The 57,671-nt window shown below is 30.4% G+C and carries 47 protein-coding genes; 25 read left to right on the top strand and 22 right to left on the bottom strand.

Annotation, left to right across the window (positions count from 1 at the left end; translation table 11 throughout):
* The first annotated feature begins 133 nt into the window (after positions 1 to 133).
* The gene (locus tag Q1A46_RS18985) at positions 134 to 781 is read left to right on the top strand and encodes an outer membrane beta-barrel protein (RefSeq protein ID WP_299682862.1); all 648 of its coding nucleotides are present in this window, start codon (positions 134 to 136) and stop codon (positions 779 to 781) included.
* A gap of 65 nt (positions 782 to 846) precedes the next feature.
* Here Q1A46_RS18985 and Q1A46_RS18980 read toward each other — a convergent pair whose 3' ends face one another.
* Complete coding sequence (locus Q1A46_RS18980; protein WP_299682860.1) at positions 847 to 1,134, bottom strand: hypothetical protein; 288 nt, start codon at positions 1,132 to 1,134, stop codon at positions 847 to 849.
* Positions 1,135 to 1,399: 265 nt separating this feature from the next.
* Here Q1A46_RS18980 and Q1A46_RS18975 point away from each other — a divergent pair, with 265 nt between their 5' ends.
* Positions 1,400 to 1,633 carry a hypothetical protein gene (locus tag Q1A46_RS18975; protein ID WP_299682859.1) on the top strand — a complete coding sequence of 78 codons (234 nt, stop codon included), beginning with the start codon at positions 1,400 to 1,402 and terminating at the stop codon, positions 1,631 to 1,633.
* 9 nt (positions 1,634 to 1,642) lie between these two features.
* Here the strand turns inward: Q1A46_RS18975 and Q1A46_RS18970 are convergent, their stop codons facing one another.
* The 3 genes from Q1A46_RS18970 to Q1A46_RS18960 all read right to left on the bottom strand — a co-directional run bounded on the left by Q1A46_RS18970 (position 1,643) and on the right by Q1A46_RS18960 (position 4,627).
* Positions 1,643 to 2,740, bottom strand: a complete 1,098-nt coding sequence (locus Q1A46_RS18970) for a methyltransferase (RefSeq protein ID WP_299682857.1) — start codon at positions 2,738 to 2,740, stop codon at positions 1,643 to 1,645.
* Positions 2,741 to 2,756: 16 nt separating this feature from the next.
* Complete coding sequence (locus tag Q1A46_RS18965) at positions 2,757 to 4,274, bottom strand: FMN-binding glutamate synthase family protein (protein ID WP_299682856.1); 1,518 nt, start codon at positions 4,272 to 4,274, stop codon at positions 2,757 to 2,759.
* A gap of 101 nt (positions 4,275 to 4,375) precedes the next feature.
* Positions 4,376 to 4,627, bottom strand: coding sequence for a type B 50S ribosomal protein L31 (locus Q1A46_RS18960; protein WP_100925256.1), 252 nt, complete (start codon positions 4,625 to 4,627; stop codon positions 4,376 to 4,378).
* A 188-nt stretch (positions 4,628 to 4,815) separates the two neighbouring features.
* On the opposite strand from Q1A46_RS18960, the gene Q1A46_RS18955 reads away from it, so the two are divergent.
* Together Q1A46_RS18955 and Q1A46_RS18950 are read left to right on the top strand one after the other, a co-directional pair.
* Positions 4,816 to 5,871, top strand: coding sequence for a glutaminyl-peptide cyclotransferase (locus Q1A46_RS18955; protein WP_299682855.1), 1,056 nt, complete (start codon positions 4,816 to 4,818; stop codon positions 5,869 to 5,871).
* 4 nt (positions 5,872 to 5,875) lie between these two features.
* Positions 5,876 to 7,390: a hypothetical protein gene (locus Q1A46_RS18950; protein ID WP_299682852.1), complete on the top strand. Its 1,515-nt coding sequence runs from the start codon at positions 5,876 to 5,878 to the stop codon at positions 7,388 to 7,390.
* A gap of 280 nt (positions 7,391 to 7,670) precedes the next feature.
* Here Q1A46_RS18950 and Q1A46_RS18945 read toward each other — a convergent pair whose 3' ends face one another.
* Positions 7,671 to 8,666, bottom strand: coding sequence for a hypothetical protein (locus Q1A46_RS18945; protein ID WP_299682803.1), 996 nt, complete (start codon positions 8,664 to 8,666; stop codon positions 7,671 to 7,673).
* Between the two features lie 136 nt (positions 8,667 to 8,802).
* Positions 8,803 to 10,083: an amidohydrolase family protein gene (locus Q1A46_RS18940; RefSeq protein ID WP_299682800.1), complete on the bottom strand. Its 1,281-nt coding sequence runs from the start codon at positions 10,081 to 10,083 to the stop codon at positions 8,803 to 8,805.
* Between the two features lie 106 nt (positions 10,084 to 10,189).
* Between Q1A46_RS18940 and Q1A46_RS18935 the strand changes: the two genes are divergently transcribed.
* The 7 genes from Q1A46_RS18935 (at position 10,190) to Q1A46_RS18905 (ending at position 15,925) form a co-directional block, all read left to right on the top strand.
* Positions 10,190 to 11,161 (top strand): YjgN family protein, encoded by a 972-nt coding sequence (locus tag Q1A46_RS18935; protein WP_299682797.1) that lies wholly within the window; start codon positions 10,190 to 10,192, stop codon positions 11,159 to 11,161.
* Between the two features lies 1 nt (position 11,162).
* Complete coding sequence (locus Q1A46_RS18930; RefSeq protein WP_299682795.1) at positions 11,163 to 12,248, top strand: M48 family metallopeptidase; 1,086 nt, start codon at positions 11,163 to 11,165, stop codon at positions 12,246 to 12,248.
* Positions 12,249 to 12,260: 12 nt separating this feature from the next.
* Complete coding sequence (locus Q1A46_RS18925; protein ID WP_299682792.1) at positions 12,261 to 12,944, top strand: SDR family oxidoreductase; 684 nt, start codon at positions 12,261 to 12,263, stop codon at positions 12,942 to 12,944.
* An 85-nt stretch (positions 12,945 to 13,029) separates the two neighbouring features.
* Positions 13,030 to 13,311, top strand: a complete 282-nt coding sequence (locus tag Q1A46_RS18920; RefSeq protein WP_299682789.1) for a hypothetical protein — start codon at positions 13,030 to 13,032, stop codon at positions 13,309 to 13,311.
* Positions 13,311 to 13,973, top strand: coding sequence for an ATP-binding cassette domain-containing protein (locus tag Q1A46_RS18915; protein WP_299682786.1), 663 nt, complete (start codon positions 13,311 to 13,313; stop codon positions 13,971 to 13,973). Before Q1A46_RS18920 ends, Q1A46_RS18915 begins: the two co-directional genes overlap by 1 nt.
* A 265-nt stretch (positions 13,974 to 14,238) precedes the next feature.
* Positions 14,239 to 14,835, top strand: coding sequence for a SprT-like domain-containing protein (locus Q1A46_RS18910; protein WP_299682783.1), 597 nt, complete (start codon positions 14,239 to 14,241; stop codon positions 14,833 to 14,835).
* Between the two features lie 13 nt (positions 14,836 to 14,848).
* Positions 14,849 to 15,925: a mannose-1-phosphate guanylyltransferase gene (locus Q1A46_RS18905; protein WP_299682780.1), complete on the top strand. Its 1,077-nt coding sequence runs from the start codon at positions 14,849 to 14,851 to the stop codon at positions 15,923 to 15,925.
* A gap of 60 nt (positions 15,926 to 15,985) precedes the next feature.
* Here Q1A46_RS18905 and Q1A46_RS18900 read toward each other — a convergent pair whose 3' ends face one another.
* The gene (locus tag Q1A46_RS18900) at positions 15,986 to 16,462 is read right to left on the bottom strand and encodes a thioredoxin fold domain-containing protein (RefSeq protein ID WP_299682777.1); all 477 of its coding nucleotides are present in this window, start codon (positions 16,460 to 16,462) and stop codon (positions 15,986 to 15,988) included.
* A gap of 51 nt (positions 16,463 to 16,513) precedes the next feature.
* On the bottom strand, positions 16,514 to 17,536 hold the full coding sequence (gene lpxK / locus Q1A46_RS18895; protein ID WP_299682774.1) for a tetraacyldisaccharide 4'-kinase: 1,023 nt from the start codon (positions 17,534 to 17,536) through the stop codon (positions 16,514 to 16,516).
* A 53-nt stretch (positions 17,537 to 17,589) separates the two neighbouring features.
* Between lpxK and Q1A46_RS18890 the strand changes: the two genes are divergently transcribed.
* From Q1A46_RS18890 to Q1A46_RS18880, 3 genes are all read left to right on the top strand, one after another.
* Positions 17,590 to 18,684 carry a Nif3-like dinuclear metal center hexameric protein gene (locus Q1A46_RS18890; RefSeq protein ID WP_299682771.1) on the top strand — a complete coding sequence of 365 codons (1,095 nt, stop codon included), beginning with the start codon at positions 17,590 to 17,592 and terminating at the stop codon, positions 18,682 to 18,684.
* A gap of 2 nt (positions 18,685 to 18,686) precedes the next feature.
* Entirely contained in the window at positions 18,687 to 19,457 is a 771-nt protein-coding gene (locus tag Q1A46_RS18885; protein ID WP_299682768.1) for a zinc ribbon domain-containing protein, read from the top strand.
* Positions 19,458 to 19,628: 171 nt separating this feature from the next.
* Entirely contained in the window at positions 19,629 to 19,871 is a 243-nt protein-coding gene (locus tag Q1A46_RS18880; protein WP_299682765.1) for a hypothetical protein, read from the top strand.
* A gap of 55 nt (positions 19,872 to 19,926) precedes the next feature.
* On the opposite strand, the gene Q1A46_RS18875 is transcribed toward Q1A46_RS18880, so the two are convergent.
* The 5 genes from Q1A46_RS18875 to Q1A46_RS18855 all read right to left on the bottom strand — a co-directional run bounded on the left by Q1A46_RS18875 (position 19,927) and on the right by Q1A46_RS18855 (position 28,943).
* On the bottom strand, positions 19,927 to 21,780 hold the full coding sequence (locus tag Q1A46_RS18875) for a DUF349 domain-containing protein (protein WP_299682762.1): 1,854 nt from the start codon (positions 21,778 to 21,780) through the stop codon (positions 19,927 to 19,929).
* A gap of 108 nt (positions 21,781 to 21,888) precedes the next feature.
* Positions 21,889 to 22,644 (bottom strand): shikimate dehydrogenase, encoded by a 756-nt coding sequence (locus tag Q1A46_RS18870; protein ID WP_299682759.1) that lies wholly within the window; start codon positions 22,642 to 22,644, stop codon positions 21,889 to 21,891.
* Complete coding sequence (locus Q1A46_RS18865; protein WP_299682756.1) at positions 22,625 to 23,632, bottom strand: DUF368 domain-containing protein; 1,008 nt, start codon at positions 23,630 to 23,632, stop codon at positions 22,625 to 22,627. The genes Q1A46_RS18870 and Q1A46_RS18865 overlap by 20 nt, the downstream gene beginning before the upstream one ends.
* Before the next feature lie 20 nt (positions 23,633 to 23,652).
* A complete protein-coding gene (locus Q1A46_RS18860) occupies positions 23,653 to 24,573 on the bottom strand; it encodes a DUF368 domain-containing protein (RefSeq protein WP_299682753.1) in 921 nt (306 codons plus the stop codon).
* A complete protein-coding gene (locus Q1A46_RS18855) occupies positions 24,570 to 28,943 on the bottom strand; it encodes a translocation/assembly module TamB domain-containing protein (protein WP_299682750.1) in 4,374 nt (1,457 codons plus the stop codon). The genes Q1A46_RS18860 and Q1A46_RS18855 overlap by 4 nt, the downstream gene beginning before the upstream one ends.
* 226 nt (positions 28,944 to 29,169) lie before the next feature.
* Between Q1A46_RS18855 and tsaD the strand changes: the two genes are divergently transcribed.
* The gene (tsaD, locus tag Q1A46_RS18850) at positions 29,170 to 30,198 is read left to right on the top strand and encodes a tRNA (adenosine(37)-N6)-threonylcarbamoyltransferase complex transferase subunit TsaD (protein WP_299682747.1); all 1,029 of its coding nucleotides are present in this window, start codon (positions 29,170 to 29,172) and stop codon (positions 30,196 to 30,198) included.
* A 55-nt stretch (positions 30,199 to 30,253) separates the two neighbouring features.
* Here tsaD and Q1A46_RS18845 read toward each other — a convergent pair whose 3' ends face one another.
* The 3 genes from Q1A46_RS18845 to Q1A46_RS18835 form a co-directional block, all read right to left on the bottom strand.
* The gene (locus Q1A46_RS18845; protein ID WP_299682744.1) at positions 30,254 to 31,393 is read right to left on the bottom strand and encodes a glycerophosphodiester phosphodiesterase; all 1,140 of its coding nucleotides are present in this window, start codon (positions 31,391 to 31,393) and stop codon (positions 30,254 to 30,256) included.
* A 205-nt stretch (positions 31,394 to 31,598) separates the two neighbouring features.
* The gene (locus Q1A46_RS18840; protein ID WP_299682741.1) at positions 31,599 to 32,213 is read right to left on the bottom strand and encodes a thioredoxin family protein; all 615 of its coding nucleotides are present in this window, start codon (positions 32,211 to 32,213) and stop codon (positions 31,599 to 31,601) included.
* Positions 32,214 to 32,218: 5 nt separating this feature from the next.
* Positions 32,219 to 32,740 (bottom strand): TlpA disulfide reductase family protein, encoded by a 522-nt coding sequence (locus Q1A46_RS18835; RefSeq protein WP_299682738.1) that lies wholly within the window; start codon positions 32,738 to 32,740, stop codon positions 32,219 to 32,221.
* Between the two features lie 219 nt (positions 32,741 to 32,959).
* Between Q1A46_RS18835 and Q1A46_RS18830 the strand changes: the two genes are divergently transcribed.
* The 4 genes from Q1A46_RS18830 (at position 32,960) to Q1A46_RS18815 (ending at position 34,753) form a co-directional block, all read left to right on the top strand.
* A complete protein-coding gene (locus Q1A46_RS18830; RefSeq protein ID WP_299682735.1) occupies positions 32,960 to 33,820 on the top strand; it encodes an SPFH domain-containing protein in 861 nt (286 codons plus the stop codon).
* A gap of 11 nt (positions 33,821 to 33,831) precedes the next feature.
* Positions 33,832 to 33,990: a DUF4177 domain-containing protein gene (locus Q1A46_RS18825; RefSeq protein WP_299625693.1), complete on the top strand. Its 159-nt coding sequence runs from the start codon at positions 33,832 to 33,834 to the stop codon at positions 33,988 to 33,990.
* A gap of 2 nt (positions 33,991 to 33,992) precedes the next feature.
* Positions 33,993 to 34,487, top strand: a complete 495-nt coding sequence (locus Q1A46_RS18820; RefSeq protein WP_299682733.1) for a hypothetical protein — start codon at positions 33,993 to 33,995, stop codon at positions 34,485 to 34,487.
* Between the two features lie 98 nt (positions 34,488 to 34,585).
* Positions 34,586 to 34,753, top strand: a complete 168-nt coding sequence (locus Q1A46_RS18815; protein WP_095070432.1) for an Arc family DNA binding domain-containing protein — start codon at positions 34,586 to 34,588, stop codon at positions 34,751 to 34,753.
* Positions 34,754 to 34,769: 16 nt separating this feature from the next.
* Here the strand turns inward: Q1A46_RS18815 and Q1A46_RS18810 are convergent, their stop codons facing one another.
* Positions 34,770 to 36,542, bottom strand: coding sequence for a CocE/NonD family hydrolase (locus tag Q1A46_RS18810; RefSeq protein ID WP_299682731.1), 1,773 nt, complete (start codon positions 36,540 to 36,542; stop codon positions 34,770 to 34,772).
* A gap of 137 nt (positions 36,543 to 36,679) precedes the next feature.
* Here Q1A46_RS18810 and Q1A46_RS18805 point away from each other — a divergent pair, with 137 nt between their 5' ends.
* The 6 genes from Q1A46_RS18805 to Q1A46_RS18780 all read left to right on the top strand — a co-directional run bounded on the left by Q1A46_RS18805 (position 36,680) and on the right by Q1A46_RS18780 (position 45,397).
* Positions 36,680 to 39,880 carry a hypothetical protein gene (locus Q1A46_RS18805; protein WP_299682729.1) on the top strand — a complete coding sequence of 1,067 codons (3,201 nt, stop codon included), beginning with the start codon at positions 36,680 to 36,682 and terminating at the stop codon, positions 39,878 to 39,880.
* Positions 39,881 to 40,019: 139 nt separating this feature from the next.
* Positions 40,020 to 40,694 carry a DUF2490 domain-containing protein gene (locus tag Q1A46_RS18800; RefSeq protein WP_299682727.1) on the top strand — a complete coding sequence of 225 codons (675 nt, stop codon included), beginning with the start codon at positions 40,020 to 40,022 and terminating at the stop codon, positions 40,692 to 40,694.
* A gap of 41 nt (positions 40,695 to 40,735) precedes the next feature.
* On the top strand, positions 40,736 to 42,004 hold the full coding sequence (locus Q1A46_RS18795) for a DUF819 domain-containing protein (RefSeq protein ID WP_299682725.1): 1,269 nt from the start codon (positions 40,736 to 40,738) through the stop codon (positions 42,002 to 42,004).
* A gap of 35 nt (positions 42,005 to 42,039) precedes the next feature.
* Positions 42,040 to 42,759, top strand: coding sequence for a DUF4369 domain-containing protein (locus Q1A46_RS18790; protein ID WP_299682722.1), 720 nt, complete (start codon positions 42,040 to 42,042; stop codon positions 42,757 to 42,759).
* Positions 42,760 to 42,861: 102 nt separating this feature from the next.
* Positions 42,862 to 44,007: a DinB family protein gene (locus tag Q1A46_RS18785; protein ID WP_299682719.1), complete on the top strand. Its 1,146-nt coding sequence runs from the start codon at positions 42,862 to 42,864 to the stop codon at positions 44,005 to 44,007.
* Between the two features lie 271 nt (positions 44,008 to 44,278).
* Positions 44,279 to 45,397 (top strand): hypothetical protein, encoded by a 1,119-nt coding sequence (locus tag Q1A46_RS18780; protein WP_299682717.1) that lies wholly within the window; start codon positions 44,279 to 44,281, stop codon positions 45,395 to 45,397.
* 50 nt (positions 45,398 to 45,447) lie between these two features.
* On the opposite strand, the gene Q1A46_RS18775 is transcribed toward Q1A46_RS18780, so the two are convergent.
* From Q1A46_RS18775 to Q1A46_RS18755, 5 genes are all read right to left on the bottom strand, one after another.
* Positions 45,448 to 46,095, bottom strand: coding sequence for a peroxiredoxin-like family protein (locus Q1A46_RS18775; RefSeq protein ID WP_299682710.1), 648 nt, complete (start codon positions 46,093 to 46,095; stop codon positions 45,448 to 45,450).
* Between the two features lie 107 nt (positions 46,096 to 46,202).
* On the bottom strand, positions 46,203 to 48,035 hold the full coding sequence (locus Q1A46_RS18770; RefSeq protein ID WP_299682708.1) for a DUF885 family protein: 1,833 nt from the start codon (positions 48,033 to 48,035) through the stop codon (positions 46,203 to 46,205).
* A gap of 102 nt (positions 48,036 to 48,137) precedes the next feature.
* Positions 48,138 to 50,105 carry an OmpA family protein gene (locus Q1A46_RS18765; RefSeq protein WP_299682706.1) on the bottom strand — a complete coding sequence of 656 codons (1,968 nt, stop codon included), beginning with the start codon at positions 50,103 to 50,105 and terminating at the stop codon, positions 48,138 to 48,140.
* 18 nt (positions 50,106 to 50,123) lie between these two features.
* Positions 50,124 to 51,041, bottom strand: coding sequence for a type IX secretion system membrane protein PorP/SprF (locus Q1A46_RS18760; RefSeq protein WP_299682705.1), 918 nt, complete (start codon positions 51,039 to 51,041; stop codon positions 50,124 to 50,126).
* 27 nt (positions 51,042 to 51,068) lie between these two features.
* A partial coding sequence (locus tag Q1A46_RS18755; protein WP_299682704.1) for a gliding motility-associated C-terminal domain-containing protein occupies positions 51,069 to 57,671 on the bottom strand: 6,603 nt, incomplete at its 5' end.

Here is a 57,671-nt window from a genome sequence, read left to right as displayed (position 1 = left end):
TAAATTAAGAAAATTAGATAAAAAGCTTTCTATTTTATAATCACACTAACTTTATATTAACACACCATTAGTATAAAAACACTTTCAGTGAGAATAGTTTTGACATCGTAAAAACCAATTAAATTTATTTATTATGAAAAAACTATTACTCTTTAAATTTCTCATTTGCATTTTTGCTATGAATGCACAAGACAATGAGGGGAAACTTGCTATTGAAAAAGGAACATGGAACGTTGGTGGACAAATATCTTTATACACCAACAATAACAAACAAGAATCATCTACTCCAACAGAAACTAATAGTTTTGGTTTTAATATGAATCCAAGTGTTTCTTATTTTTTAGATAAAAACCTCTCTGTTGGTTTAACTTTAGGGTATGGATATAATGAAAGTAAAAACATAAACGGTACTAATGAAAATTTAAATTTTAGAAATTCATTCTCTTTTATTCCTACGATAAAAAAGTTTTTTCCTTTAAGTAAGAGCTTAGCTTTATCTCTAAAAGGAGAAATAGGTTACACTTATGCTAAAAGCGACGCATCTAGCTCACCAATTGAATATATCCAAAACAATTATAGCGCATCTTTAAGACCAGGTATTGATTTTTTTATCACTAAAAAATTAGCACTACAAGCAAATCTTGGTGTTCTTCAATACTCTTACTCTAATAATAAAAGTAAAAATTTATCAGTTCCTGAAATTATAGAAAATAAAAACCATAATTTCAACTTTCTCTTGAACTCTTCAAATATTTCATTTGGATTATCATATTATATGTAATTAATTAAAAACCCCAATAAACCAAGTTTATTGGGGTCTTATTAATTCAAATAATTTTCTTCTTTTCAAGCTACACTAACAATCCTTTGTAATGGAATTAAAGTAGATTTTTTAAGAATTACTGCTTTATCTGTAATTCCCCACACTGTGGTTTCTACTCTTTTGTACCCATCTTGATCCACAAAAACAATTTTTACTTTTTGTCGTTCTAGATTTCCAAGTGATAACGCTCTATTCAACTCTAACTTTCTGTTAATTTGATCATTTCTCTGCGCTAAAACTTCTGTTTTTGGGAACTTAAAATACTTTATTTGTTCTTTTTCAACATTTTGTACACTATTACTTAATTTCATATGGGGTAGGGATTAAAATTAATTAAAGAATAAAGTGTTACATAACACGTTATTGCAATATAAGATTAATATTTTACATTTTTACAACACAATAGTCTATAAAAAAACATTAACCTAACAAAAAACACTAATCATTTAGATAACTTTAACAAAAACTATTTTTTATTAAGCTTTTCACAAAACACATTTAAAGCTCTTTCGCGAGAAATAGACTAAACCTTGAATTTCTTAAAAATCAAGGATTTTTAATTTAAATTATTTTATTATGAAAAAACAAATTTTAAATCTAGGTAAAGCTTTAAAAAAAGCTGAACAAAAAGAAGTTAATGGAGGAATGCTTAATCAGATTCAACAATTATGCTTCGGTACAGGAACTGGAGGAGCTAGCTCAGAAGGTTACTCATCTGCTTGTATAGGTAAACCAGTAGGAACTAAATGTACAATAAACGGATATTTAGCTGCTTGTTCTAATAAAAAAGGTGGTTTTTGGTACTACTAAGAACTAAATTTATTTAGAGCATGAGATAATTTCAAACTTTTTATTGGAGCTAACTACAGTTACTTCAGTAAAAAGTTTTTTTAAATGCACTTTATAATTCAAATGCTTGTTTGCTACTAAAACAAAACGACCTCGATCTTTTAAACAATCTTTAACTTGATAAAATAAATTTAGACTGATTTCTATATTATTTTCATATTCAAAATGAAAAGGAGGGTTACTCACCGCTAAATCAAAGTTATTTTTCTTTAATGTGAGTAAATTATTGTCACAAATAAATGTTGACTTTTCTTCTGGTAAATTAAATTTTGATGATGCTATGGCTAAATTAAAATCATCAACAAGTGTTAGCTCACAATTCTCATTTAACTTTAATAATTCACGAGCTATTATTCCATTACCAGAAGCTACATCTAAAACCTTAACTTCATCTTTTCTAACTTCTAAATTCTCCAATAGAAACTGTGTTCCTATATCTATACTTTTAGACGAGAAAACACCATAATACTGATTTAATACATCTCCTTTCCAAGAAACTTGATTGATAAACTTTTTTTCATTGATCAATTCTTTTTTAGGATTTTTTAATATTAGTAATCTAGCTTTTTTCCATGCTTTAGTTTGCTGAATGTCGCTAAAATAATTTTCAGCAATTTTAAGATAAGAAGTACTAAAATATTTGGTCATAAAACAACATACAACTTCTGTATTATCTTCTGATGCTTTATGAATTTTAGCTAAGAAAAGTTCAAACAGTTCCAGAGATTTAGGTATTTTAACCAAAGCACAATTTATAGTTCCATATTCTTCTAAAGGATGGATAAATGATGAATCGTCTACCTCTATTCTATTTAACTGTAAATTCTTTTGAATAGCTTTTCTCTGACTAGCATACGTCCAAACCGTTTTAACAGGTTTATTTTTTAATAAACAATTCCACACCCCGAAACGGTCATTAAAAATATGATAATGACTAAAGTTTTTATCTTCTAAATAATTTAAAGCTAAGAGTTCTGCGTTACTCCAAGCTTTTAAAGAATTATCTTTTGTTTCTGGATATCTCTGTAATTGATATACTGTATTTTTAAATGCTAAAGTTGTTTCCAAAAATATGTTTATAATACTAGTTTTCTGAAAAATAAATTTGTTCTAAAGAGCTTAAATCACCTGCTTTATTTCTTCTAAAAACATCTTTGGCTGTAATATCATTAATAGAAGATTTTCCCATAGCAGAAACCAATTCCTTCAATGCTAAAATGGTCTTTGCATGATAATTTTTTACTCTTACATTTTTATCTTCTACGACTAAAGCTTCAACTAAATCTTCATCTTGAGTTGCTACACCAACTGGACAAGTATCTAAATTACATTCACGAGCTTGAATACAACCTAAACTCAACATAAAACTTCTAGCCATTCCAATAGCGTCGGCTCCTAAAGCTTTAAACTTTACAATATCGAAAGCATCAATAGCTTTTCCGCTAGCTATAATTTTAATTTGATCTTTCAGCTTATATTTAATCAGCATTTTGTTTACAAAAGCAAGTCCTTCTAATAGAGGTGTTCCCACATAATTAGAAAACTCTAATGGTGCAGACCCTGTTCCTCCTTCTCCTCCATCTACAGCTATAAAATCTGGATAATTATTTGCATCTGCAAAAGCTTTTATCATTTGTTCTATTTCTTCATTATTCCCGACACAAAATTTAATACCAATAGGTTTTCCATTACTTAATTCACGTACTTTTTGTAAAAAAGTAATCATCTCATTAAAATTAGAAAATGAAGAATGTGAAGGTGGAGAATCTACTCTAGTAAAGGGCTCTACTGAACGTATTTTCGCAATTTCCTCTGTATTCTTTTTAGCAGGTAAAATTCCACCGTGACCAGGTTTTGCACCTTGAGATAATTTAATCTCGATCATTTTAACTTCTGGTCTTATTGCATTTTCTCTAAATATTTCATCGTCAAAATGGCGCTTACCATCTATTGTTTTTCCTGCTCCAAAATAACCTGTACCTACTTGAAAAATTAGATCTCCTCCTTGTAAATGATAAGGAGAAATTCCGCCTTCTCCTGTATTATGTGCAAATGCTCCCATTTTGGCTCCCTGATTTAAAGCTTTAATCGCATTCTTACTTAAAGAACCAAATGACATTGCAGAAATATTTATAATAGAGCTTTCATATTTTTGAGAACATTTATCTGAACCAAAAACAATATTTTCTCCTTCTATTTTATGATGATCTGTAGGGAACAAAGAATGTTTTACAAATTCATATCCTTTTTCGTAAACATTATGTTGAGTTCCGAAAGGAACTGTTTCAACTTCCTTTTTTGCTCTTTGATAAACAATACTTCTTTTCTCTCTATTAATTGGTGTACCATTTAAATCATCCTCTATAAAATATTGCTGAATTTTTTCTCTTTCTTCTTCAAAAAACCAACGCAATCTCGCAATAATTGGAAATGCTCTCATTAATGAGTGATTTTTCTGAATAAATGCATCGTAAAAAGCTAATAAGGTAAAGGCTGAAGCAATAGTTAATAAAATGTAATTACCTAAATCAGGAATAAAGTAAACCAATACCCCACATAAAAGATTAATTAAGATTACTACCGCTAAAATGGTGTCTCTCATTTTCTTGAATTTTTGTTAGTTTACAGGCTAAGATACAAGATTTATACAATAAAAAAGCACTAACAATGTTAGTGCTTTTTATATTTCTATGTTTGAAAAGTTTATTTCTTAAACTTTGCGTATTTGTTCTTGAACTTATCGATACGTCCTGCAGTATCTACTAACTTAGACTTACCTGTGTAGAATGGGTGAGATGTTCTAGAAATTTCTAATTTAACTAATGGATACTCTACTCCTTCTACTTCAAGAGTTTCTTTTGTATTAGCAGTAGACCTTGTTAAAAATACATCTCCGTTCGACATATCTTTGAAAGCCACCATTCTATAATTTTCTGGGTGTATACCTTTTTTCATCTTTAAAACTTTTAATTTAGTGTGAATTTGTTTAAAATTGGTAAGGTTTTAAACGCCTTCAAGTAAAATCAAAAACCTGCAATGGCTATTTGAGGGTGCAAATTTAACCCTTTTTTTTAAATTCCAAACAAATAAATTGTTTTATTTGTAGTATAATTAAAGAACTAATACACTCAACTCAACCTTATATGAAAATTTCATGTTTTTCTGGTATTATAATCGCTTTAGCTTTCACCCTAACTTCTTGTAGTGAAAATAATTATAAATTTAAATTACAAAATAAGAAGAAGGTAGCTTTAGGAGAAAAAGTTCAGATAGATTTAAATGAATTAAACGGTAAAAAAGCAGATAGTATTCAATTATATTTTGGAAAAAAGCAGTTAACCTTAAATGAAAACAAAACAACTGTTAATACTTCTGATTTCGGAATTGGAAAACATGACATTACTGCACTTGCTTTTGTTCCTGGTAAAGTAAAAAAGATTCGTTCTTCAATAGAAGTTTATTCGAACGTTACTCCTAAAGTATATAGTTACAAAATTGTAAATACATATCCTCACGATAAAACTTCATACACTCAAGGTTTAGAATATCATAATGGTTTTTTATATGAAACTACAGGTAGAAGAGGAAAATCTAGATTACGTAAATTAAATATAGAAACAGGTGAAGTTCTTCAACAATATGATCTTAGCGATAAGTATTTCGGGGAAGGTATGACAATTTTCAATAATGAAATTTTTTGGTTAACCTGGCAAGCAAGAAAAGGTTTTGTTTTTGATTTAGAAACATTTAAACTTAAAAAAGAATTTCCTTACGAGAATAGTTTTGAAGGATGGGGATTATCTCACACAGAATCTGAATTAATCAAAACAGATGGAACCAATACTATTTGGTTCTTAGATCCTGCTACCCAAAAAGAAAAAAGAAATATTCAAGTTTATGCCTTAAAAAAGCCTATTGATAAACTTAATGAAATAGAATATGTTGATGGTAAAATTTACTCGAATTACTGGAAGACTGGTAAAGAAATAAAACCTACAATTGCAATAATTGATGCTAAAAGTGGAATTGTTGAAGCTTTAATTGATATGAAAAGCTTAAGGCAAACCATTTTAAGAGAGCAAAAATTAGAAACAGATGATGTATTAAATGGTATAGCTTACGATACTAAAAACAACCGTTTATTCGTTACAGGTAAACACTGGAGTAAATTATTTGAAATTGAAATCATAAAAGAATAAAACTATGACCAAGCTAATACAGACTGTTTTAATAATCGCACTTATAACTATTGTTAGTTCTTGCAGAAAAGATTTCAGCACTGTTCCTAGCTTTGGTAATTTAGAATTCTCTAGAGATACAGTTTTTTTAGATACTATTTTTACAAATATAGGATCTGCTACTTATAATTTAAGAGTATATAACAGAAGTGATAAAGCTATTACAGTTCCTGAAATTCGATTAGAAAATGGAGCAACTTCTAATTATCGTTTAAATGTAGATGGAGTTCCTGGGAAAATGTTTCAAGACGTAGAAATATTAGCTAAAGACAGTATTTTTGTTTTTGTAGAAACTACCATCGATTTTAGTGCCATTCCAGATCCACTTTATACAGATAAAATTCTTTTTGATACAGGTACAAATCAACAAGATGTTGATTTAGTAACTCTCGTTCAAGATGCAACTTTTATTTTTCCTGATAGAGATCCTATATCTATGGAAATTGACAACCTTTCTTTAGATGGTCAATTAACAGCTATACAAGGACGATTTTTAGAAGACAGTGAACTTACTTTTACCAAAGATAAACCTTATGTTATATATGGCTATGCAGCTGTTCCTGCTAATAAAACTTTAACTATTGAAGCTGGTGCGAGAATTCATTTTCATGATAATTCTGGTTTAGTCATAGATAAAGATGCAACTTTAAAAGTTAATGGTACATTAGACGAAAAAGTTGTTTTTGAAGGAGATCGTTTAGAAAATTCTTTCAGTAGAGTTTCAGGACAATGGGGTACTATTTGGATGCGAGCTGGAAGTAGAGATAACGAAATAAACCATGCTCAAATAAAAAACGGAATTATTGGAGTTTTAGTTGATAGTTTAGAAACCAATTCAACACCTACATTACGTTTAACTAATACAGAAATTTATAATCAAACCAGTTTTGGTGTTTTTGGAAGACAAGCAAATATTGTTGGAGAAAATGTTGTTATTGGTAATGCCGGTCAAGCTTCTTTCGCTGGAACTGTTGGTGGAGCTTACAACTTTACTCATTCTACTTTTGCTAATTATTGGAATAGAAGTTTACGTCCTTTGCCTGCTGTTTTAGTAAATAACTTTTTTACTTTTCAAGATGAAAATGGACAAGAAATTATTGAAACTAGAGATTTAACTGCTGCTAATTTCACCAACTGTATTATTACAGGAAATAATAATATTGAGTTTCTTCTAGATCATGTTGAAAGCGGTGATACTTTTAATTATTCTGTTCAAAATTCTTTAATTCAATTTGATGATTTCAACAACAATTTTCAAAATAACAATGAATTAAATTTTAGTGATACTTCTCATTATTTAAATATTATCTTAAATGGTAATGCTGATTTTAAAGATACTAGTAAAGAAGAATTTATAATCGGAAGTAATAGCGACGCTATAGGAAATGCTTTACCTACATCTGTAACTTTAGATCTTTTAGGTGTAACAAGAACTCCTAATCGAGACATTGGTGCGTACCAACATATTACTTTCAACTAAGCTATATTTCTTATTGATCTAAGGAAATACTACCATTCATCGAAATACTCACAAATCAACTAAGCTTTATAATATCTTTATATCAAAGTTTGTTTCATTATAAATTATTTATAGTAGTTAATTTGGTTTGTAAAAAGAACTATTTATTGCTTACAAGAAATGAATAGTTCTTTTTTAATTTTAAATAGAAATTAAACATAGAAAATATATATAGGTTTACAGTTTCGGGGGGAATATGTAAACAAAATAAAAGAAGCTAATTAATTAGCTTCTTTTATTTTTATAAAAAATCTTGAACTCGTTTTAAAAAAACCTCTTTATCATCTACAATAAAAGCTAAATGATCAGTTTTTTTATTAGTTCCATAAAAGTAATTATAACTGATTTCTTCCTTAAATTCAATAATCATATTTGCTCCTGTTAAACTTCCTAAAAAAGAAATATGATTTAATTTTTCAATGTCATTAATACTTCTTATAGTTTTAATATTTTCTATATCTATTTCTGCTTTACCTAAAAAACCAAATCTTAAATATAACTTTTGGTTATCGTCATCAAAAAAAATTGGTCTACTTCTCATTGATTTTATTAAAGCAATAATCTGAACTAATGTGTAAATACTTAATCCGCTAATTATCCATGCTAAAACCAAATTCCTTTCAGCTATTAACATGTGTAAAACGAAAGTTTCTATTAAAATAATTAACAGAATTCCTATACAAATACCTGTGTAAGTACCCTCTTTATGATATGTAAATTCATTATTCTTTATATCTGTAGATTTCCATTTAAAAAAAGCATAATAAAAAACTGTTATTTCTGTAGCTAAAAAAGATGCTATTTTACTGGGGAAAACTTCTAAACTTGCAGCATGAATTGTCTCAAAAAAACCATAATTCTGTACGTTATTGTTTTTATATCCTTGATATAGTTTTCTAGTTTTTATTAATATGGTAGAAAAAATCACTAACTCTAAAATTGGAATTATGTATGATTTCACCAACTTTAATATCCCTTGATTTTCAATCGGAATTAAAAAACTAGAAAGCAAAACCCCTAACACAAAGACAGAAACTACAGTAAACTTATGAATGTCTTTTTTTCGAATTAGCAAAAAATATATTAAAGGAATAGTAAATAAGAAATCTATTATTAAGTATGGAGCTAAATTAGAATTAGATTGAAAATGTAGACTTAATACTATTAGCGATACTAGAAATAATAACGGTATTAAGAAAAAATTATATCTACTTAAAAATGGAGTCATTTTAATCATAACTAAGTAATTTTTAATTTCATCTATAAGTCTATTCTTATCATAAAAAGTTACATAAAAAACTAAAAAAAATGCACAAAAAAAAGCTTTTACATTTTATGCAAAAGCCTCTACTTATAACATCTATTTTTTTTGTTTATTTTTTATAAACCTCTCCGTTTTTCATAACAAAAACAACATTTTCAATTGTTTTTACATTTTTTAAAGGATTCTCATTTACAGCAATAATATCTGCAAAAAAACCTTTCTGTACTTGTCCGATTTCATTCTCCATTTTCAAAATTTTTGCATTTGTTATTGTAGCAGATTGTATTGCTTCAATTTCAGGCATTCCTGCTTCCACCATATATCCAAATTCTTTTGCATTTTTCCCATGTTTAAATACTCCTGCATCAGTTCCAAAAGCAATCCCTACTCCTCTTTTATAAGCCTTTGCAAAAGTTCCTTGAATTTGAGGTCCAACTGCCAAAGCTTTAGGTACAACAATAGCAGGATAATATCCTTCTATTTTGGCCTTTTCTTCTACTTCTTTACCTGCAGTTATCGTAGGAACTAAATAAGCATTATACTTTTTCATCAAATCCATCGTAGCTTCACTCATATAAGTTCCATGTTCAATAGTTTTTACACCTCCTATTACAGCGCGTTGCATTCCAACATCTCCATGAGCATGAGCAGCTACATGCATTCCGTAATCTTTAGCTGTTTGACATATTGCTTTAACTTCTTCAATAGTAAACTGAGGATTATCTCCACTTTTTGCTACACTCAACACACCTCCTGTAGCCGTAATTTTTATACAATCAGCTCCATTTTTATAACGTTGACGTACAGCTTTTTTTGCATCTTCTACACTATTAACAACACCTTCTTTTGGACCAGGATTTCCAATTAATACCCTTCTACTACCATTTGTCGGATCTGCATGTCCTCCAGTAGATGCAATCATTTTACCAGCTGTAATTACTCTTGGACCTGGAATCTTTCCTTTATTAATTGCCTTACGTATTGAAATATTCACACCAGTTCCTCCTAAATCTCTAACTGTTGTAAATCCTTTTAGTAATGTTGTTTTAGCAAAACCTACAGAGTTAAACGCAATATCTGCTTCATCTAAAATATAACGATCTAAACGAGTTGTGGGTCCAAATTCATTTTCAATGTGTACATGCATATCAATCAAACCCGGAAGTACATACTTGTTTTTTAAATCAATTGTTTTATCCTTTTTACTTTTAGGTTTCACATAACCAGAAACTACATCTACTATTTTATTTTTTTCAATAATAATGGTTTGTTTAGATTGTAATTCTCCAGTTTTAGTATTTAAAAGGTTTCCACAAAAAATATATGTTTTTTGAGCAAAAACAGAACTTTGTAAAAACACTAATACATACAATAAAAAATATTTTCTCATTAGTATTTAGTTTTTTGGGAGTTAAATAACCAAAGTTATAGTAAAAATCTAAAAGTTGTATACTTTAAAATAATATTGCATTTTTACGTTTATTATATAAGTTTCTATGGATTTCCTTAATCGTTTACAATCAGAAAGAAAGCGTTTTACATATTTTGGAAAAGGTGGTGAATTTGCCGTTATTTTCTTTAAAAATCTATTCTTAACTATTATTAGTTTTGGTTTGTATTATCCTTGGGCTAAAGTTGAACGTTTAAAATATCACTATCAATCGACAGAATTAGATAAGGCTAGATTCGCTTTCCATGGAACAGGAAAAGAAGTTTTTAAAGGTTTTATTAAAGTATATATTTTCTTACTTCTACTTTATTTTTTCTTGATTTATGGAGTTGTAAGTAATAATCCTACAACATTTGGTATTTCTATTGGAGTATTTTATCTTTTTATTATTCTATTGATTCCTTTTGCAATTCATGGAGCAATGCGATATCGTACTTCTAGAAGTTCTTGGAAAGGTATTTATTTTAAATATTTAGGTGATCGAATGGAGTTATTCTGGAAATGTTTAATTGGTATGTTATTAACCATTTTAACTTTAGGAATTTACACTCCTTGGTTTGCTGTTGATATTCGTAAGTATATTTTTAGTCATTTACGTTTTGGAAATTTATCATTTGACTTTAAAGGTGAAGGAAGCACTTTATTTTGGATAAACCTTAAGTTCTTTTTCTTATTCTATTTAACATTAGGTATATATACTTTCTGGTATTACAAAGAGTTACTAGCTTTTTATGCAAATAATACAGAGATTACTCAGAACGGCAGAAAAGTTAAGTTTTCTTTAGATATGAAAGCCGGTGATGTTTTTGAACTTGTAATTGTAAACTTTTTACTAATCACTTTTACTTTTGGAATCGCTACACCTTGGGTTATTATTAGAACTCATAAATTTATGTTCCGTTTTTTACAAATAGAAGAAGGTTTAGACACTAATAGTATTAAACAAGTACAATATGATGATTATGATAATGCTGCTGGTGATGATTTCTTAGATTTTTTAGATATTGATTTAATATAAAATGCAATTTTCTGCGACTTACTTTGATGGAATATCTTCTGCTTCTCACGAAGTAAATATTTATACTAATCCTCATGAATGGAAAATCAGTATTGCAGATCAAAATAAATTGAATGAATTTTCTAAAACTATTATTTGGAAAACAAATTCTATCAAAAAATCAGAGGTTTACACAAAAGATTTAGTCGCTTTTACTTATGGAAATACTTTTCCTTTTCAAAGAATTGAAAGTTCAGATAAAGAATTCATAAAATATGTAAATGACAAAAAAGAATTCAGTAATCAACTTGATGTAAAACTACATAAATCAATAGGAAAATCGATTGCATTTTTACTCTCTGGAATTTTAAGCTTTTCCTTAATCTTATACTTTTGGGTTTTTCCTTTTGTAGCAGTAAACTTTGCTAAAAACTTAGCTAAAGAAAATGTAATAACCTTTGGTAATTATGTATATAACAATTTAGCTAACACTTTACATATAAACGAAGAACAATCAGAAAAATTACAAGATTTTGTAAATACTTTACACATAAAATCTGAATTTCCAATCCAAGTAAAAGTATCAACAAGTAATCAATTAAACGCATTCGCTATTTCAGGAGGTACCATTGTGGTTTACTCTGGATTGTTAGAAAAAATAGAAAGTGAACATCAATTAACTGCCTTAATTGGTCATGAAGTTTCGCATATTGAAGAGCGTCATATTTTAAAGAACCTAGCTCGTGATATTTCAGGTTCTATATTTTTCTCAATAATTTTTGGAGACGCAAATGGAGTTACTAGCATTTTTAAAGATAACGCTCATCGCTTTTCTCAATTGTCATTTTCAAGAAGTTTAGAAAAAGAAGCTGATCTTTTTGGTTTAGAATTAATGAAAGACAATCATCTCGATTTGAACGGAATGCATGAATTATTCAAAATTTTGAAAGAAGAAACTTCTGCATACACACCGAAATACTTAAGTTCGCATCCAATATTAGATGATCGAATTAAATATTCGAAGGAAATAGCTGATAAAGAAAATAACATCGTAAATAACTCTTTGCTAAAAGAAAAGTGGGATATATTAAAGCATAGTTTAGATTAAAATACAAAATACATGAGTAAACATATTGTTATAACAGGAACTAGTAGAGGAATTGGCTATGAATTAGCATTACAATTTGCTAATAGCGGACATAAAGTTTTAGCTTTATCAAGAAGTACAAATTCTTTAGATAAAGTAAACCATGAAAATATAACTACAATTTCTACTGACCTTTCTAAAGAAGATGATATTATAAATGCAGCAAATTTTGTAGAAAAAGAATGGAGATCTGTTGATGTTTTAATCAATAATGCCGGTATGCTAATTAATAAACCTTTTAGCGAATTAACTACCGATGATTTCCTAAAAGTGTATCAAGTAAATGTTTTTGGGGTTGCATCTCTTACAAAAAATTTACTCCCTTTTATGAAAGCTGGAAGCCATGTTGTAACAGTAAGTAGTATGGGAGGAATACAAGGCAGCATGAAATTCCCTGGTTTAGCAGCATATAGTTCTGCAAAAGGAGCGGTAATTACATTATCTGAATTACTAGCGGAAGAATATAAAGAACAACAAATCGCTTTTAATGTTTTAGCTCTTGGAGCTGTACAAACTGAAATGCTAGAAGAAGCCTTTCCTGGTTATCAAGCTCCCTTAAAAGCTATAGAAATGGGTGATTATATTTTTAATTTTGCTTTAACTGGAAATAAATTTTATAATGGAAAAGTACTTCAAGTTTCAAGTTCTACTCCATAGCTTGTATTCAAAATATATTTAACATTTAATTACCAGCTTTTTCCAGTTTCAAAACATATTATTGTATTGAATTATCTACAGTTCTATGAATTACACAGCTTTCTGGAAATATTATGTTGATGTAAACTTTTTAAACTTTGTATTTTCTTTAGTACTTTTTTTATCAACTAGTTTATTTTGGGCTATTATCAACTTCTCTTCTTTTGGAGTGTTAATTGGATACTGGGGATTTCATCTTTTTAAAGAAAATGAATACTACATGTATTATAATTTAGGATTTACAAAAAGAAAATTACTTTCCAATGTTTTCCTGTTCAATTGGATCTTTATTCTTCCTGTTTTATTAATACTTTTAATTATTAAATAATGAAGTTAGAAGTTTCAAAAATTAACCTCTCTTTTGGTAACAAAAAAATTTTGAATAATATTAGTTTTGAATGCAGTACAGGAGATATTATTGGTGTTTTTGGAAGAAATGGATCTGGTAAATCTTCATTACTAAAAACTATATTTGGCACTATTAAAGCCAATGAAATTTTAATTAAAATAAATAATAAAAGTACACTAAAAGAAAAGGTTATATCAGATAAACTTATAGCTTACTTACCTCAAAATACATTTTTACCGAAAGAAAAAAAAGTAAGAGATATTATTCCTTTATTTTTTAACAAATCTAAAGACCAAGAAAAAATCTTTTACGATACCAAAATAGCTTCTTTTGAAAAACAAAAAATAGGAACTCTCTCTATAGGTGAATTAAGATATCTAGAAATTTTATTGATTGGAAATTTAAATCATCCTTTTCTATTATTAGACGAACCTTTTTCTATGGTAGAACCAAATTACATAAAGATTATTTCTGACTTACTTTTAAAACTAAAACAAGAAAAAGGGATTATCATTACAGATCACTACTATAACGACGTATTAAAAATTACTAACTTAAACTTCATATTAAAAGATGGAGAAAAATTTTCAATTCAAAACAAATCTGATTTAATGAAATACAATTACTTATCTAAAAATTAAATTCAGTCATAACTCATAGGAAAAACCCCTTACTTTTTTCAGTGAAAAGCATTTGAAAAAAATCTACCGTAATACTATTTTTGAATGTCTATAATTTTTAAATGTAGTTGTTTATTTAATTAAACATTACAGTAAGAATTAAAAAAAGTTTTTTCATTTTAATAGCCTAAAACTAGCATAGAGTTAATTTTTATCATAGTTTTAGGCTTTTGTATTTATAGCAAAAAAAAACTATAACTTTTTCTTATTTAAGAATTTAAAAAAATTGAGAACAACACTTATAGCATATATTCCTGAACAATCTATTCCTTTGGTAGAATACTTGATCAAAAAATATGCTATAAACCTTAAAATTGTAAATGAACGACAAACTAAACACGGAGATTTTAGAACATTTACAGATGGAAGAACTCAAATTACAGTAAACAATAATTTAAATAAATATCAATTCCTTCTCACTTTAGTTCATGAAATCGCACATCATGTTACTTATAAAAAGTTCGGTAGAGTTCAACCCCATGGAAAAGAATGGAAAACAGTTTTTCAGCATTTAATGCTTCCATTTTTACGACCAGATATTTATCCAAATCATATACTTCCGTTATTAGCTAATCATTTTAAAAACCCTAAAGCCAGCACAGATTCTGACCCTAAATTAGCTTTAGCTTTAAAAGGAAACACAGCTAAAAATGGAAAGAATTTTGTTTTTGAGATCCCACAAGGAATGTTATTCCAATACAAGAAAAACACCTATAAAATGGGAAAAAAGCGGAGAACTCGATTTGAATGCTTAAATTTAAAGAACAATAAAGTTTATCTCTTTAATCAAAATATAGAAGTTTCAATTGTTAAATTGACATAAAAACACACCCACTATGACTAAAAACTATTATGCTATTATTATGGCAGGAGGAGTTGGATCTCGATTTTGGCCTGTTAGCACACAAAAGTTCCCCAAACAATTTCATGACATGCTAGGAACTGGTCAATCCTTAATACAAAGAACATTTGAACGCATTAACGAACTTGTACCTACTAATAATATCTTAATTGCTACTAATACAAATTATGAAAAATTAGTACTACAGCAATTACCTCAACTTAGTAACAAACAGCTACTATTAGAACCTGTAATGCGTAATACTGCTCCATGTATCTTATATGCTGCTTTAAAAATTTACAATCAGAATCCTGATGCTGTGATGCTAGTAGCTCCTTCAGATCACTGGATAAAAGATGAAGGTGAATTTTTAAGAAATATTAAAACCTCTTTTGAAGCTTGCTCTAAGGAAGATATTTTAATGACTTTAGGAATTCAACCAGATCATCCTAATACAGGTTATGGGTATATTCGTTATGAAAGAAATTCCACAGAAATAAAAAAAGTAACTAGATTTACAGAAAAACCAGATTTAGAAACAGCTCAACAATTTTTAAATAGTGGAGATTACTTATGGAATGCTGGAATTTTTGTTTGGTCTGCAAAAAGTATCATTGAAGCTTTTAAAACATATTTACCAGAAATGGTAGATATACTTGATGATGGAAACAAAGCTTACAATACTGATTTTGAAGATGACTTTATTAAAAGCAACTACGAAAAATGCGAAAATATTTCTATAGATTTTGCCATTATGGAAAGAGCTAACAATGTTCATGTTCTTCCAGTTGATTTTGGTTGGAACGATTTAGGAACTTGGGGATCTCTTTATGGTAAACTAAAGAAGGATGAACAAGAAAATGCTGTGGTAGGTGCTAATGTTATTTTTAGAGATGCTAATGGAAATATGATTCGTACTCAGAATGGGAAGCGTGTTGTTATTCAAGGATTGCAAGACTTTATTGTTATTGAGAAAAAAGATGTTATTATGATTTGTCCAAGAAAAGACGACCAGGATATTAAGCAAATCATGGCAGAAGCGAGAGATTCTTTTGGTAAAAAATATGTGTAACTAAATAATATACAATAGCCTCAAAATGTCATTTTAAAATTATATTTAAGATGGCATTTTTTATTTGTATTGACTAACAATCTCTTCAAAGAAAGGGAAATAATATTCTGGAAGATAAGCTCCATTTTTTCTTCCTAAAACTTCTCCTTTTGAATTAATTAAAATTATAGTAGGAAAAGAACTTTGATCATATCTATGACTTAATTCTTTATTTATTTTTCTATTATCTTGACTTATTAAATCTCTATTTCTTGGAAAATCTGCTGCATACAAAACCAAATTTTCAGTGGCAAACTCTTCAAACTTTTCTGTATGAAATAAGTTTTTATCTAAATTGATACATGGACCACACCAATCAGATCCTGTAAAATATATTAAAATGGGTTTATTTTCTGCAGTTGCTTTTTCAATAGCTGCTTTCATTGTAGGTGACCAAATGTTTTTCTCAACTTCTGTTTTCATTTGACATTCTTGTTGAGCTTGTAAACCAATAGTTACCGAAAAAACTAATAATAAAGTGTAAATTATTCTTCCCATTATATTCATTTTATATGTGCTGGGGAGCAAAAACAATGCCAATATACAAATTTAACTTTTTATAAAACCTGTAATATCAGATACAAAAGACTCCTCTTCAGCTAAGAATTTTGTTTCTATAGCAATGTATAATAAGTTCGAAATTCTTCCTTGTAACCTCATGTAATCTTTCTCTGTAGTTAAAATCAATTTACTCTCTGAAGCAATAGCATCGAAAGTCATCTCTATTTTAGAAATATCTGAGTTTGTAAAGTTATGGTGATCTGGAAAGTTAATATGAGTAAACTTTAGTTCTTTCTTTTTTAAATATTCTAATAGAGGATTAGGATTTGCTATTCCTGTAACCAAAACAAAATCTTTATCCTTTAATTCTTCAATAGTTACACTTTCATTTCCTTTTAATTGTTCATTATAGCCTATTGTAGAAAAATATACTTTTTGATTATTACTCACCTTTAATCTCTTTCTAACAGCAAGCTTTTTAGCTTCAGAAAGATCTTCAGTACACTTGGTTACAATGATAACATTTGCTCTTTTACTACCTCTCCTACTCTCTCTTAAATTTCCTGTTGGCAGTATAAAATCATCACTATACAACTCATTAAATTTTGTTAGCAATATATAATAACCTGCTTTTACTTTTCTATGTTGAAAAGCATCATCTAATAAAATTAAATCTGGATTAACTTTAGATATCAACTGTTGTATTCCTTCAGTTCTATCTGCATTAACAGCAATTGTAACATCTTTTTTAAATTTTGAGAAAAACTGTAGAGGTTCATCTCCCACATCTTCAGCACTATGAGTATCATTTAATATGATAAAGCCTTTAGTTTTCCTCTTATAGCCTCTACTTAAAACCGCAACTTTATAATCATCTTTCAACAAACGAATTAAATATTCTATTTGAGGAGATTTTCCAGTTCCTCCAGTGCTTAAATTTCCAACAGCAATAACAGGCAAATTAAACTCTGTAGAAGTAAAAATTCCTTTATCGTAAAATAAATTACGGAGAGTAGTTATAAAATCATAAATAATTGCAAAAGGAAATAATAGATATCTAATGGCTTTCATTAGAGCGAAAATACATTAAAAATATTAACTTTACCCTTAGGAAAACAGATACTATGATCGTAAGAGATATTACAAATTATATAGAAGAATTAGCTCCTTTAGCTTATGCTGAGGACTTTGATAACGTAGGATTATTAGTTGGAAACTACAATACTAAAGTAACTGGTGTTTTGGTAACTTTAGACACTTTAGAAAAGACTGTAGATGAAGCTATTGCGAAGAATTGTAATTTAATTGTAAGCTTTCATCCTATAATTTTTGGTGGCTTAAAGAAATTGAATGGAAATAATTATGTAGAACGTGTTGTTTTAAAAGCAATTAAAAATGATATCGCTATTTATGCTACTCATACGGCTTTAGATAATTCTAATAATGGAGTTTCTGCAAAAATATGCGAAGTTTTAGGTTTAGAAAATACTAAAGTCCTAATTCCTAAAAAGAAACAAATTAAGAAACTAACTACTTATGTGCCAAACAAAAATGCTAATGAATTAAGAAATACTTTATTTGAAGTTGGCGCTGGGAACATAGGAAATTATGATAAATGCTCTTTTAATATTGAAGGAAAAGGTAGTTATAGAGGAAACGAAAACTCAAATCCTACAATTGGAAACAAAGGAATATTACATTTTGAAGAAGAAACTTGTATAAGTGTTACTTATGAAAATCATTTAGAAGGGAAAATTTTAAATGCATTACATAAAAATCATCCATATGAAGAAGTGGCTTATGAAATTATCACATTAGATAATAAAAATCAATTGGTAGGAATGGGAATGATTGGTGAACTTAGTTTTCCTATGGAAGAGACTGAATTCTTAAAATTTGTAAAGTCTACTTTCAAAACTGGTTGTGTTAGACATTCTGAATTACTAAATAAACCTATACAAAAAGTAGCAGTTTTAGGAGGTTCTGGAAGTTTTGCAATTTCTAACGCAATACGAGAAAAAGCAGACGCATATATAAGTGCAGATTTTAAGTATCATGAATTTTATAAAGCAGAAAACAAGATTTTACTTACAGATATTGGACATTATGAAAGTGAACAGTATACAAAAAACCTTTTAGTTGATTATCTTACAAAAAAATTCACTAATTTTGCAATTATTTTAAGCGAAGAAAATACAAATCCAATACATTATATTTAAAGATGGCAAAAAAAGAAGTAACGGTAGAACAAAAGTTAAGAGCGTTGTACGACTTACAGTTAATCGATTCTAGAATTGATGAAATTAGAAATGTTCGCGGAGAATTACCTTTAGAAGTAGAAGATTTAGAAGATGATGTTGCCGGATTAAATACTAGACTTTCGAACTTAGCGCAAGATATCTCTAATTTAGATACTGATATTAGTAACAAAAAATTAGTTATTGAAGAAGCTAAAGCTTTAATTAAAAAGTACCAAGAACAACAAAAAAATGTTCGTAACAATAGAGAATTTGATTCTTTAAGTAAAGAAACTGAATATCAAGAATTAGAAATTCAGTTAGCTGAAAAGAGAATCAAAGAATTTAAAGCTAAAATTACACAAAAGAAACAAGTAGTTGAAAACACTAAAGAAAAGTTAGCACAACAAGAAGGACACTTAAATGCTAAAAAATCTGAATTAGACGCTATTTTACAAGAAACTGAAAAAGAAGAAAAGTTATTACAAGAGAAATCTATTGAGTTTTCTGAGTCTATTGACAAGCATTTATTAACTGCTTACAAAAGAATTCGTAATAAAGTAAAAAACGGATTAGCTGTTGTATCTATTGAGCGTGGAGCTGCTGGAGGTTCTTTCTTTACTATTCCACCACAAGTACAGTTAGAAATAGCTAATAGAAAAAAAATTACAATTGATGAGCACAGTGGTAGAATCTTAGTTGATGCTGCTTTAGCTGCTGAAGAGAAACATAAAATTGATAATTTGTTCTCTTAATCAATCATAAAAATATAAAACAATAAACCTCGAAATAATTCGAGGTTTTTTTGTTTTGTAGACTACTAATTTTTAAAATCCACAAATGATTGACTATTTTGACAATTCAACCTACAAACTATTTAAAACTAAAGCCTTATATTTATAATTGAAAATAAAAAAGTAAAATTTATGAAAAAAACAATCCTACAATTAGGAAGAACTATTCCTAAAAAGCAACTACAATTTATTTTAGGTGGTAATGACACAAACGAATGTAGTTATGGAACTTGCCCTAACAATCAAACATGTTATCAAAGAATTGCAAGCTCAAGCACTTTTTGTTCTTCTGAATCTCAAAATTTCATTGCTACACCAGTTCCAGAACCAACACCAAAAATTCAAGGCCCCGGTTTCCCAAGATATACGGATTAAAGAACAAAAGCCCAGATTTATATCTGGGCCTTTTATTCTTTTATAAATTAGATTTTTAGTAATCTAACTTTCTTAAATAATCTAACTTCATTTGCCAGATATCTAATTCATTCTTAAACTCTTGAATTCCTTTTCTTACATTTTGAACTAAAGGATTATCTTCTGTTGCATTAGAAATAAAACTTAAGTTATTCTCTAACTGTTGCATTTCTCTTACAGTTTCTGTAATCTTTTTACGGATAAAGAATTGTTCGCTATCTAATTTTCTATAATCTTCTTGAGCTAAATATCCACCCACAACATTCTTGAACTTCATTAGCTCTATCTCTTCTCTACCTAAATTTAATTTTGCTAAACTTGCATCTACAGCTTTATTAAATTTACCATCTAAATGACGTGCATTTCTTGGTAAAGAACCTAAAGCTCTCCATTTTTGAATGTACTCTTGAACTTGTTCTACAGTTAGGCCTTCTAATGCTTTAAAATCTTCTAAAAACTTCTTCTTTTCTACAACAATAGCTTCTTGTTCTTGACTTACACCATCTCTATGCGCATTTAAACGATCGAAATAAGCATTACATGCAGATTTGAAACGATTCCAAATTTCATCAGAATACTTACGCGGTACATGTCCAATCTTTTTCCAATCAGACTGTATACGTTTCATTGTATTTGTTGTCGTTTCCCAATCTTCACTATCCTTTAAACTTTCAGCTAATTCTACCAACTCCATTTTCTTCTTCAAATTATCAGTTTGAGAAGACTTTTCTTGTTTGTAGAATGTATTTTTAGCCGTATTGAAACGTTTTGTTGCTTCTTTTAATTTCTGCCAAACAACTTCACTTTTATTGTATGGTAACTTACCTGCATCAAAATATTGCTTTCGTAAAGCTTCTACTTCACGAATACTTTTTTGCCAATCTTTATGTGTTTGATTTTTAGAGAAATCGTAATTATTAATCTTTTCTACTATTATCAATTTAGCATCGATAATTTCTTGATGTTTAGATCGTAAATCTTTGTAATAATCGTGGCGTTTGTCATGCAATTTTTTAGTCACATCACTAAAACGATTCCATACATCTTCTCTAAACTCTCTATTTACAGGACCAACATCTTCCTTCCAAATCCTATGTAATTCCTGTAATTCTTTAAAAGCAACATTTACATCTTCTACTTCTAATAAAGATTCTGCTCTTGCGATTAACTTTTGTTTCTCTTCTAAATTGTGTTTAAAATCTAACTCCCTAAAATCTTTATTAAGATGTAATAAATCATAAAAACGTTCTACATGATGATGGTAAATTTTCCATGTATCATTATAACGATCTCTAGGAACCGCTCCAATTCCTTTCCAACGCTCTTGAATTTTTTGAAATTCATTATACATTGTTCTAGGATCTGCATTTTCTATCAACGATTTTAATTCATCAATAATAATATTACGCTTCTCTAAATTATCTTTAAGTTGATTTTCTATTTGTGTATAGTAAGCATCTCTTTTTTCTTTATACTCTCGTAAAAGTCCATTATATTCAACCTTTACAGGACTAGAAAACTGAAAATCGATAGAATTACCTCCTTCAGCTAAAAACTCTTCCTTTTTTTGAGATAAAAGTTTACCAAACTTTACATTAAACGCATTTTTAATTTCATCTGCATTATTCTTGATAAGCTGTACGGGATGATTTTTTAATAGTTTCTTTAATTCTACTACTAATTGTTCCAATTCCATTGCATTATAGTCTAGCATTGGAATTTCTTCTTTTTTCTCATCTTTTTCAGAATTCTCGGCTACCATATTCTCCACTTCGTTAATCGCAGATTGTGTAGCTTCAGAAACCGTTTCTTTGTTTGTTATAGCTTCAGTAGAATTCTCCTCTGTACTTTTATCTTTATTTTCTAACATATTAAAAATGTTTATAGTTCCATTTGATTTCGAACATAAAGATAAGGAATATTGAATATATCTTGATTCTAAATAAGCGAATCCTTCTATTTATAGAAAAAAAAGATATTAGTTCCAGATTTTCCAAGCCTTTTCAGCTTGTAACTCTAACATTTGTAAACCATTTTTGATTGTTGCTCCATTTTCTTTTCCTGACTTTAAAAAAGCTGATTCTGCCGGATTATAGATTAAGTCGTAAAGAATATGATGCTCTCCTATATATTGATAAGGAATATTGGGTTTCTCTGTAATATTTGGTGAAGTTCCTAAAGGTGTGCAATTTATAATTACTAAATGATCTTCTACTACTGTTTTATTTAAATCATTATAACTAAACATAGTTTCATTTTTAGCTTTTCGAGAAACAAAAGCATATTCTATGTTTAACTTTTTTAATGCATAAGCAATCGCTTTGGAAGCACCGCCTGTTCCTAAAATTAATGCTTTTTTATGCTTTTCTTTCAATAATGGTTTTAATGAATTTTTAAAACCATAATAATCGGTATTGTATCCTTTAAGTTTTCCTTTCTTGGTTATTTTAATGGTATTTACTGCTCCTATTTTTTTAGCTTTTTTATCAACTTTATCTAAAAATGGAATGATTTCTTCTTTATACGGTATTGTTACATTCATACCTATTAAACTAGAATTATGTTCTTTTAAAACATCGTCTAATTCGTTGATAACTGTAAGGTCGAAATTTACATATTCATGATCATGTAAATCTAACTTTTCGAACTTTTCAGCAAAATATCCTCTAGAAAATGAATAGGAAATATTTTTACCTATTAATCCGAATAATTTCTTATTTCTTTTTTCTTCCATAAAAATCGATTATTAAAATAAGTGCTATTCCTGTTATTATAAAACCAATTGTAATCCAAGTTTCTGTTAATTGAAAATCTGGAATAAATCGTTCGTAATTTTCTACAATTTTGTTTCCTTTACTATCAAACAAAAACTGACTATTTTCTTGTTTGTAAATGGTTTTTTTCCAAGGCCATACAATTCCTAGAGAACCACTAATAAAACCAATAATAACAGCTGTAACTATATTTTTATAATGCTTTAACACATAGCCTAAAACATGAGAAATAGATACTAAACCAAAAGCTGAACCTAAGGTAAAAACAGATATAATTTTCAGATATCTAACTTTAACAGCATCTTTAAATCCTGAAAAATCACCAGAAAACATATTGGCAATTACTCCTCCTAGTACGTTGACACTATCTACTAATAATAAAACGTAGTTCCCTAAAAGAATAAGAATAAAAGAACCTGATAAACCTGGTAAAGTCATTCCAGAGACACCAATAATTCCACAAAGAAAAACAAACCATAAGTTATCGTTCTCTTTTGCTGGTGTCATAAAACTTATTGCTAAACCTATGCTGGCACCTATAAGTAATGAAATTACACTTTTAAAATTCCAATTTCCAAAATCTTTAGAAATGTAATAAATGGAACCTATGATCATTCCAAAGAACCAAGCCCAAACATAAAGTTCATAATTCTTAAGAAAATAATCGAGTACTAGAGAAACACTAAAATAACTAAATGTACTTCCTAGCATTACCCAAACTAAAAATTGAAAATTGGTATATCTGGCGAAGCTTTTAAACTTTCCGCTAAACAATAACTTAAAAGCTGTTTTATTTATGCGTTGAAAAGTAAAAATTAATTCTTCATAAAATCCCATAACAAAAGCAACCATTCCTCCAGAAACTCCAGGAACTTTATTAGCTCCTCCCATGGTTAAACCTTTTAAAAAAAGATTAAGTTTCTCTAAGAATGTTCGTTCCTTGTGCATAAGGTCTAATTTACCAATAATTACTTTTTAACAGCTAATTTTTCTAAAAGAATAATTAAACTAAAACCAATTATCGATAAAATTATTGCATAAAGTAATTGTGGATCTCCTTCGAATGAAAATGGAGAAATAGATAATTCATTAAAGGCTTCTTTTTCCCCGTGAGAGTTTGTTCTGTAGGTTAACACTTTCTTCCAAGGCCAAATTTTATTTAAAGAACCTATTATGAAACCTGTTAATGCAGCTAATGTGTAATTTTTATAATTTGCAAATAACCATTTTAAAACTCTAGAGAACGATAATAATCCAACTATCGACCCTAAAGCCACAAAAGAAATAGTTACAAAATCTCTTGAACTTACTGCGTTTAATATTGGTTTATAAGCTCCTAATAAAACTAAGATGAAAGATCCAGAAATTCCAGGTAAAATCATAGCACAAATTGCTATTGCTCCAGATAAAAACAAGAATAAATTAGAAGAACTTTCTGATACTAGTGGTGGTAATGTTGTTATTATGTAAGCTGCAACTGCGGCAGAAACTAATAATACAAAAGACAAAACATTCCACTTCTTAATTTGTTTCCCTATATAAATAACACTCGCCAAAACTAAACCGAAGAAAAAAGACCAAACTAAAATGGGTTGAGTTTCTAGTAACCAAGAAATTATTTTAGCCAACGACAAAACACTTATAAAAATCCCAGAGAAAAGTGCTAATAGAAAATTCCCATTTAATTGCTTCCAAGCTGTTTTGAAACCTTCTTCTTTTAAAGTTTTAAATAAACTTAAGTTTATATTACTGATTGATTGTAATAACTCTTCGTAAATTCCTGAAATAAATGCTATTGTTCCTCCTGATACTCCTGGAACAACATCTGCCGCTCCCATTGCCATTCCTTTTAAAGCTAAAACTATGTAGTTTTTAGTTGTTCGGCTCATTCTTTGATTTTTGTAGTGTCTTTTTTCTTTTTGAAGTTTATTAACTTACTTCTCTTTACAATAATACTATCTTTTTTCTCTTCTTTTTTCTTTTTCTTCTTCTTTTTCTTCAATCCTAATTTCTCACCTAATTCTCCTAAAGTATTGAAATTAACCTGATAAGACAATCCTAAACCTTGCGTATAACCTTCATTTTCAACATCGAACTGAATATCATTTGGTTTATTAAAAAATGTTCCTCTTAAGGTACCTTCTTCATTTAGTAAAACTTCAACTTTAACATCTACAACACTAGTTTGTGTACTTGCACCAATAGGAACTCCTAAAGCTCCGTTTACTAAAACTCTATCTGAAATTTGAGTAGAAAATGATAAATCTACTTGATCGTCTATATTATTTTGAAGTTGTTCTACATTTGTTCTATCTCCTTGTGTATACCCAACTCCTACTTTAAACTTACTATCTTCTCTGTTAATTACACTAGATAAAATATTTGAAGCTACTTGAGCCGCAGTTCCTGTTAATCCAGCAGATGCGCTATTACCTATATTTTCTTCATTATAAAATGTACCAAATGCCATTAAGAAAGTAAAATGTTGCATCTTGGTATTGATATCATTTTCATTTAGTTTAAACTCTAATTCGGAAGCTACTGTTGAATTTGCATTTGGAATTTTAATATCAAACTCTTGTTTAGAGTCGAATAACCCTCCTGTGATATGTGTATATAAATCTATAGGAATTTTTCTTGTTGAGTTGATATTATCTAACAATTGAGCTGGATTTGCTTTTGTTTGATAAATGGCTGTAAGATCTAACTGTGCTTTTAAAGGATCTCCTGTCCAAGAAATTGTACCTCCGCGTTGTACTTCAAAAGGTTTACTTATAATTCCTCCATATTTAAAGTTATAAATTCCATTATCGATAGTAATTGCTCCATCCATAATAAACTTTCCTCGAGTATCAATCTCTATGTGTAAGTTTCCATTTCCACTTCCCTTTAAATCACTTCCTGAGACTTTATCTATTACAACTTGAGCAACTGCGTCTTTTGTAACTTCTAAATCAAAATCAAGATTAACACCTTTAATTTTTTCAATACTAATTTCTTTTTCATCTACTTCTTCGTTTGTTTTGAAACGAATTAATTTATAATTATCTATTGTAGTTACGTCATTTAATGGAATTACAAATAAAGTTCCTTCTTCAGTTCTCCCATTTACTTTAATACTTAAATTACTAGTTAATCCCCTAATTCTAGCATTTCCTCTAATAAACCCTTTTCCGTAATATGGAATATCTTCTGCTTCTTTAGTATCTAACACTAATAAATTTGGTGTATCTAAATCAAGTTTTAAATACCATTGTTCAAAATTACTATGAGTGATTGTTCCGTTTAAATACCCTTTAGTATCGTATTTAGTATCTTCAATAATGATATTGTTGATGTAGAATGTTTGATTTTCTAATTTGATCTTTGTGTTTTCAATAAGATCAAAATCAATATTTAAGTATGGAAATGTTAAACCAGATTCATCTAGCTGTAACTCTCCTTTAAAATTAGGATTGTATGCTAATCCTTTTGCAGTAAAATCTCCGGATAAACGACCTCTAATATTTGAAATTACTTCTCCACCAAAATCTGTAAAACCATTTAATTCGTATTGATTAAAATTGACTTTAAGATCGACTTGAGGTTCTTTAGTTTTTGTAAAATCTAAACCTCCGGTAATTTTTACGTTATCGAAATTATAATCGCGTAAAGAAACATCTACATTATATTTATTTAAAGAGTTTTCACCTTCTATTTTTGCTTTTAAAGTACCTTGAGAGAAATCATTCACCAAAATATCGTTGATTACAATATCTGCTATAGGTTCTATTTTTCCTTCCTCTTCTTTTAAACCAACATTCCCATTTAACAAACCACCTAGAGTTAAGCCTTCCATTTCTGGCAAAAAACTTTGTAGTTGTACTTCTTTAAAACTAGCTTTAATATCTTTTTGATTTTCACCAATTACACTTCCTTCAAAATCTATCTTTTGTTCACCAGATATTAATTGAAAAGGACTGAATCTGTAGATATTTTCTTTAATATTAAATGCTAACTTATTATTCTTATCTGCTTTCGGATTAATGATCCAATCAAAATTATTGTGATTGAAAGTTGATTTTTGTAAACCAACTACAGATTCATGAGCTTCATCAATAGTGTAGAAAAAGTTTAAATCGTAACTTTCTTTTTCCTTTTTCCCTCCTTTAAAAATTGATTTAAAAAACAATGTATCATTTGCAGTTCTGTTTACTAAATTCAATTTACTTATATCGTAATACTTATTGGCTATTTTTTGAGCTGTAAGATGAGTGTTATATAACTTATTCTTATTATCAACTCTTAAGATAATATCAGTAATATCATTTTCATAAGCACTGATATTTGGTGAGGAAAAAGTTAATTTAACAGAGTTTTTATCTGAATTAATTCTTCCTTTTATTCTTGTATTTTTTCCTATAGATATTTGAGGCAGAAAAATATCTACGATTTGATTATAGATTGTAAAATCGAAATTTAAAAATTGATGTTTTTCTACATCTATAGGTTCGTAATTTGTATATACACTACCTAATGCATTTTGAAAAACTGGTAAAATATCATTAAAGTAAAATTTCCCTTCTAATTTACCTTTAACTATATCTGTAGAGTTAACTTCTATAGTTTTAATGCTATCTTTTACTGAAGAATTAATACTGAAATCTTTAAAAGAAACTGTTTTTTTTTCATTCTTATACACTAAATCTTCGAAAGTTGCTTTACCTACAATATCATCAAATGTATTTCCTACAACATCTAATTGAATTTTTCCTTTCAGTTCCGATATACTATCACGATCGAAAAAATTTGTTTTTCTTAAATCCAACTTATCAATATCTGCAACAAAATCGAACTTATGTATTTCTGAAGAAAAATCTGCTAATCCTTTAAAATCTAATTTAAAATTTTCATCACTAGATTGTAGATATCCATCAAATTTTCTGTTTTGAAATTGCCCGTTTACATTTAAATCCTTGTAAGAATACCCTCTGAAATCTAAACGTGTTACTTTACCTATAATAGAAGAATTGATATTTTCAACATTAAAACCGCTTCCTTGAACATCTGCCTTTAATGATACTTTTTGTAAATCTTCATTTTCTGCAAATCGTCCTAAATCAAAATCAATAAACTCAATAACTCCATCATAAGTTGCGTTATCTATCTCATCGATATTCGTAAATAATAAATCTGAAACTGTACTACCTAGTTCAGAATCTAAACTTAAAGTAGCATCCATTTGATCTGGAGTTAAGTTTAACAATCCAGATAAAGAGAAGTTACCAATTCTTTTAAAATTACTAGGTAATGTTTTTCCTAATACATTGGGTAAAATACTCTTTAATTGATTGTAATTTGAAGAAACCTTAACTATATCTGCATCAAATAAAAATCCTCTACTTGAATTAAATGCATTAACAAATCCCATGTCTCCACGGATAATCATTCCGTTTTTTGAATACATGTTTATATTATTTGCATTGAAATTATTTAATGTACCTGTAGCAGAACCCGTAAAAATTAATTTATCATTTCCTCTTAACTCTCCATAAAATTTATTCACATCTTTAACTGCGAGTGTGCTTTTTTTAAAGTCAGCTTTTATATTAACTTTATCTGTAAAACTTGCTAAATCTTTCCTCTTGTAATTAAATACAATATCAGTTTTTAAAAATGAGCCATTATCAGTTTTAATAGTAGTATTTTTAAAATCCATTTTAGTTTTACTATAGAAGAAATCAGTTGTTAAGTTTGTTACATTTACACCTCGATTATCCGTTAAAAACAATCCTCGAATATTGGCATAAACATCTGGACCAACTACTTTAAAATCTTGAATACTACCTCCTGCATTATAAGCAGCATACTGTAATGGATCTTTCTTATTTTCATCTGAAATTTTATAATTCAGATTATCTAAATAAATATTTTTTGCTTTAAGTGTAAATGGATTCTTGCTTTTTTTACCATCGTCTCCTTCTTCAAAACTTTGAATAAAAACTGCTAGATTGTCTTCTTCTTCTCCTTTATATTTTTTCATATAAAAATGAGCTCCAGACAAACTAACATCACTTAAATCTACCTTATTATTGACTACTTTTTTTGCATTTTGAAGTGAAGTTTTAAGGTTTTTTACAAAGATCAAAGTATCATTATGATGATCTCTAATTTCTATATCTTTCAATTGAACATTACCTAAAAAAGATAAATCAATTCTTTTTATGACAATGTTTGTTTTAAAATCATCATTAATTCGCTTTGTCGCAATTTTTGCCAACTTACTTTGAACAGCGGGAATAGACAAAACTATTACGAGAAGTAATAAAAGGACTGCTAAGACTCCTACAATTCTAACCGCTATTTTCCTAACTCTTCTAATGATATTGACCTCCTAATTTTTCAGAAAGAAACTACAAAAATTCTGCCTTATTGCAAAGAAACGTCAATTTTAACGAATATCTAACGTATTATGAATATTTTTGCACTGATAAATCCAAACAGTTTTGAGCGAAAAATCTATTTATATTTTAGGTATAGAAAGTTCTTGTGACGATACTAGTGCAGCTGTAATTCATAACGGTAAAGTTTTAAGTAATGTTGTGGCAAACCAAGAAGTTCATGCTAAATATGGTGGTGTAGTTCCTGAATTAGCTTCTAGGGCTCATCAACAACATATTGTTCCAGTGGTTCAACAGGCAATAGCACAGGCTGGAATTACAAAATCTGATTTAAGTGGTATTGCTTTTACAAGAGGTCCTGGTTTAATGGGGTCACTTCTTGTAGGAACATCTTTTGCCAAATCTTTAGCACTAGGTTTAAACATTCCTTTATTGGATGTAAACCACATGCAAGGCCATGTTTTAGCACATTTTATAGAAGAAGAAGGTAGTAAAATTCCTCCTTTCCCTTTTATCTGTTTAACCATTAGTGGTGGACATACACAGATTGTGAAAATTTCGAATCATTTTGAAATGGAAGTACTTGGTGAAACTATAGATGACGCTGTTGGAGAAGCCTTTGATAAATCTGCAAAAATTTTGGGATTACCTTATCCAGGTGGACCTTTAATTGATAAATATGCAAAGGAAGGAAATCCTAAAGCGTTTGCTTTTACACAACCAAAAGTTGGGGATTTAGAGTTTAGTTTTAGTGGTTTAAAAACTCAGATCTTATATTTTGTTCAAAAAAATGTAAAAGAAAATCCGAATTTCGTAGAAGAAAATTTGGTTGATATTTGTGCTTCTATACAACATACGATTGTAGAAATATTAATAAAGAAATTAAAAAACACTGTAAAACAAACTGGTATAAAACATATTGCTATTGCTGGTGGTGTTTCTGCAAATTCTGAAATTAGAAAACGACTACAATTAGCGGAAAAACATTGGGGATGGACAACTTACATTCCTAAATTTCAATATACAACTGATAATGCTGCTATGATAGCTATAGTTGGCTATTTAAAATATTTAAACAATGATTTTGCAGATTTTTCTGTTTCTGCAAAAGCTCGTTTAAAAGTAACAGAATAAAAAAACTACTTTACAAAAATGTAAAGTAGTTTTTGTTGTTGTAATATTATTTTTTTTACTCTTTATCTTGCTTCCAAGTTTGTAATGCTTTTACAGCTTCATCAGTGTAATCAGTAAATAATCCATCTACACCTGCATTAAAAAACAAATGATATTCAGTTTCTGGGTTTCCTCCACTCCACTGTGTGTTTTCATTTCTAAATGTGTAAGGATGTACTTGTAAATCGTAATCATGAGCCAAATCAATGAAGTTTGTTGGTTCTAAAACTGTAATATTATTAGCGTCTGTCTTATAAGAAATAATAAAAGGTTTCCATGGTCCAATTCCATCGGCATAACTAGCTGTAAATTCCATTCCTTCTTTGGTTGTAAAAAACTCATATGTTCTTTGATCTCCGTTTACAAAAAAATCATAAGGAGAGCCATAAGAAATAAAATCTCCATCTGGTACATTAAAATCTAGAGATCCGTCTTGATTAATATTATAAGTTGAAATTAACTGTACTAACTTCACAGGCGATTTTGTATTTATATATTGTAATGGTTCAACTTCAAAACACTGAACAAAAATTGCAGAATCAAATGTATTGTAATCATTCTCTTTTAAAACTTTGATTAACTCATCTTCCATGTAATGCGCACCAAAAACTTCGTTATGGAAATACGGATGTTTAATTTCTGGATAAATTCCAATAGTTCTACCTGTAGTTTGTGTTTTCGTTTTTGCTAAAGTAATTACCTCTTCAAATGTTGGAATATCAAACTGGTTATCAAAATTAGTTGGTCTTCCTGCGTAAGCTTGTTTTGCTTTTAATTGCTTGATTTGTACTAAGGTAAAATCTATAGCAAACCAATCGGTTACCATTTTACCATCTAAGTTTTTTGTTGTTTTTAAGTTAGCAAATGCTTCTATATCTGCTACGTTAGTGGTTCCAGATAACATTGGCTCATGCCTAACAATTAAATGACCATCTTTCGTTAAAACTAAATCTGGTTCAATAAAATCTGCTTCTAATTCGATTGCTTTTGTGAAACCTTCAATCGTATGCTCTGGTAAAATAGATTGTGCTCCTCTGTGAGCAATAATTAATGGTCTTTTTTCGCTGTCGTTGTCATTGTTATCATTATCATCTGAACAAGATGTAAACATGCTAATAGCTAGAACAGCTATAGGAATAAATTTAAATAGATTCATTTTGGGACTAATTTTTAATTCGCCCAAATAACAAAATTTAGCATTCATTCAAGTTAAGATAAAATCACCCTATTTCAATAAAAAGTTAAAGAGAATATTATGAACTTTATAAGATTGTTAAGTCATATTTTTTAAAAAATTTAGAAAATAAAAAATCCCACACGATTTGTGCGGGATTTGTAAAATTATAATTTCTAAATAATTTTTATTTCTTTGTTTTAATAGAGCATCCGATAGCTTTAGTTTGTGTTTTTGTTGGCATATCACCATCTATTAAACTTAAAATTGCTTCTTCTACATACTTAACACTAGCATTACTTGCATCTCTTGCATTGTTGTCAATTGCTCCAATGTAAGATAAAATAAAGTCTTTCTTTTTTCTTTTTAAAATAAAGGTATGAGGTGTTTTAGTAGCACCAAATTTTGGATACACTTTTTGTCCATCATCGAATAAATATGGAAAAGTAAATCCTTTTTCTTTAGCTCTTACTTTCATAGATTCATAATCATCTCCCTGAGATACACTAGGATCATTTGGATTTATTGCTACAACAGGAAATCCCATTTCCTTATAAGTCTTGTCTAAGGCTATAATTCTATCTTCATACATTTTAGAATACGGACAATGATTACATGTGAATATCACTACTACTCCACTAACATTGTTATAGTCACTTAAAGAAACCATTTTACCGTCGATATTTTTTAGCGTAAAGTTATCTACCTTATCTCCTATTTTGTAAGCTCCTTCATCTTTAACTGTAAAAGCTACACTTACTAAAAGTACAAATAAGGCAAAAACTGATTTAAAAGTTTTCATAATATTTAATTTAAAAATTGTTGTAATTCTTTGTTTAATAAATCATAATTAAATGATTGCTCGTAAAAAGCTCTCTTATCATTTTTATATATAATAGTTGCAGGAATAGCTCCCGACCATTCTGTAGAAATTCCGTTAATCCATTTATCTTGATCTGGATCGTCTAAAACCACAACTTCTGGTTTTAATTGGTGCTCTTTTATAAATGGTAATAACTCACTCTCAATTTGATTAGGAAAGTCTAAACTTACAAGTAATAACTCTACATTTTTATTCTTATACTCTTCATTTAATTTTTCAAATGCAGGTAGTTCTTCTACACATGGCTTACACCAAGTTGCCCAAAAATTAACAACATGAACTTTATCATCTTCCTTTTCCAATAATGGTTTTAATTGATCGTAATTTAGGATCCTTATAGCCCCATCTGTCACTTTTAAATCTGCTGAAGTTGCTTTCTTGTTTTTTGTATTACAAGAAGAAAAAAAAATTGAAGCAAATACTAATAGAATTAATCTGAATTTCATCTCTTAAAATTAAGTAATCTCACAAAATATTGAAAAAGTATTAACGCTTTTTAACTAAAAAAGAACCTCTTTTTCTTCACTTTTAGCTCTATTTCATGAATTAACTCTCCAATATACCATTTTATAAATTTCTAAAGTACTTTATTTCAGAGTTTTGCGAATTCAAAAAAATTACATATCTTTATGATATCAAAATAATATCATTATAAATTAAAACTTATGAAATCAGAAAAAATAATCAAACCAGCCAGTGGATATTTAATGCTGTTAGTATTCTTCATTTTATTTATTGGAAGTATTGTAGCTATGGTAAAATTAGAAAGCCCAGTGTTTATAATTTCATTAGTTGCATCAATCATAATGTTATTTGGATTCATCTTGGTAAATCCGAATACGTCTAAAGTTGTACTGCTATTTGGAAAATATATCGGTACTATAAAACAAAACGGATTGTATTGGGCAAACCCATTCTACACTAAAAAGAAAATTTCTTTACGTGCTAGCAACTTTGATAGTGAACGATTAAAGGTTAACGATAAATTAGGAAATCCTGTAATGATTAGTACCATTTTAGTATGGCGTGTTACAGATACATACAAAGCTGCATTTGATGTAGACAATTATGAAAACTTTGTTCGTGTACAAACTGATGCTGCAGTAAGAAAATTAGCAAGTATGTATCCTTACGATAATTTTGCTGATGAAGGTCATGAAGAAGATATTACTTTACGTTCGAGTGTAAACGAAGTAAGTGAAACTTTAGAAAAAGAGTTGGAAGAGCGTTTAGCTATTGCTGGAATAGAAGTTTTAGAAGCTCGAATTGGTTACTTAGCTTATGCACAAGAAATTGCAAATGCCATGTTAAAAAGACAACAAGCAACTGCTATTGTAGCTGCAAGACATAAAATTGTAGAAGGTGCTGTGAGTATGGTAGAAATGGCTCTTGAAGAGTTAAACAAAAAAGAAATTGTTGAATTAGACGAAGAACGTAAAGCTGCTATGGTTAGTAATTTAATGATAGTGCTTTGTGGTGATAAAGATGCTTCTCCAGTAGTAAATACAGGAACATTAAATCATTAAAAAATAAAATTATGAAAGAATATAAAGTTGTTAGACCAAAACTGGGCTTAAATAATAGATATCAAAAAATGGAAGATCTATTAAACCAGTACGCACGAGAAGGCTGGACTGTAAAACACATTGCTGAAAGCTGGATTCATATTGTTTTAGAAAGAGATAAAAACAGATAGCTATGAGGATATTTAAAGAAGAGCAACGTTTCACACAACAATGGCTAATTGCACTTTTAGTAATTGGTCTTATTGTTCCTATCATCATACTTTCTAAAGCGTATGCTGAAGAAAAAATGGGATTAAATGATTTCATTTTTGCTATGTGTTTAATTATTATTCCTACAAGTGCGATACTCTTTTTTAAATTAAAAACTAGAATTGATGAACTTGGAATTCATTATCGATTCATTCCTTTTCACTTTAAAAATCAAACTATTCATTGGAACGATATTGAAAAAATTCACATCCGAAAATATGATGCAATTACTGAATATGGAGGATGGGGAATGAAAGGTGGTTTATTCTGGAAGAAAAAAAACGGAACAGCTTATAATGTATCAGGTGATATTGGAATACAAATTGAATTAAAAAACGGAAAACGTATTTTAATAGGTACACAATTGCAAGAGCAAGTTAACACAACAATTAATCATTATAACAATCAAGAGATATGATACGCTTATTATTACTTTTACTATTGTATTTCATTACAATTTTTTGGTCTTTTGTACTTATATAAAAATTGTTGAAAAATTAATAATTTAAAATTCTTATGGCTAAAAAGAAAGCATTTGCGTTACGAATAAATGAAGACATGCTTAAGGCTGTTGAAAAATGGGCTGCAGATGAGTTTCGTTCTACAAACGGACAAATAGAATGGATGCTTATGAAAGCCTTAAAGGAAGCAAAAAGAGAACCTAAGAAAAAAGAAGAGGAGTAAAATTACTCCTCTTTTTTTATTTTTTTATTGGCACTATAATTTTACTAGGATACTTTTTATTATGAAATAATTTAATTATTGCCGTTTTAGCTTTTTGTGCAACTTGTGATGCTGGATCTTCTTTGTAATTATAATTCTTTTGAACATTCGGGTTGTCAATAGTTGAAAAAACCAAACGCAACCTACTTCCTTTTTTCACAACTCTACTAAACATATTTTCTCCTTCAAAAAGATATTTATTAATTGTATTTCTTTTAGGAAAATCAACTTTTTCTAGTCCATTTCTATAACGTGCTCTTAGTTGATCGGTTTGTAAAAAAATCGATTCATTATCTTTAGTAATTTCATATACTGAAACTTCAAAATCTGTATCATCTACATTCAATTCAATATAAGCTTCAAAAGCAATTTTTCCATTAATAATTAAATCTTCTTTTAAAGGTGCAGAATGATAAATTAAAACTTCTTTATCATTCACATAACTCTGATCTTTATAAAAATCTTTCTTATCACTAGTGTAACTTGGGTTATCAATCCCGTTATTCTCTAGAGGATTATAAACAATTTCGTCTGAATTTTTATCTGAATCCACAGGTGATTCTATCAATTTACCAGAGTTAAATACACTTTTAGCATCTGTATTTATAGAACTTAAATAGAATTCTTTCTTTGCGTTCGCTATATTTTTAAAATCAGAAGTGTAATTCCAAACGTTTGTACCCATGGTATAATACGCTACTCTATCTTTTAAAAACTCAGGTTTCTTTCCTTTCTTTAACGTCCAATCAAACCAATTTAAATGTAAAGCATTCATATTCAAAACTGCATTTTCTTTAAACTGAAAACCTCCTAACTCTTTTGCAGGTCTTCTAGTTCCTCCATGACTCCAAGGTCCGACAATTAAATAATGATTTAATCTAGCTTGATTGTTTCCATCTTTCATATGATCTGTATAATATTTCATTGCACCAGGTTGATCAGAATCAAAATGACCTGTAATACTTAAAATCGGAATATTTATTTGCTTAGACTCTTCTGGTTTAAAATAATATTGCTGCCAAAACTCATCGTGACTTGGATGGGAAATCCAGTTTTGAAAAACTTCTTTCGGATATCCAACTATATCATCATAACTATTAAATTTTGCATTTTTCTTATATAATTCTTCCTGTTTTTGTGTCCAAAAATCAGCTCCAAATAATTTCTGATTGATAGTTTTTTCACTCGTTAACATTAACCAACGCATTACGTAAGGATAGAAAATATTATTGTATTTCGGAAAATCTAAACCTGGTCCAACTGAAGCAGTAGGAATAATTGTTTTTAAATACTTTGGAAATTCTTTTAACACAAACCATTGATTCATTCCTCTGTAAGAACCTCCCATCATTCCAACTTTTCCGTTACTCCATGGTTGTTCACCAATCCAATTAACTACTTCTGCACCATCTTTAGCATCATCTTGAAAAGGAATAAATTTCCCTTCAGAATTTCCTCTACCTCTACAATCTACTGTAATAAACACATAACCATTACGAGAAAAAAACAAACCTCTTTCGTGATTTTCATCTGAAACATATGGTGTAATTACAAGAATTGTTGGATACCTTTTTTGATTGTTGTAATCTTCAGGAAGATAAATGTTAGATGATAGTTTAGTTCCATCTGAAAGTTTTATTTTATGGTAAAACTTAATTTTTATGTTCAAGGAATCTGAGGAATTTTCACCTCTCATATCTGTACCATAAAAAAGTACACATAGCAATAATAGGAGTTTAATATATTTCATAGTTTATCTGATTTAAATCAAAAGTAATTTTCCTTTTTAGTGATACAAAACTATACAAAGTCATTAACAGTTTTTTAAGAAATTACAAATCATTAAGCTGTATTTTTAGCTTTCTTAATCAACTAATTCATTTTTCGATGAAAAAAATTATTATACCTCTACTTTTATTCATCTCATGTTTTGTTACCGCACAGGAGCTTTCTATGGATGTTCTAAAGAATATGAAACCAAGAAATATTGGTCCTGGTGGAATGAGTGGAAGAGTTACATCTATTGATGTCGTACATAAAAACCCAGATGTTATGTACGTAGGAACTGCCTCTGGTGGTTTATGGAAATCTACTTCTGGTGGAATTAAATGGGAACCTATTTTTGAAAAAGAAGTTACTGCATCTATTGGTGCTGTTGCTATTCAACAATCAAATCCAAGTGTAATTTGGGTTGGAACTGGAGAAGGAAATCCAAGAAACAGTTTAAATGGCGGATATGGAATTTACAAATCTTTAGACGGTGGTAAAACTTGGAAATCTATGGGATTAGAAAATACTCGTCATATTCACAGAGTAATTATCGATCCTACAAATCCTGATATTGTTTATGCTGCTGCTATCGGATCTCCTTGGGGAGAACATCCAGAAAGAGGAGTTTTTAAAACCGTAGACGGTGGTAAAACTTGGAAAAAAGTTTTATACAGCAACAATAAAACTGGTGCTGCTGATTTAGTTATGGATCCTTCGAATCCTAATAAATTAATTGCAGCGATGTGGGAACACAAGCGTGATCCTTGGTTTTTTAAATCTGGTGGAAAAGGAAGTGGATTATACATTACTTATGATGGTGGAGAAAACTGGAAAAAAGTAACTGATAAAGAAGGTTTTCCTAAAGGCGACTTAGGAAGAATTGGTGTTGCTATTTCTAGAAGTAATCCAAATACAATTTACGCTTTAGTAGAATCTAAAAAGAATGCTTTATATAAAAGTGAAGATGGTGGATTTAAATGGAAAAAAATAAATCATAAACCAGGAATTGGTAACCGTCCTTTCTATTATTCAGAAATTTATGCTGATCCTCAGAATGAAAATAGATTATATTCAATTTTCACTTATGTAAATGTTTCTCAAGATGGTGGTAAAAGTTTCAAGCAATTAATGCCTGCATATGGAGCAAATAATGGTGTACACCCGGATCACCACGCTTGGTGGATTCATCCAGAGAATGGAAAATTCATGATCGATGGAAATGATGGTGGTTTAAATATTACCCGTGATGGTGGTAAAACTTGGCGTTTTATAGGAAACTTGCCAGTAGCACAATTTTATCATATTAATGTAGATAATGAATATCCGTATAATGTTTACGGAGGAATGCAAGACAACGGTTCTTGGAGAGGACCAGCTTATGTATGGAAAGCTCAAGGAATTCGTAATTCTTACTGGCAAGAAATTAGTTTTGGAGACGGTTTTGATGTTGTTCCAGATAGAGATGATTCTCGTTACGGATGGTCGATGAGTCAGCAAGGTTTTGTTTCTCGATACGATTACAAAACTGGAAACAATTATACTGTAAAACCAACACATCCTGATCCGGAAGTAAAATTACGTTTCAACTGGAATTCAGCAATAAATATTGATCCTTTTGATAATTCAACAATTTACTTCGGAAGTCAATTTGTACATAAATCAACAGATAAAGGTTTAACTTGGGAAGTTATCTCTCCAGATTTAACTACTGATGATAAAAGTAAACAAAAACAACATGAAAGTGGTGGATTAACAATTGATGCAACTGGTGCAGAAAATCACTGTACAGTTTTAGTTATTGAGCCTTCTCCTGTTGAAAAAAATATGCTTTGGGCTGCTACAGATGATGGACGAGTTCACGTAACTCAAAACGGTGGTTCAACGTGGACAGATGTTTCTAAAAACATTAAAGGTTTACCAGCAAATAGTTGGATTGTTCAAGTTAAGGCTTCTAACAAAAATAAAGGAGAAGCTTTATTAGTTGCTAACGATTATCGTCGTTTTAACTACACTCCTTATGCGTATAGAACTAAAAACTACGGAAAAACTTGGGAACGTATTGTAGATGAAAATGATGTAAAAAGTTATGCACTAAGTATTGTTGAAGACCCTGTAGAATCTAACTTATTATTCTTAGGTACAGACGACGGTTTATATATTTCTTTAGACGCTGGTAAAAAATGGACAAAATGGACAGCGGGATTCCCTACTGTTTCTGTAAAAGATTTAGTTATTCATCCAAGAGAACACGATTTAGTAATTGGTACTTTTGGTAGAGCTGCTTGGGTATTAGATGATATCCGTCCTTTACGTGCTATTGCTTCGAATAAAAATATCTTAACTAAAAAGTTCGATGTATTTACGCCACCAACTGCATATCAAGCGAGTTACCAACAACCAACAGGAAGTCGTTTTGGTGCAGATGCATTATATAATGGTGAAAACAGACCTTTTGGAGCTCGAATCAAGTTTTATATGAACAAGCCTAAAATGGCTAAAAAACCAGTAAAGAAATCTAAAGAAGATCTTAAGAAAAAAGACGAAAACAAGAAGAAAGTTAAATGGGATTCTATTAAGTTTGAAATTTATGATGGAACTCGTTTAATAAGAACTTTAAAGAGAAAAGCTCCAAAAGAAAATGGAATTCATACTCAAACTTGGTTTATGAATGAAAAAGGTGTAGCTCGTCCTTCAAGAAGAATTAGAAAATCTAAATCTGAACCAAGTGGAGTTCCTGTTAAACCTGGAACTTATAAAATTAAAGCAACGTTTGGTGATCAAACTGCAGAAACAAATATCACTGTAAAATACGATCCGAGATTAGAAATATCTCAAGCTGCAATTGATGAGAAATACAACACTTCTAAAACACTTCAAAAACATCAAAAGGTTATGGCTGATGCTGTAAAACAATTGGTAGAAAGTAAAAAAATAGCAGAAGGTTATCAAAAAGAATTATCTACTAAAGATAAAAAGAAGTACGAAGTTCAAATAAAATCTTCAAAAGAGATTATCAAAAAGATTGATACTTTATTAAATACATTCTTAGGAAAAGTTGATAAACGTCAAGGAATTATTAGAAGCCCAGAAGTAAATGTAGTTCAACGTTTAGGAACAGCTAACTGGTATTCTAGCAGCAGATTTGGTAAACAAACTGCAACTGAAAAAAGGTTAATAGAACAGTTTAAAACATCATTAAATAAAGTTTTAACTGAAACCAATACATTCTTTAATAATGAATGGCCAACTTACAAAAATGAAGTAGAGAAAATTACTATTTCTCCTTTTAAGGAAACAAAAGTATTTTCTTTAAACTAGAAACATCTTCTACATTAAAATCCGTTTATTCTTATTTGAATGAACGGATTTTTTTATTCAGAAAAACCTAATAAAAATCAACAATATTAAAAACTGTATTTTTATCACTTTATTCAAAACAAACAACCTGTAAATCTATATGAAAAAATACATCCTATTTGCTATTATAATTTGGAGTGTAAATATTAACGCTCAAACAACATTACCTAATCCAGTAGAAGAATTAGGAGTTTGGTATATGTATAATGGTTCGCATCGAGTATCAGAAAAATTTAGTATTAAATCTATGGCACATTTTCGCTTTTTCGAATTTGGTGAAGATATGCAACAATTTATTGGTCGATTTGGAGCCAATTATAAAATCAATAAGACTTTTGGCGCTACTTTAGGATATGCATATTTAAATACAGATACATCTTATGAAGTAGATGGAGATACTTTTGGTGATCACAGAATTTACGAAGATTTATTAGCAAATCATAACATGGGTTCTTTAAAGTTTGCACACCGTTTACGTGCCGAACAACGATTTTTTAGATCTCAGACTGGACATTTTATTCGATATCAACTAGGTTTAAGTTATCCATTAAGCAATAAATGGTCTACATATTTATATGATGAAGTTTTCTTTGATTTTACAGGACAATCATACAACCAAAATTGGTTAGGTGCAGGAGTAAAATATCAATTATCTAAAGTTGTAAAGTTACAGTTAGGATATATGAGCATCAACACAGATGCTGGTCAGAACTTTGATAGAATTCAAATAGGAATTGCTATTAGTACAGATCATAGAAAAAAGAGTACTAAATAAAGTTTACACTTAAATTTCAAACTAAATTTAAATCTAATTTCATGGAAAACCAACCTTTATTTACAAACGACGCCATAGTATTTGGAATTCTAATGATTTCTCTTGGTTTTGTTTTTTACACAGAAAGTATTAAACAAGGTTTTTGGAAGAAGTTTTATAAAATTGTGCCTGGTGTATTAATGTGTTATTTAATTCCAGCTATTTTTAACTCATTTGGAATTATTTCTGCAGATACATCTAAAACTTATTATATCGCTAGTCGTTTTTTATTACCTGCTTCATTGGTATTAATGACTTTAAGTATCGATTTAAAAGCGATTTTCAATTTGGGTCCTAAAGCATTGATCATATTTTTCACTGGAACTATAGGAATCGTTATTGGTGGACCTTTAGCAATATTATTAATTTCTATTTTTTCACCAGAAACAGTTGGCGGACTTGGTTTTGATGCCGTATGGAGAGGTTTATCTACTTTAGCAGGAAGTTGGATTGGCGGTGGAGCAAATCAAGCTGCTATGCTAGAGATTTATCAATATAATCCTGAAAAATACGGTGGAATGGTTTTAGTTGATATTGTAGTAGCTAATGTTTGGATGGCCATACTTTTAATTGGAATTGGAAAAACTGAAAAAATTGACAAATGGTTAAAAGCAGATAATTCTGCTATAGAAAACTTAAAACAAAAGGTGAGTTCATTTTCTGAAAGTGTAACCAGAAACCCAACATTAACTGACTTAATGGTTATTTTAGCTTTAGCATTTGGAGCTGTTGGAATTGCTCATTTAGGAGCTGAAAATATTTCCTCTTTTCTAAAAGATAACTTCGAAGTAGTTGCTGACAAAACCTCTGCCCTATCGTCATTTTCTTCTAAATTCTTTTGGATGGTTACTATAGCAACTATCATTGGAATTTCTCTTTCTTTCACAAAAGCAAAAAATTACGAAGGTGCAGGAGCTAGTAAAATTGGTAGTATTTTTATATACGTTTTAGTAGCTACAATAGGAATGAAAATGGATTTATCTGGAATTTTAGAAAAACCTGGTTTAATAGCTATTGGTTTTGTTTGGATGGCTATTCATGCTGGGCTTTTAATTTTAGTTGCTAAATTGATTAGAGCTCCATATTTCTTCCTTGCAGTAGGAAGTCAGGCCAACGTTGGAGGAGCTGCAAGTGCACCAGTAGTAGCTGCTGCCTTTCATCCATCTTTAGCTACAGTTGGTGTGTTATTAGCTGTGTTTGGTTATGTTGTAGGAACCTACGGAGCTATATTGTGTACAATTTTAATGGAAATAGCCTCTAAAGTTTCTTAGAATTCTGCATATTTGCATTCGAAAATAACGATCCAATGAAAAAAATTATCATAGCTTGTATTGTTTCTTTTATCGCTTTTTCTTGTAGTGGTAAGAAAAAAGGAAACATGGTAGTGAAAGGTGAAATAAAAGGTTTAAAGAAAGGAACCTTATACTTACAAAAAATGGTTGACACTGTATTAGTAACTTCTGATTCGATTCAACTATTCGGAGATAATAAATTTGAACTTTCTGATGATGTTAATTCTCCTGTGATGTATTATTTAACTTTTAAAAGTGGTGATAATGATCCTAAAAAATTAATGTTCTTTGGAGAAAAAGGAGAAATTACTATTAATGATAATATTGAACAATTTGGTTTTAAACCGACTATAACAGGTTCTGAAAACCAAAAAGTGATGGATGATTTTAATGAAATCAACCAACAGTTTAAAATGAAACGTTTAGATTTTATTGCTAAAGATATTGAAGCCAGAGCTAAAAAAGATTCTTCAGCAATTGATAGTTTAGAAAAAGCTTATAAAAAATTAGTTCGTAGACGTTTTTTATATACAACAAACTTTGCCGTTTCTAATGGAGATTCAGAAGCTGCTCCATATATTGCTTTATCTGAATTGTTTGATGCTAATATGTATTTATTAGATACGATTAACAATAGTTTAAGTAGTGACGTTAAAAAATCTAATTACGGAAAAAGATTACAAAAATTTATTGACGACATTAAGAAATCTGAAAACGAAACTCAGAAAAAATAAAATAAGACTTAAAAAGTCTCTTAAAAAAGTTCAATATTATTAAATATTGAACTTTTTTTTATTTTTACAGCTTTTAAAAAACCATGTAAAACTATATAAACTATGAAAAGGTATACACTCCTATACATTTCAACACTCTTATTTACCAACATTTCATTCGCACAATCTAAGAAACAAGTCTCTAGAGATTGGACTTCTTTTGGTCAGAGTATTGAAATTACGTCGAACACTGAAAAAAAATTCAAATTAGTCGGACATTTAAAAACTGAACCAAAAGACAAATCTGCTTGGTCTGGCTTATGGGCTAGAGTTGATACTAAAAACGACGAACCTGGTTTTTTCGACAATATGAGAAATCGACCAGTAAAAACTAATACTTGGAAAGAATATACTATCGAAGGTGTTATTAATAAAAACTCTAAAACATTAAATTTTGGAGGATTATGTTTAAACAACGGTAAGTTTTACTTTGATAACATCAAACTTTATATTGAAGATGAAAACGGAAAATTTCAAGAAATGCCTTTCTTAAATAGTGATTTTGAAGATACTATTAAAGATAATACCGTTAAAAACTGGTTCGAATCTACAAGAAACAAGACTACGGTTAGAGTAAAAGAGTTTACACTAGAAGGAAGTAATGACGCCGTATCTGGAAAACAATCTTTATTAATTACTGGATCTGGAATTAAAGTTCCGGAATATGAATTAGGTAAAATAGGAAAAGAGAATGCAGAAAACCCTCAAATCGATAACATGATTGCTATGTTAGAAGATTTGAAAGGTAGACTTGAACGTATTGTTAAAAATTTACCTCAAGAACATGTAGATCACTTGCATGATGATAAAGCCAACCGTTTTGGAGCTTTAGTTATGCATTTAGCAGCTGCTGAAGTATACTATCAAAAATATACTTTTGGTTCTTCTATTTTTGATGAAGAAAATCCAGAAATGTGGAAAGTTGGTTTAGATTTAGGTGATAAAGCTAGAGAAATGTTTAAAGATAAACCTATGAGCTATTATTTAGATTTATTTGATAAAGTTAGAGCTAAAACTATTGAAGAATTACGTAAAAGAGATGATAAATGGTTCAAGCAAGTAAATGCAGGAAACAGTATATCTAATCAATATTCTTGGTTTCATGTAATGGAACATCAATCTAGTCATTTAGGTCAGATTTTATTTTTACGTAAAAGACTTCCTCCTTTAAATGAAGAAGTAAAACTTAAAAAAGAAATTAAAAACTAAAATATAAACCCTGCTAATCAGCAGGATTTTTTATTTTTAAAGATGATTATCCATAATGTGTAATAATTAACGTCAATCTGAATCCGTTTCAGATTCTCATCATAAATAAGAGTTTATTAAAGTCATGAGATTCCGAAATAAATTCGGAATGACGAAAAACAAGCTTTATGACCAAAAACGGATATTCAATTAAAAAAAACTAAAAACATATAATTGCTATCTAATTTTTAAGAAGAAACTTTCTAAAAAAATTAAGCTTAACTAAAATATTATGGATCAGAATCAATTACCGACAGCCATTGTTTTACCTACTTTAGATATCAACATAGAAGATCAATGGGAAAAAACAAGAGGAATAGCTACACCTCGTTTTTCAACAGTTTCAGAAATACATCCAAATCAAAACTTTCAAGTTATTATTGTACTTGGAAAATATAAAATAGTAGATAATAAAATTCGAGTTAATATTACCTGTGATATTAAAAGCACTGATGGAAAAACTACTTTACCTAGTGACTTTAATATTACGTTAGAAGCCAATTTAGATAAGTTTATCGGTTTAATTCTTTTACCTAAGCTTCCTGTTTTTACATTTGACTCTACTTATCCTGAAGGTGAATATAAAGTAATTGTAAAAGTAAACGATACACAAACAGAAGAAGATGTAGAAATTATTGAAAACACTGTTACACTTCGTAAAGATTTCCCAAATAAACCTCTAGAATTAAAAGATGAATTAGAAACATGGAGACAGAACTATTATTTAGATCCGAAACCTAATGAATTACTTCATGCTTATTTTAAATCTTTAGATGAAATTGGAATTAACAACGATGCAAATATTCTATTTTATGTAGAAGCTTTAAATAACTCTTTATTTCTTGCTGACGATATTAATAGACTATTAGCTGATGGAAATTTATCTCAACTGCATCGAAACGGTTTAAATATTTTATTAGCAAGATCTAATTACAAAAATGTAGATCTAGAAAACTTCTCTGATCAAGAATTAAAGATTCTTCATGAAATACGTGAAGAAGGTTTTTACAATCCTTTATTGTTAGAAGAAACTGTATCACATCCAATAGGATTAGATATGCTTTGGAGTTTATTTTTCGCCAATGGTAAATATGAAAATATTGAAAAAATTATTGACGCATTAGCACTTACTGAAGGAAAAGATCCTGAAAATTTAAAAGATTTACCACAAGAAGAAGCTATTGCTTTCGCCATTGGATCGGCAAGTTTTTGGTCGTTAGGTGTAAATGGGAAGCATCATCCTTTAGTTAAAACCTTTATGATTTACAAAGTGAATCAACCAAATATTCCTGAATATGTAAAAGATTCATTAATCTCTATTCTGACAGAAATGGACGCAGAAGAAAATTAAAACATAAAAAAATCCCACAAATTTGTGGGATTTTTTATTATCATTTATGATTAAATATTTTCTAAAGCTTTTCTTATTTCAGAAATCTCAGCTCTTTTTGTGTAATCTTCTTTTACAAAAGCATATTGAATTACATGATCATTATCTATTACATAAGTAGCTGCCATAGGTAATTCTCCTGTTGTATTTTGATTATGCTTTTCTAAATCGATTTTAAATTCGTTACTATAAATTTTTTCTAATTCTTCATCTAATTTAAAAACTAACCCAAGCTCTTTTCCTAATTTATTATCTATATCGCTTAAAACCTCAAAAGTTAGTTCGTTCTTCTCTTCTGTTGTTAAAGAACTATCTGGTGTTTCAGGAGAAATTGCTACTAAATTTGCTCCTAAATTCTTAAACTCTGGTAATGCTTGTTGAAGTGCTTGTAACTCTAAATTACAATACGGGCACCAACCGCCTCTATAAAAAGAAATCACTGTAGCTTTCTCTCCTTTTACGTTATTCAGACTAACTTCTTCTGACTTTACGTTAGGCAATTCAAAAGAAGGAAAAGTATCTCCCACTTTAAACGCTTCAGCTGATATTTCTTTTGTGATTAAATCGTTTGTAGTTTTATCCATCACCTCTAAAATAGATGTTGGAATTTTCTTTCTTCCTAAAGCTACTCGTGCTTCTAAAGCTTCTGTTAAACTCATTTTTTTTTAGATTTATCTTATAATCTAATAGTCTGAAAGTTTTGGAAATAATTACAAAAAAACCGTTGAGAAAACTCAACGGTTTTTAATTTTATAAATAGTATAAATTACTTTTCTGAAGCAACATATTTATCCACTAAGTTTTCTAAAACATTTAATGGTAACGGACCGTTAGTTAAAACTACATCATGGAATTTTCTAATATCGAACTTATCGCCTAAAGCCTTTTTTGCTTTTTCACGTAACTCAATAATTTTAATCATTCCGATTTTATAAGCTGTAGCTTGACTAGGCATTACAATATGACGTTCTACCATTTTAACAGCATCTGCTTCTGCATTTGGAGTATTATCTGTATAATATTTGATTCCTTCTTCACGAGTCCATTTTTTGGCATGAATTCCTGTATCTACCACTAAACGACAAGCTCTCCATAATTCCATTGCTAAACGACCAAAATCTGAATATGGATCTGAATAGAATCCCATTTCTTTAGGAATAAACTCAGAGTATAATCCCCAACCTTCAACATAAGCCGTATAACGACCTAATTTCCTGAACATTGGAACATCTTTTAATTCTTGGGCAATAGCAATTTGCATATGATGTCCTGGAATTCCTTCGTGATATGCTAATGCTTCCATTTGATAAGAAGGCATACTTGCCATATCGTACATATTTGCATAATATGTTCCTGGTCGAGAACCATCTAAAGCAGGTTGCTGATAAAACGCTTTTCCAGCAGATTTCTCTCTAAAAGCTTCTACTGCTTTTACCTGTAAATCAGCTTTTGGTTTTGTAATAAATAATTCATCTAAACGAGTTTTCATGCTATCGATGATAAACTCAGCTTTATCCATATATTCTTTTCTACCTTTATCACTATCTGCATAGTAGAACTGTTTATCTGTTTTCATGAATTTAAAAAAGTCTTGCAAACTTCCTTTAAAACCTACTTTTTCTTTAATAGCATTCATTTCACCATGAATTCTAGCAACCTCTTTTAATCCAATTTCATGAATTTCATCTGCTGTTAAATTTGTTGTAGTTGTTCTTTTTAAAGCATTATTATAAAAAGTAGTTCCGTTAGGAAATTTCCATGCTCCGTCGTCTGTACTCGCAACCTTTTCTTGTGCTTCTAATGTTTTAATTAGATTTGTATACCCTGCAAAAACATTCTCTTTTAATGCTTTTTTTGTAGCTGCAATTAAAGTTGTTTTTTCAGCTGCATCAATTTCTAATTTAGCAACTTTATTTTCAAAATCATTTAATAAAGTACTTTTCTCGTTAGAAGTATCGAAAGGCTGACCTTTGATTAAGTTTTTTGAATCATCTAAAACACGAGCAAAAACAAACTTAGGAATCATAATTCCTGCTTCTTGTCTTTTCTTTAATCCTTTAACTAATTCAGCAAACATCGGTTCTATTCCTTTTAACCTACTGATATAATTTTCTGCATCTTTTTTAGATCTAATTTGATGCATATTAATTAAAAATGCTGGAATTTCTGCTTGAGAACCATGCATTTGGTTTACAGGATACGTATACAATCTGTATTTATCATCTTCGATTGTTTCCTCTAAACTTTGCTTAAAAAGATCGTAGCTCAACTTAGTAGCCTCGTCTAAAGCATTTACGTTTACGGAATCAGTAATCCATTGTAACGCTTGTTTAGTAAACTCTAATTCTTTGTCTTGAAATTCATCTGAAATATCATCCCATTTATCTGCATCTTTATTCATACCTAAATATGTTTGATACATTGGATGACGATCTAATGTAGCTGCGAACTGCTTTTGAAAAAAGTCGTTTACTTTTTTAGACTCTTTTTGAATTGTTTCTTGGGAAATTGGCTCTTCCTTTTTAGTTTCTGTTGTACAAGCACCAAAAACATATAAAGAACAAGCTAACATTGTACTTTTACTAAAATTTAGTTTCATTACAGTTTTGAATTAATTTTTGTAGTAAATATAGTTAATAATAAAAAAAGCACTTCTTAACGAAGTGCTTTTCCAAGTTATCAAACATGTATTATCTATTGGTTACTGGTTACTCGAAGTGATATTCTTTCCACCTCTAACTATATAAAAATAAGATCTTCTATTTCGTTGATGTTGTTCTTCTGAACACTTTTTTTGATTTGCGTCATCACAATTATTTAATAATTGATCTTCACCATACCCAACAGCACTTTCAATTCTATTAGGTGCAATTCCTCTTGAAATTAAATATTCTTTAGTTGCTTTAGCTCTATTCGTTGATAAGTTTCTGTTATATGCTTTTGAACCTCTACTATCTGTGTGTGATTCTATTCTAATAACCATGGTTGGATTATTCTTCATTACAGAAACTATATTTTCTAATTCATATTTAGAATCTTGTCGAATAGTATATAAATCGAAATCAAAATAAATTGGATGAATTACAATTTGAGATTCTTGTCCTTCTTTATTAACTATAAAAGATTCTAATGCTAAATTCGCTGTGATTACTTTTTTATCTACATTAAGAGTTGCTGTTTCTTTCTGATCGTTTCTATAGTCATTTTTTGAAGCTGCAACTGTGAAAGCTTTTTTACAATCGATACTTTTAAAACTATAACTTCCATCTTCATTCGTCAGTTGTTTAGAAACTGGCTCTCCTTTATCGTCGATTAAACGAACTAAAGCTCCAGGAATTGGAGTTCCTGATTTTAAATCGGTTACAATACCAACAATATCTTCTTTACATCTATTAATTGTAAAACTGTAAATATCATCGTCTCCTTTACCTCCTTTACGATTAGAAGAAAAGAATCCGTTTGTTCTTTCTCTATTAATAACAAAACCAAAATCATCACGAGAACTATTTACTGGTTTCTCTAAATTAACTGGTTTTGTGTATTCGTTATTTTCAATTTTAGATTCGAATACGTCTAATGCTCCTAAACCTAAATGACCATCTGAAGAAAAATATAAGGTTTCATCACTTCCTACAAAAGGAAACATTTCTCTTCCTTCTGTATTAATTTCTCTACCTAAATTAACAGGTTTTCCGTAAACATCTTCCTCATAAATTTTAACTTTATAAATATCTGTTTCCCCATATCCGTAAGGCATATCTGAAACAAAGTATAAAGTTTTTTCATCTGGACTTAATGCTGGATGTCCGATTGAATAATCGTCGCTATTAAAAGGTAATTCTTGAATATCTTTCCATTCGTTACCTTCTTTTCTAGCTTTATATATTTTTAAATGAGAAATATTTTTCTTGTCTCCTTTTAAAGAACTTCCGTTGTAATTATCTCTTGTAAAAAACATAGTTCTTCCATCTTTAGTAATAACTGCATTAGATTCATGATATTTAGTACTTAAAGATGTTAATCTAATAGGATTTTCTACTTCTAAAATTTTGTTTGTAGATTTAACCAAATACGTTTTATATACATTTAAATAAGGTTGATCGTTCCACTTATACAAGTCTTTTTTCTTCAACTTATCTTCAGCAATAATTGGTTTTGTTGAAGCAAAGTAAAACATATCATCGTAGATAAACCCTCCAAAGTCGGAGTACTTGGTATTGGATGAAATATTATGAACGTTTAAAAAAGCATCGTTTGTTGATGAATATTCACTGAAATAATCTGAATTTTTAACTAAAGCTTTAGGACGACTATCTTCTCGTTGAACATCTTCTATTTTTAGAAGCCATAAATCTGATTCTTCTATATTTCCTGTACTTCTTAACGATTGTGCGTATCTAAAAATGTGACTGGCAGTTGCTTCTTTTGGATAATTTTTCATGAGTTTATTGTACCAAGGCACTGCCTTTTCAAATTCACTATTAAAATAATATGAATCGGCAAGTCTACTCAACACTAAATAAGAATTATCACCTTTCTTATTAATATCGAGATACATATCTGCTGTTTTTTTGTACGCAAATTCTTTAAAGTAACGATCAGCTGTTCTTAACTGTCCGAAACCAACAGCTATGCTAAAAATGGTTAGTATATATAGTACTTTTCTCATCAGTATATATTTTAATGATTAAAAGAATCTTGGTGATTTCGTTGTTATTTTAGGAGAACCTTCCCAACGTAACATTAATTCATAAGTTCCAGAATTATAATTACTGTAGTTAGATGTAGTTAAATCGTAAGCAAAACCTAGATTAAAGTTCTTAGCAAACCTAAAACCTAATAATGCACTTATAGAATCATCCCATCTCCAAGCCACACCTGCATTAAATTTTCCGTTGAAAAGAAAATTAGCAGAAAGATCTAATGATAAAGGAGCTCCATTTACCACTTTAACTAAAGTTGCTGGTTTAAACTTAACAGACTCACTTAAATCGAAAACATAACCACCAATTAAGAAAAAGTGTAATCGTTCTGTTGCAACATTTCCTCCATCAAAAGTATCATCATAATGTTCTGTTCTTAAAATGTTTGGAACAGCAGCTCCTAAATACCATTTGGGTTTGTAATAAAATACACCTGCACCTATAGTAGGTAAAAATTGATCTAAAACTCCTAATAATTGATCGGATTGTGTTTCTGGATTTCCTCTTCTAGGATCTACATTTAAACTTCGTCCTCCTAATTTTAAACCAAAAGATAAATTCGCATCTTCACTTAATTTAACTCCGTACGAAATATTTGCATCTAGAGATAATTCTCTCGCTGGTCCTATTTCATCATTAATTAAATTAATTCCTAAGCCTACTCCACTTGTTCCAAGTGAAGTATCGAAGCTTAGTGTTTGTGAGTCTGGTGCACCGTTTACGCCAACCCATTGTGTTCTTGCTATTGCGGTAATGATAGTATAACCATTTGTACCAACATAAGCAGGGTTAACACTCATTGTATTATACATATATTGTGTAAACTGTGGATCTTGTTGCGCATTTGCCATATTACTGACAAATAATAGTAAGGCAACTGTATACTTTATGATATCTTTCATTGTATAATGATTTTTTCTTTTCATGAATTACTTACTGTTAATGTATAACCATCCTGTCATTGGTTCTGAACCATCACCTAAATCTATTACGTAGAAATAAGTTCCTGTAGGTAATTTGTCATCTTCTACAACAGTCGCTCTACCATTTGATATACCTCTAAATGCCTTATCTGCATTATTATAACCTTGTATTTTATACACAGTATTACCCCAACGATTGAATATTTCTACAGTATTATTTCTGTATTTATCGTTGTTAATTCCTTGAATATTGAAGAAGCTGTTATCTGAATCACCGTTAAGTGTTAAGATGTTAAATACTTCAATATCATCGTCGTCTTGATCTAAATAATCTGGCGTACCATCTCCATCTGTATCGATAGCATCAACTGGATTACCGTTAGAATCTGGATCTGGATTTTCATCACTAGTATCTTTTCCATCTCCGTCATCATCTTCATCTAGATAATCTGGAACACCATCTCCATCTGTATCTTGAGCGTCAGTTGGGTCACCATCTCCATCTTCATCAGGATTTTCCTCTTCTGTTAAGATTCCATCTCCATCATCGTCTTCATCTAAATAATCAGGTGTACCGTCTCCATCTGTATCGACATCTGTAGGATCTCCAGTTGGATTACCAAACTCATCTACATCTTCTTCACCAGTTGCTACTCCATCATTATCATCATCAGTATCTCTAAAATCTGGAATATCATCATCATCTGAGTTTTGTGTATCACTAGCTCCATTATCTAAATTATCATTAGAATCGAAACCGTCATCTAAGTTTGTACCTTCAAAAGCATCATCTAAACCATCTCCATCTGTATCAACTCTGTCTGGCTCAATATCAGCTATTCCATCTCCGTCTGAATCGAATGCCTCAACGATATCTGGCACACCATCTCCATCTGAATCTTCATCTAAATAATCTGGAATACCATCTCCATCTGTATCGACAGGTGTACCTATTGGTGTACCTCCATTATCTGGGTCGTAAGCATCATCTAAACCATCTCCATCTGTATCATTTCCTGTTGGTGGCACATAACCTTCAGTTGGTTGTACTTCTACATTATCTGGAATTCCATCATCGTCTGAATCAATATCTAAATGATTTGCTACTCCGTCTCCATCTGTATCAAAACCTTCTTCTGGTAAATTATCATTGTTTCCTACTGTTGGATCATTATCGTCATCATCTAAATATAATGGAACACCATCACCGTCAGCATCTGTATCTGGATCAACTCCACCTGGTGTTTCATCTACATCTAAAATTCCATCATTATCATCATCTACATCATTTGCATTAGAAATACCATCACTATCATTTTCATCTGAAACAGTTATGAATACCACTGCTGTATCACAAACTGGTGTTCCTGACTCATTGTTACACACTTCATATTCTACTGTTACTGTTTGGCCAGCCTCTCCAGCTAAAGGAGTGTATAATAATGTTCCTGTTCCTGGATCAAATATGATTGTTCCTTGTGCAGTTCCATTTCCTGTATTTACAATACTTGTTGTTCCTAAGTTATTTGGATCAGAATTATCTAAATAATCATCATTTCCTAAAATGTCTATTAATGTAGATTCTCCTAATTCTGCTAAACTTGTATCATCTTGTGCTGTTGGATCGTTTGGATTTGGATCTGTAGCATCTGAATGACCATCATTATCTGTATCAGCATCTAAAGGATCTGTTGTTACTCCATCAGGATCTAATGTTGTATCTGGATCATCAACTCCTGTTAATTCCTCTCCATTATTCAATCCATCTCCATCACAATCTAATTCACTCCAAGCTGCATCAACTAAAGCAACATCTTGACTTGAACCTTGATAATCACATGGATCATTCGGATTCGTACCATCAACAGCTTCTTGACCATCAGTAACTCCATCTCCATCTGTATCTGGATCTTGTGGATCAGTAGTCTCTCCATTTGGATCTGTAGGAGTACTTGGATCATCTGTTCCTGTTAACTCTTCAGCATTTGTTAATCCATCATTATCACAGTCTGCTGCATTCCATGATGCTTCAATATTTGCTACTACTTGACTTGAAGCATTATAATCACAAACATCATTCGGGTTTGTTCCATCAATTGCTTCTTGACTATCTGTAACTCCATCACCATCTGTATCTGGATCTTGTGGATCTGTAGTTGCTCCATTAGGATCGGCTGGTGTAGTTGGATCATCAACTCCTGTAACTTCCTCTTCATTATTTAATCCATCTCCATCACAATCTGCATCATTCCAAGCTGCTTCTGTATTTGCTAACACTTGACTAGCTGCCTCGTAATCACAAACATCGTTTGGATTTGTTCCATCTATTGCTTCTTGACCATCGGTAACTCCATCTCCATCCGTATCTGGATCTTGTGGATTCGTAGTTGTTCCTCCTGGATTTGCTAGAGTACTTGGATCATCTGTTCCTGTAGTTTCTTCAGCATTTGTTAATCCATCACTATCACAATCTGAACTACTCCATGATGACTCTACATTAGCTAACACTTGACTTGAAGCATTATAATCACAAACATCATTCGGATTTGTTCCATCTATTGCTTCTTGACCATCAGTAACTCCATCTCCATCTGTATCTGGATCGTTTGGATCTGTTGTTACTCCATTTGGATCAGCTGGCGTACTTGGATCGTCGTTTCCTGTTAATTCCTCTCCATTTGTTAATCCATCATTATCACAATCCGCAGCATTCCATGTAGCACCTATGTTAGCTACAACCTGATTTGTAGGATTATAATCACAAGGATCATTTGGATTTGTTCCATCAATAGCTTCTTGACCATCGGTAACTCCATCGTCATCTGAATCTGAATCTTGTGGATCTGTAGTTGCTCCATTTGGATCAGCTGGTGTACTTGGATCATCTGTTCCTGTTAACTCTTCAGCATTTGTTAATCCGTCATTATCACAATCTGCAGAATTCCATGATGCTTCAATATTTGCTACTACTTGACTTGAAGCATTATAATCACAAACATTATTCGGGTTTGTTCCATCAATTGCTTCTTGACTATCTGTAACTCCATCACCATCTGTATCTGGATCTTGTGGATCTGTAGTTGCTCCATTAGGATCGGCTGGTGTAGTTGGATCATCAACTCCTGTAACTTCCTCTTCATTATTTAATCCATCTCCATCACAATCTGCATCATTCCAAGCTGCTTCTGTATTTGCCAATACTTGGCTAGCTGCCTCATAATCACAAACATCATTTGGATTTGTTCCATCTATTGCTTCTTGACCATCAGTAACTCCATCTCCATCCGTATCTGGATCTTGTGGATCTGTAGTTGTTCCTCCTGGATTTGCTGGAGTATTTGGATCATCTGTTCCTGTAGTTTCTTCAGCATTTGTTAATCCATCACTATCACAATCTGCTGTATTCCATGATGCTTCTATATTTGCCATAACTTGACTTGAAGCATTGTAATCACAAACATCATTTGGATTGGTTCCATCTATTGCTTCTTGACCATCAGTAACTCCATCTCCATCTGTATCTGGATCGTTTGGATCTGTTGTTACTCCATTTGGATCAGCTGGCGTACTTGGATCGTCGTTTCCTGTTAATTCCTCTCCATTTGTTAATCCATCATTATCACAATCCGCAGCATTCCATGTAGCACCTATGTTAGCTACAACCTGATTTGTAGGATTATAATCACAAGGATCATTTGGATTTGTTCCATCAATAGCTTCTTGACCATCGGTAACTCCATCGTCATCTGAATCTGAATCTTGTGGATCTGTAGTTGCTCCATTTGGATCAGCTGGTGTACTTGGATCATCTGTTCCTGTAGTTTCTTCACCATTAGTTAACCCATCATTATCACAATCTCCATCTACCCAAGATGCTTCAACATTTGCTAGCACTTGACTTGAAGCGTTATAATCACAAACATCATTCGGGTTTGTTCCATCTATTGCTTCTTGGCCATCAGTAACTCCATCTCCATCTGTATCTGGATCATTTGGATCTGTAGTCGCCCCATTTGGATTAGCAGGTGTGCTCGGATCATCTGTTCCTGTAGCTTCTTCAGCATTTGTTAATCCATCACTATCACAATCCGCAGCATTCCATGACACTTCTACATTTGCTAATACTTGACTTGAAGCATTATAATCACAAACATCATTCGGATTTGTTCCATCTATTGCTTCTTGACCATCAGTAACTCCATCTCCATCTGTATCTGGATCATTTGGATCTGTAGTCGCTCCATTTGGATTAGCAGGTGTGCTTGGATCATCAACTCCTGAAGTTTCTTCAGCATTTGTTAATCCATCATTATCACAGTCTGCTGTATTCCATGATGCTTCTACATTTGCTAATACTTGACTTGCAACATTATAATCACAAGGATCATTTGGATTAGTTCCGTCTGTTGCCTCTTGACCATCAGTAACTCCATCTCCATCTGTATCATCATCTTGAGGATCTGTAGTCGCTCCATTCGGATCAGCTGGTGTAGTTGGATCATCAACTCCTGTAACTTCTTCTTCATTGTTTAATCCGTCTCCATCACAATCTACATCATTCCAAGCTGCTTCTGTATTTGCTAACACTTGACTAGCAGCTTCATAATCACAAACATCGTTAGGATTGGTTCCATCTATTGCTTCTTGTCCATCAGTAACTCCATCTCCATCTGTATCTGGATCTTGAGGATCTGTTGTTACTCCATTTGGATCGATTGGTGTACTTGGATCATCTGTACCTGTAGTTTCTTCAGCATTTGTTAATCCATCACTATCACAATCTGCTGAACTCCATGTCGACTCAACATTTGCTAACACTTGACTTGAAGCATTATAATCACAAAGATCATTCGGATTGGTTCCATCAATAGCTTCTTGACCATCAGTAACTCCATCACCATCTGTATCAGGGTCATTTGGATCTGATGTTGTTCCATTCGGATCTGCTGGTGTACTAGGATCATCTGTTCCTGTAGTTTCTTCAGCATTTGTTAATCCATCACTATCACAATCTGCAACATTCCAAGAAGTACCTACATTTGCTATGACTTGATTTGTTGGATTATAACTACAAGCGTCTGTAGGATCTGTACTATCAATAACTTCTTGTCCATTCGTTACTCCATCCTCATCACAGTCTGCGACATTCCAAGCAGATGTTACATTTGCTATCACCTGACTAGCTGCATTATAACTACAAACATCGTTAGGATCTGTCATATCTGTAACTTCCTGACCATTTGTTACACCATCACCATCACAATCTGCAGCATTCCATGCTCCTGTAACACTTGCTATTACTTGACTTGCTACATTATATGAACAAGGATCTACAGGATCTGTTCCATCTGAAATCTCTTGACCATTATTAACTCCATCACCATCACAATCTAATACTGACCATGTTGCGTAAACTGGGTCTGTTACTATAGGTGCTGTTGTATAACTACAAGGATCTGCGCAGTCTGTTCCATTTATTTTCTCCTCTCCATTCGTCTCTCCATCACCATCACAATCTGCTGCTGCCCATACTGCATAATTAGGAGCTGTAGATACTGGTATTGTAGCTGTTGTTACACTACAAGGATCTAATGGATCTGTTGAATTTCCTAATTCTACTCCATTTGTTTCTCCGTCTCCATCACAATCTAATGCACTCCAAGCTGCAGTTACTAATCCTGCTACTTGATTTGCTATATTATATTCACAAGGATTTGTTGGATCCGTTCCATCGGTAACTTCTTGACCATTGGTTACACCATCTCCATCACAGTCTGCAGCTAAATAAGCTCCGCTTTGAGTTAATGTTACTGCTGAAGGATTGAATGAACAAGGATCATTTGGATCTGTTCCACCTGGCCCTGCAATTCCATCTCCATTAGGATCTACCTCAACTCCATTAATTACGCCATCTCCATCACAATCTGCAATAAACCAATCAGAAGAAGTATCATTTAAGTTTACTGAATTTACATCTCCTCCTGAACAAGGATCCAATGGATCTGTTGAATTTCCTAATTCTACTCCATTTGTTTCTCCATCACCATCACAATCTAATGCACTCCAAGTACCAGATACTGAGCCTGCAACTTGATTTGCTACATTATAAGCACATCCATCGTTAGGATCTGTTCCATCAATTACTTCTTGTCCATTAGTTACTCCATCTCCATCACAATCTAATGCATTCCATGATGCTGAAACATTAGCTATAACTTGGTTAGATATATTATAAGAACAAGCATCATTCGGATCAGTTCCATCAGTAATTTCTTGCGTATCAGGTACACCATCACCATCATCATCTGTATCACAAGCTGTAGAAATACCATCTCCATCTGTATCTGGACCAGTTGTTACAACATCTGCATTTGTTCCTGTTGAATAATCTGCTGCTGTTACGGTTCCATCTGAATTTACTTGACCTGTACCTAAAGTTAATGGATCTCCTGTGCCATATTGAGCACCATCTCCACCATCTGCATTTGAATTAGCGAATGCTTCATTAGCATCACTACATCCATCTCCATCACTATCGGTATCTAAGAAATCTGGACTTCCTGGATCAGTTCCACTATCACTATCGGTTGGACTAGAAACTCCTGTACC

The sequence above is a fragment of the uncultured Tenacibaculum sp. genome, assembly GCF_947502995.1.
In the GTDB taxonomy this organism is placed as follows: domain Bacteria; phylum Bacteroidota; class Bacteroidia; order Flavobacteriales; family Flavobacteriaceae; genus Polaribacter.
The sequence above is the reverse complement of the archived record's forward strand: the minus strand, read 5'-3'. Positions and strand labels throughout refer to the sequence as shown.

Bases quoted from the DNA above. Each gene is read 5' to 3' on its own strand.
- Q1A46_RS18985 (WP_299682862.1), top strand. From the start codon at position 134: ATGAAAAAACTATTACTCTTTAAATTTCTCATTTGCATTTTTGCTATG.
- Q1A46_RS18980 (WP_299682860.1), bottom strand. From the start codon at position 1,134: ATGAAATTAAGTAATAGTGTACAAAATGTTGAAAAAGAACAAATAAAG.
- Q1A46_RS18975 (WP_299682859.1), top strand. From the start codon at position 1,400: ATGAAAAAACAAATTTTAAATCTAGGTAAAGCTTTAAAAAAAGCTGAA.
- Q1A46_RS18965 (WP_299682856.1), bottom strand. From the start codon at position 4,274: ATGAGAGACACCATTTTAGCGGTAGTAATCTTAATTAATCTTTTATGT.
- Q1A46_RS18960 (WP_100925256.1), bottom strand. From the start codon at position 4,627: ATGAAAAAAGGTATACACCCAGAAAATTATAGAATGGTGGCTTTCAAA.
- Q1A46_RS18955 (WP_299682855.1), top strand. From the start codon at position 4,816: ATGAAAATTTCATGTTTTTCTGGTATTATAATCGCTTTAGCTTTCACC.
- Q1A46_RS18950 (WP_299682852.1), top strand. From the start codon at position 5,876: ATGACCAAGCTAATACAGACTGTTTTAATAATCGCACTTATAACTATT.
- Q1A46_RS18945 (WP_299682803.1), bottom strand. From the start codon at position 8,666: ATGATTAAAATGACTCCATTTTTAAGTAGATATAATTTTTTCTTAATA.
- Q1A46_RS18940 (WP_299682800.1), bottom strand. From the start codon at position 10,083: ATGAGAAAATATTTTTTATTGTATGTATTAGTGTTTTTACAAAGTTCT.
- Q1A46_RS18935 (WP_299682797.1), top strand. From the start codon at position 10,190: ATGGATTTCCTTAATCGTTTACAATCAGAAAGAAAGCGTTTTACATAT.
- Q1A46_RS18930 (WP_299682795.1), top strand. From the start codon at position 11,163: ATGCAATTTTCTGCGACTTACTTTGATGGAATATCTTCTGCTTCTCAC.
- Q1A46_RS18925 (WP_299682792.1), top strand. From the start codon at position 12,261: ATGAGTAAACATATTGTTATAACAGGAACTAGTAGAGGAATTGGCTAT.
- Q1A46_RS18920 (WP_299682789.1), top strand. From the start codon at position 13,030: ATGAATTACACAGCTTTCTGGAAATATTATGTTGATGTAAACTTTTTA.
- Q1A46_RS18915 (WP_299682786.1), top strand. From the start codon at position 13,311: ATGAAGTTAGAAGTTTCAAAAATTAACCTCTCTTTTGGTAACAAAAAA.
- Q1A46_RS18905 (WP_299682780.1), top strand. From the start codon at position 14,849: ATGACTAAAAACTATTATGCTATTATTATGGCAGGAGGAGTTGGATCT.
- Q1A46_RS18900 (WP_299682777.1), bottom strand. From the start codon at position 16,462: ATGGGAAGAATAATTTACACTTTATTATTAGTTTTTTCGGTAACTATT.
- lpxK (WP_299682774.1), bottom strand. From the start codon at position 17,536: ATGAAAGCCATTAGATATCTATTATTTCCTTTTGCAATTATTTATGAT.
- Q1A46_RS18890 (WP_299682771.1), top strand. From the start codon at position 17,590: ATGATCGTAAGAGATATTACAAATTATATAGAAGAATTAGCTCCTTTA.
- Q1A46_RS18885 (WP_299682768.1), top strand. From the start codon at position 18,687: ATGGCAAAAAAAGAAGTAACGGTAGAACAAAAGTTAAGAGCGTTGTAC.
- Q1A46_RS18880 (WP_299682765.1), top strand. From the start codon at position 19,629: ATGAAAAAAACAATCCTACAATTAGGAAGAACTATTCCTAAAAAGCAA.
- Q1A46_RS18875 (WP_299682762.1), bottom strand. From the start codon at position 21,780: ATGTTAGAAAATAAAGATAAAAGTACAGAGGAGAATTCTACTGAAGCT.
- Q1A46_RS18870 (WP_299682759.1), bottom strand. From the start codon at position 22,644: ATGGAAGAAAAAAGAAATAAGAAATTATTCGGATTAATAGGTAAAAAT.
- Q1A46_RS18865 (WP_299682756.1), bottom strand. From the start codon at position 23,632: ATGCACAAGGAACGAACATTCTTAGAGAAACTTAATCTTTTTTTAAAA.
- Q1A46_RS18860 (WP_299682753.1), bottom strand. From the start codon at position 24,573: ATGAGCCGAACAACTAAAAACTACATAGTTTTAGCTTTAAAAGGAATG.
- Q1A46_RS18845 (WP_299682744.1), bottom strand. From the start codon at position 31,393: ATGAATCTATTTAAATTTATTCCTATAGCTGTTCTAGCTATTAGCATG.
- Q1A46_RS18840 (WP_299682741.1), bottom strand. From the start codon at position 32,213: ATGAAAACTTTTAAATCAGTTTTTGCCTTATTTGTACTTTTAGTAAGT.
- Q1A46_RS18835 (WP_299682738.1), bottom strand. From the start codon at position 32,740: ATGAAATTCAGATTAATTCTATTAGTATTTGCTTCAATTTTTTTTTCT.
- Q1A46_RS18830 (WP_299682735.1), top strand. From the start codon at position 32,960: ATGAAATCAGAAAAAATAATCAAACCAGCCAGTGGATATTTAATGCTG.
- Q1A46_RS18825 (WP_299625693.1), top strand. From the start codon at position 33,832: ATGAAAGAATATAAAGTTGTTAGACCAAAACTGGGCTTAAATAATAGA.
- Q1A46_RS18820 (WP_299682733.1), top strand. From the start codon at position 33,993: ATGAGGATATTTAAAGAAGAGCAACGTTTCACACAACAATGGCTAATT.
- Q1A46_RS18815 (WP_095070432.1), top strand. From the start codon at position 34,586: ATGGCTAAAAAGAAAGCATTTGCGTTACGAATAAATGAAGACATGCTT.
- Q1A46_RS18810 (WP_299682731.1), bottom strand. From the start codon at position 36,542: ATGAAATATATTAAACTCCTATTATTGCTATGTGTACTTTTTTATGGT.
- Q1A46_RS18805 (WP_299682729.1), top strand. From the start codon at position 36,680: ATGAAAAAAATTATTATACCTCTACTTTTATTCATCTCATGTTTTGTT.
- Q1A46_RS18800 (WP_299682727.1), top strand. From the start codon at position 40,020: ATGAAAAAATACATCCTATTTGCTATTATAATTTGGAGTGTAAATATT.
- Q1A46_RS18795 (WP_299682725.1), top strand. From the start codon at position 40,736: ATGGAAAACCAACCTTTATTTACAAACGACGCCATAGTATTTGGAATT.
- Q1A46_RS18790 (WP_299682722.1), top strand. From the start codon at position 42,040: ATGAAAAAAATTATCATAGCTTGTATTGTTTCTTTTATCGCTTTTTCT.
- Q1A46_RS18785 (WP_299682719.1), top strand. From the start codon at position 42,862: ATGAAAAGGTATACACTCCTATACATTTCAACACTCTTATTTACCAAC.
- Q1A46_RS18780 (WP_299682717.1), top strand. From the start codon at position 44,279: ATGGATCAGAATCAATTACCGACAGCCATTGTTTTACCTACTTTAGAT.
- Q1A46_RS18775 (WP_299682710.1), bottom strand. From the start codon at position 46,095: ATGAGTTTAACAGAAGCTTTAGAAGCACGAGTAGCTTTAGGAAGAAAG.
- Q1A46_RS18770 (WP_299682708.1), bottom strand. From the start codon at position 48,035: ATGAAACTAAATTTTAGTAAAAGTACAATGTTAGCTTGTTCTTTATAT.
- Q1A46_RS18765 (WP_299682706.1), bottom strand. From the start codon at position 50,105: ATGAGAAAAGTACTATATATACTAACCATTTTTAGCATAGCTGTTGGT.
- Q1A46_RS18760 (WP_299682705.1), bottom strand. From the start codon at position 51,041: ATGAAAGATATCATAAAGTATACAGTTGCCTTACTATTATTTGTCAGT.